This window comes from Salmonella sp. SAL00672 (assembly GCF_046552175.1).
GTDB classification, from domain to species: Bacteria; Pseudomonadota; Gammaproteobacteria; order Enterobacterales; family Enterobacteriaceae; genus Salmonella; species Salmonella enterica.
The window spans coordinates 1-55734 of record NZ_JBGDUQ010000015.1 but is presented as its reverse complement, the minus strand read 5'-3'; the positions used below and the strand labels follow the sequence as shown (position 1 = coordinate 55734).

Here is a 55734-nt window from a genome sequence, read left to right as displayed (position 1 = left end):
CTATAAAGAAATATATAACTTTATTATTCATTCATGTCAGCCTCATTTACTTAATGCCAGAGATTTTAAACTGACACCGCCGGTACTGACGTCTATGGAAAAAATCATATTAACTCTTGTGTCAGATGGATTCACATCATCAGAAATAGCAAATAAAATATTTATCACAGAGAGTGCCGTGAATTTCCATGTATATAATATAATAAAAAAGCTGGGCTGCCGGAACAGAACGCAGATTGTTGCAAAGGGTATAATTCTGAGTTTAATTTAATGATGTTATATTTTAATTTCTATGGTGGGGTTTAAAATATCTGTCTTTACAGTGGATATATTCGTCAGGATGTTCAGACAGATCCGCCATGACTCTGAAATTATCATTGATGGTAAAATAATTATGAGTTTCAAAAAGAACTGTCATAACAGAAATAACCAGTAAGAGTAAACCTGGCGTTCTGAGTACTCTCATGATAACGCTCGCTGCATGTATTAAGTTAACGAAGTGGTGATGGTAATTCATCTTCTGCTATAAAAAAACTGTAAATAATACCAGATTATGATACTGAAAAATTACGTAACCCTGCGGTTGTATTTTATTTAGGGTCTGTTGTCAGGATGTAAGTCAGGAGAATTATTAATTATTTTATATAAGAGCGGCGGGGAGGTGGTCATGAAATCATTCTGTGAGTTTATCTTTGTTATTGTGCCATGGTTAATACTGAGCTTGCTTATTATTATATATGGTGATTTTATTGTGTGGCATTTTTTAAATTTATGGTTTACATTTCTGATGTTTTTTAAATTCAGATGACGGAAGCTCATGGTGATTCTGTTGTCATTTACAGGAGTGCAGTCATTCATGGTTTCTGTACTGCGGAAATCGTTATTTTTTCCCGGTTTCCTCCGTTGTGGAAACTGGCGTTTAAGGGTGTCTCCGGAACATACCGGCATTAATATACTGTTTTTATGTCGGGTCCCGGCAGGCCGGCCCCTTTTTATAATATGAGGATAACCAGCTTGAAAAATTACATTATTTATCATGTCATCCCGGGGATTGCTCTCATGGTGGCAGTAAATCAGTGGTCCATGGCCGCAGACTCAGCAGAAATACTTTACCGCCAGTGTCAGGCCATGGGATCGACTGTAGCACAAAGAAAATGTTATCCGGCAGCGGAAAGACAGTCGGAGGCAGAGCTCGTCGTTGCAGAGAAAAAAGCACGGCTCTCCCTGACTCAGCTGGAGAGTATCAGCGAGGGAAGCCGATCCCTGCACCCTGTGCGGGCTTTTGATCGTGCAGAGCTGCTGTACCGAAAATTCCGCACGGCAGAAAGAGAACGGGTAATGGCTTCTTATGGTTCTGGCAACGGCGGAGATCTTGCGGCATATCAGGTCGTAATTGAAATGAATCTGGCGCGAATTAATCTGCTGAAATAATCCGGGAGCAGGAGCTGCGCTGAACACCATGTTCTCTGGTCGCTTTCAGTCGTTTTCTTTTCGTCTTCTTCGCTGCGTGCCGGGTTTTCACTATCCCGTGGATTTCCTGCAGTTGTACGACCTGTAATACATAATACAATGAATACTGTTAGTACAGTACATACACTTTCTCTCTTTTTGCGGGCAGATCCGGAAAAAGCAAAAACCGGATCCACACTTTTCGACCTGAAGTTTCGTCGATGACCACTTTTTACCGGATTGTGACCAGCTGAGAAGCCGCTGTCTTAGTTTCTGAATCTCCGAAGATGGCTAAAATAGATGTTGCCCCGCGCCCGTGAGCAGGCCACGTATAACCTGTTACGGGACGATGGCGGAAGTGCTGCCAGCTTCTGTTGAATGAGGCGTACCCAGTGGTTGGCTCCCATCACGATGCAGACGTCCTGAAAGTGGTCGAGTCCTTTACTGCCCCCCCAGTTCATTGAGTGGCAGCCGTAACGGTGATGTTCGCGATAGAAGAGCTTGATCACCGTGTCGTCCGCGTGCAGGGCCGCTGAACGTGCTTCATCCGTGACGGTTTCAATCCGAGTAGTATGTATTCCATGAGCCGAAATGCGAATGTTCAGTTGCCCGGTAATGAACTCACACACTGTAGCTGAACAGCGCCATGTCCGGCTGAGCGTCTCACAATCCACCATGATACCCACAGCCCTGAAGCGAGCCTCGTACCGGGTTATGTCGTCATGCAGCGTAGCATTGACGTTACCGTCGCGGCTTGTGTCAAAGGTATGCTGATAAAAATCCCCGCAGCACAGCACAGAGATTTCCGCGCGGCATAGCTCCAGCAGAAAATTAAAGTCATGCCCGGCAAAGTCCTGGACTTCATCGACGAACAACTCATCGTAGTAACGGGCAAGCCGGGTACGGATATCCGGCAGCAACCCCCGGACTGTCAGCAGGTGTGCGAGCCGCCGGTGATACAGCTGTCCGGCGGGATCCTGATAATGCCGGGCATTCGTGCGCGGTATTCTGGAAGGGGGCTGGATGAAGCTCAGACCACGCGATGCCAGCTGCTCCTGCAGGAAAGGGCGAAAACAGAAACCGTGCAGAAACTCAAACCAGGTCATCACACGGATCTCGTCCGGTATGTAGCCAAAGCGTCTGATAATCTGCGCCCGCAGATGCGCTTCATTATTCACGGTGAAGGTCAGGATCAGCGTCCGCCGGTCCTCTCTTAACCGACGTATCAGCAGCGTGGTTTTACCCGAGCCGGCAACCGCAAATATCACTCTCTTATCCATGCCAGTGCCTCCTGAATATAATCAGGAACGGTCAGCTCTTCGGCGTGCAGCTGTAACAGCTGGAATGCTGCTTCTGCCTTATTGGCCAGCATGTAATCCTGAACCGTGAGTGTCCGGCGGGTTCCGCGGAAAAGCGCATCACACAGGTCGGCATTATCCTGATACAGGCAGATTTCAAATGTGGAGCGGCTGTTGTCGTGGTCAGCAAATACCCGGGAGCGGGAACAAAGCACGTCAGCATAGCGTTCATCGCAATTTTGCTGATAGTTGCCGTCATTGTCGCGAAGGGCCGCGACACGATTTTCCAGAAGACGGGCCAGTTCAAGATAACGACGGAAACTTGTTCCGCCGATAGCGATGATGTGAACCCCGTCATCCTCCGGTGCCCTGCCATACAGGCGGTGATAAAAGGCCTCGATCAGAATAAACTCAGCATCCCCCTCCACGAGCAGCACACGTCTGGCCAGCGCAAATTCCAGCACGTTATTATCCGGTGCTTTCATGAAGAAGGCGGCAGTCTCAGCGGAAAGTTCATTCATCAGTACCGGCCGGGTAGCACCGAGGAGAATAGCCTTACGTAGATCGAGGCGGGAGGAGATATGGCTGCTGTGTGTGGCAATAAACACCTGCGTCTGCCGTTCCGTGGCAAGCTGATTAACCAGCCTCTTCATACTGACATGGCTGAGATGATTCTCCGGTTCCTCAAGCAACAGCGCGTGGAGCTCTCCCTGCTGCTGATGCCGTTGCAGCGCAAACTCCGTTTTGATGAAGCACTGCCTTCCTTTTCCGCGGTGACGAATGGAAATACCGTCCTCGGTAATGTCCAGGTTCGCCTCAAGACCTGATTTAGCGCCGGAACGCACGCCAAACTGATACGTTTCCAGCGTGTCGTTTATGGCGGACAGATGCCGGGCGCAGAATTGCATTTTCTGTTGCCGGTAACTGTTTTCAAGCCGGTACCGATCGGCCACCGGCACATTGACGCTGTAAACCGTGCGCGTATATTCCTGTGCGGCGTGCTCGTTATCGATGCGTGCATTGTCTAAAAACAGATGGCGCAGATAGCGTCTGAAGCCTGCGAAATGACCACCGGAGAATGTGCTGAACCGCACGGAATAGTATTCATAGGGAAAATTATCAGGATCCTGCTGCAGAACATGGTGTATATCCTGACCGTATTCCTCCGTCATGGGAGCAATGCGCATTCTGAGACCATCCGCATCGATGCCCGCCAAATTTTGCCTGCCGTTCAGGTCAGGATCTCCCCCATTACTCAGGAAAACGTCAGCGGTCAGCACGGGTAACTGATCGGCACGGCGCTCACCTTCCTGAAAATGCCTGACCGCTGACTGTGACAGGAGCGATTCCACCCCCATCGCCTCAACCCGATGCCTGCTGTCACTCAGCACAAGGTCAAGAGCCAGCAGAATAGTGCTTTTCCCGGACTCATTGTCCCCAACCAGAATGTTACGATCGTTGCTGAAGCGCAGGTCCAGTTCCGGAAACTTTTTGAAGTTTTGCAGCATAAGCCGCGTGATCAGGGGCATTTTTTTATTCCTTTATATACCGCTGCCTGAAAGAGCGGCCGGCCGCGCCTGACCGCCTGTTTTGTTTTACAGCGTTATCTTACCCAGTCTTCCAGCACAAGACCCGGTACCCGCTCAAACTCCCTCACATTATTCGTCACCAGAATGGCGCCGGCAGCGATGGCGTGTCCGGCTATCGCCGTGTCGTTCGGACCGATCGGCGTCCCGGCGAGGCGCAGTGCCACCTTAATCTCCGTGGTCGCATCCACCGCGGCGCGGTCCCAGGGCAGGACGGCATCGAGGCGGGCGCAGAACGCGTCAACCAGCTGCACGTGGCGTGGCGAGGCCTTCGGGCCGGTGGCACCGAAGCGCATCTCGGAGTAAGTGATGGCCGAGACCACGATACGGTGGCCGCGCAGCACCGCCTGCTCCAGGCGCTTCAGCACCGCTTCGGGCTGCTCGCGCATGATGAACGAGCAGATGTTCGTGTCGAGCATATACATTTTCTTCACAGGTTAAATCGTCCTTCATCGGTGACAACATCCTCGCGCTCCGCCATAAAGTCCGGGTCTGCCTTTTCGAGCTTCAGGAACGAGCCCCAGGTCGGCCGGACGGGGCGCAGAATGATGCTGTCCCCTTCCCGGACGATCTCCAGCTCGCTCACCCCCTCAAAATCCAGATCGCGTGGAAGGCGGATGGCGCGGTTGTTGCCGTTTTTAAAAATGGATACGGTTCTCATGATTCTCTCCCGGGTAAGTGTGGATATGTGATGCATATCCGGAATGATGTTCATTGCACCGGGTGTGTGCATATGTTCAGTATAGGCAGATGTACAGCATATGTATAGATTCAGTATATGCAGATGGTGAGGATATGCGTATGCCACGAATATGCAGATGTCAGGCATATGGATATGTTCAGCCTATGTAATTTTCTCTCTTTCCCCGCGAAGATCCGATTTCTGGTGGAGTAGGATCTGCCGGAATCGACCCGGTGCTGCACACCCCATCAACACAAGATGTAGCGGCTCTGTCATCTGCTGTTGCTACCAGATGTTGTGTTATGACCCTTCCCTGTGACCCGGCGCGCAGGGGCAGAAAAGACCGCTTCGCTTATTCCCTGACCGTGGTACACTTCCGGAAAGTTGTGAATAGACAAAAAATCGGATCACCTGAAAACAGTTGTCAGGTAATTCGGTTCCGTTTTTATAAGCTGGGTTGTAATTACTTCTTGTTAAAGTCGCATTATGAAAAAGATGAGTGAGTTACTAATGGCGTGATAACAGTATGCGTTTTGAGGATTGAAAACATGCATCAGTAAAATGCACGAGAAAATACATATAAGAGATATGTGGATAACAGCGGCGAACAGTTAACTCAGTCACTATAAGCTGGTTAACAGTATTCACAATGCGTGGCAGATTTTTGCTTCAACGGAATGTATACTTAGTTGCATACCTGAAGTATGTAAAAAAGAGGTGAATCATGAAGCAGCGAATTACAGTGACAGTGGACAGCGACAGCTATCAGCTGCTCAAGGCATACGACGTGAATATCTCCGGTCTGGTCAGTACGACCATGCAGAACGAAGCCCGCCGTCTGCGAGCCGAACGCTGGCAGGAAGAAAATCGGGAAGGTATGGCTGAGGTGGCCAGCTTTATAGAGGCTAACGGATCGTTTGCTGACGAAAACAGGAACTGGTGATATGCAGTTTAAGGTTTACACCTATAAAAGGGAGAGTCGCTACACCCTGTTCGTGGATGTCCAGAGTGACATTATCGACACCCCCGGACGGCGGATGGTGATCCCGCTGACCAGCGCCCGTCTGCTGTCGGATAAGGTCTCCCGCGAACTTTATCCTGTGGTACATATCGGGGATGAGAGCTGGCGTCTGATGACCACAGATATGGCCAGTGTGCCGGCCTCAGTCATCGGGGAAGAGGTGGCCGATCTCAGTCACCGGGAGAACGATATCAAAAACGCCATTAACCTGATGTTCTGGGGGATTTGATATGCGTGTCAGCGAACAGGTGCTGCTCAGCGTACTGAGGCAGGGTGGCCGATCGGTCCGGGAGAACAGTTGCTGACCCGGACGGCGCTGCTGAAAGCGGGTTACTCACGTGCCACGATTGCGGCCATGACGCCGGTGGCCGAACGGCAGAACCGTCACAGCGGGGACTGGTATCCTTTATCCAGTGCGTCGTAAGACCCCGTCCTTCAGGGCGTGGAGGATGTCAAACAGGGTTAAAACTGAAACCAGAAATGACTCCGGGGGAAAAACCATGATGTCCCGGAAGATTCCACTTTACGGAGGGGGACATGAGTCAGTCATCATTACCTGCTGTATATACGCAGGCACCACCCGCCCTGCTGCCGGTGGCCATTGATTATCCGGCTGCCCTCGCACTGCGCCAGATGGCAATGCAGCATGACGACTACCCGAAATATCTGCTGGCACCGGAGGTGAGTGCCCTGCTCCACTACGTCCCGGATCTGCACCGCAGGATGCTGCTGGCCACTCTCTGGAATACCGGCGCACGGATTAACGAAGCGCTGGCCCTGACACGGGGAGACTTTTCGCTGGCGCCACCTTATCCGTTTGTGCAGCTGGCCACCCTGAAACAGCGGGCGGAAAAGGCGGCCAGAACGGCAGGACGAATGCCGTCCGGCAGCCAGCCCCACCGCCTGGTGCCGCTGTCAGATAACCAGTATGTCAGTGAGCTGCAGATGATGGTGGCCACGCTGAAAATCCCGCTGGAGCGTCGTAACAGACGTACCGGCAGAACGGAAAAGGCACGCCTCTGGGAGATCACCGACCGGACGGTCCGGACCTGGATTAGGGAGGCGGTTGAGGCCGCAGCAGCGGACGGCGTGATGTTCTCAGTGCCGGTGACACCCCATACGTTCCGCCACAGCTACGCGATGCACATGCTGTACGCCGGCATACCGCTGAAGGTGCTGCAGGCGATGATGGGGCACAAGTCGATCAGCTCGACAGAGGTCTATACGAAGGTGTTTGCGCTCGATGTCGCTGCACGGCACCGGGTGCAGTTTCAGATGCCGGGGGCTGATGCTGTGGCTATGCTGAAAGGCACAGCCTGAGAATGTTGATAACTGTCTGACGTGCCCCGGGCTTGTCCAGCGCGTCGTCTGTCCCGAAGCCAGTTCTGAACAGACGACGTGTTCTGAAGGCAAAGCGATAACGTTACCAGCTTGCTGCCGGGCAGGAAGAGGGATTGCAGGTGAGCAAACTCAGTGGCGGATTTGCGCCAGGTCGTCTTCGGTCAGACCGGTCATTTTCATGACAGTGTTGCGGTCAATGCCATTCTGCAGCATGGTACGGGCTACTTCGAGTTTGCCTTTTTCAATACCACGTTGTTCACCTAACTGGATACCCTGCTGGATGCCCTTTTCGATGCCCTTTTCGATGCCCTTCTGTTCAAGCTGCTGTGCGATGGTCATAAGTGCGTCTCCGTGTTGCGGCACACGCTGTGCCAGTTCGCGTACAAAGGCTTCGGCGTCCGATGTTTCGCCTGCCTGCACTATATAGTGTACCAGCGATATCACCTGCGATGAAGACAGATATCCGGCCAGCAAAATGGGCGCCAGCCGGTCAACCAGTTCTGCCAGGTCCCGCTGATGAATATGTTTCTGCAATAAAGTCAGAGCGGCCATGCTACGGTGGCCGGCGATTTCATCATCCGGAATGACCGTAACGTCTACCAGCGGGAAAGCGCTGCTGTAGAGTTTGCCTGCCAGCGCCGTATCGTCAAATTCGTCCAGCCAGCGGGTGGAGTATGGATACGGGCTGCGTTTCCCCGTATAGAACAACACTGGTATCACCAGTGGCAGTTTTTTATGCCCTGCCTCCAGGTGGCGCTGCATGGCGGCCACCGCATAGCGTATCAGGCGGAAAGCCATATGTTTGTCAGGTGTTGACTGGTGTTCAACCAGGACATGAATATATCCGTCGCCGGCTGTGGTTTTCAGGCTGTAGAGGACGTCGCTGAAATACTGGCGGAGATCATCCTCAACGAAGGAGCCAGACTCCAGTTTCAGTGTACTGAGATCGCAGATGGCCCGCAGCTCTGCCGGCAGATGCAGCTCCATAAAATCCCGGGCAATGTCAGGTTGTGTCAGAAACTGCCGGAATGTCGCGTCGTGGGGAGTCGGCGTAGTGTTTTTCTTTTTCATCAGTCCATGCTCTGAAAAATGACCCGGTCATAGTATCACAGGCAAAAAAAGCTGACATTGCGAGGAACGGAATTGCAATTCCTTCAGGGGCAGCGCCGGGGGCAGTCCCCTCTTTCTTTTTTAATCATCAGCTTGCTTGCCCGGAGATATCCATGTCCTGGCAGAAACTGGTACTGATGAACTATACCCTAATGTGCCTGGCTGACGCGCCCGCCGGGCTTATTCAACCCCTCGTCTGTCCAGAAGCAAGTTCTGAACAGACGAGGGGTTTGCGATGTAGGTCAACTAAATTAAATACGATCAGCAGAAATATTTTCTGGACACTTTTTCCGATAGTGCCGAAATGTCCAGGTTGCAAAGCATTTTTTGTACATTACAAGTGCTTCTTTGGAGGTGATAGAAAGAGGCAGCTATTTAACTGGACAGAATAACCTGTATGTCCAGGTGTGCGAGGAATTAAAGAAAGGAGTCCGGGAACCGGAACAAACTAGGACGCAGCCCTAGAGCGTCAGAGAACTGGCGCGGAGTGATCGTACTGCAAGCAGTGTCACCCCTCCCATAATGCAGATAATCTTCTATAATTTCTTTCAATTCTGTTGCAATGTCACTAAGGAAAAGAGGTATTTTTTATGGAAATGAAACACATCAGCGCCAGTGAAGCTAAAAAGATTAGTTCTTCCGTGATACCTGACGCAGACAAAACACTTGATCTGATATTTGGAGAAATAAAGCTCCGGGCAGGATTGGGCCAGACATCCTTTAATTGGCCTGTCCATGAAAACATTCTTGAGCAAGTGGTCAAGGTTCTAAGGGAGTCTGGTTATAGGATTAACTCATCGAAGGCTAATGAGAATAACAAAATTATTATTGAGATTAGCTGGTAGTGAAATAGAATCTACTTTTGTCTTTATTTTACCCTTGACGCCACACATTAGTGTGGCTTTTTATGGATAAAATTACCTGAACGTCCAGGCTGGCGCGGGAGTTAACGGAAAGGCGGATTACAGGCGAAAAAAAACCGACTGGTGAGGTCGGTTTTTTTACTGTGGTCTGAGTTGGTGACTCAGGCCGTTACGAGAAACTTTCAATCTAACACACTGAAGAAACCGGTGTGACAGGCAAGTGTAAGAGTAAGCGCCGGTTGTCTCGACTCCCTGAAGGGAGAGAACGGATGATTAACCTGTTAATCATTGTTCTGCGTGCTGTAGTCGCGCTGTCAAACGCGCTGATTGCTGTACTGGAGCTACCACAGCATAATAAACAAGCCTAAGACGATGTAGTGCTCTGTCTTCATCTGAAGTTCTTTGTTGTAGTTACTACCATGAAAGCATACCCCAATGTGACAGGCTGACGCGCCCTTTGGGCTTGTTCAACCCTTCGCCTGCTCAGATGCAAGCTCTGAACAGACTCACGGTTTGCGCTGTGGGTCAACAAAATGATTGTGGATGTAGTGCCCTCTTCTCCATTTAATCTTCGGTGCCTCCTGTGAGAGCAAAATCAAAATATTATGATTTATTTCTTGCAACATGATTCTTTTTGTTCAAAATGACAAAAAACATCATGAGGTGACAAATGGAAAATATTGAGCAGTTACGGAAAGTCGCCACACGTGCAGGTAAACTTCTGACATCCTTGAGCGAAAGTATCCGCCAGCAAAAAGAGGAATTGAAGCTTACCGAGTTCTATCAGGAATACAGCAAAGCCGCCCTATATAAGCTGCCTAAGCTCAGCAAAGGGAGTGTTGAGTATGCTGTGGCCGAAATGGAAGCCAGTGGCTACATTTTTAAAAAGAAACCTTCCGGCAATACCATGAAGTACGCGATGACGATTCAGAACGTCATCGATCTGTATTTCCATCGTAAAGTGCCCAAGTACAGAGATCGCTTCGATAAAGCTTTCACTATATTTGTATGTAACCTTAAAGGTGGCGGTTCCAAGACAGTTTCTACCGCTTCATTATCCCATGCATTTCGGGCTCATCCTCAGCTTCTGTTCGAAGACCTGCGTATCCTGGCCATCGATTTCGATCCGCAGGCATCTCTGACAATGTTCCTGAGCCATGAGAATTCAGTGGGCTTGGTTGAAAATACGGCTGCTCAGGCCATGCTCCAGAACGTGTCTCGTGAAGAATTACTTTCCGATTTCATCGTGCCGTCAATTATCCCGGGCGTTGATGTTATTCCCGCTTCCATTGACGATGCATTCCTTGCTGAAGGCTGGAAGGGATTGTGTGAGGAACATCTGCCAGGGCAAAATATTCATGCAGTGCTTAAAGAGAACATTATCGACAAGCTCCGGTATGACTACGACTTTATCTTCCTTGATAGTGGTCCTCACCTCGATGCGTTTCTGAAAAACTGCATCGGAGCGGCAGACCTGATGTTGACCCCTCTTCCTCCGGCAACGGTTGATTTTCATTCTTCCCTGAAGTTTGTAGCCAGCCTTCCTGCGCTTATTGATTCGATCGAACAGGATGGACACACCTGCAATCTCATCGGAAATGTAGGTTTTATGTCCAAAATCCTGAACAAGTCTGATCACAAAATTTGCCATAGTCAGGCCAAAGAAGTATTCGGTGCCGATATGCTCGACATGGTTCTGCCGAGGCTGGATGGCTTCGAGCGATGCGGGGAGACTTTTGACACAGTTATTTCCGCAAATCCAGCAACCTATGATGGAAGCACCGAGGCGCTTAAAAGCGCAAAATCAGCAGCGGAAGACTTTGCGAAGGCCGTATTTGATCGCATTGAGTTCATTCGTACTAACGGAGGTATGTGATGTCGAATGAGAGAAGAAAAACTATTGGCAGACAGTTAAATACCCAGGCGTCAATGGTTGAGATGACTGACACCCAAAGAAGTCAGGTATTTACCCTAAAAACCGGCAGGAAGATAACGTTCAGGTTTGTTCGGGTACCTGCATCGGACGTTGAAAGTAAGACATTCGTAAACCAGGAAACCAACGGAAGAGATCAACTTGCTCTGACCAGGGAGTCCCTGAAATCTATTATCCAGACGATTAAGTTTCAGCAGTTCTTCCCCTGTATTGGCATTCAGCAAGGTGAAAGGATTGAGATACTGGATGGTTCAAGACGGCGAGCCTCAGCGATTTATATCCGTACAGGCCTTGATGTAATGGTTACCAATGAACTTTTATCAGCTGATGAAGCTCGCCATCTGGCTAAAGATATCCAGACAGCTAAAGAGCATAACCTTCGGGAGATCGGCTTAAGATTGATGGCTCTGAAAGAGTCTGGATTCAATCAAAAGGAAATTGCTGAACTGGAGGGGTTATCCCAGGCTAAGGTCACCAGGGCACTGCAGGCGGCTGCAGTACCGCAAGAATTGATTTCTCTGTTCCCGATTCAGTCTGAGCTGTCGTTTAGTGACTATAAAATTCTGTTAGAGGTTAATGAAAAACTCAGTGAAAAGGGTTTAACGTCTGAAGGGCTCATTCAGTCTGTCTCAGATCAGCATGATGCAATTTTGAGTGACTACGAGCGACCAGACGACGAACAGAAAGCCAGTATACTGAAATTGATTTCTCAGGCCTCTCAGGCATTGATAGCTCCTCCTCCTAAGGAAAAGTCAGTAATTTCCGCACTCTGGACCTTTGAAGAAAAGGACAAGTTCGCGCGCAAGCGTGTAAAAGGGCGTACGCTGACTTATGAGTTTAGCCGTATGTCAAAAGTGGTTCAGGATGAACTGGACAAAGCTATCAACGAGGTCCTTGATAGAAATTTGAGTCAATAATTTCGCCACGGCGATTTCACATCTAACTTATTGTAATTAAGTTATTTATGTTGAGAATTTCAAGGTGAAATCGCCACAATTTCAAATCAATTTCGCTGCAGGAATATCTGCCCAGCGTGTCGTATAAGCTGACGAAAGTAGTTCCCTTTTCATCTGCCATTCGGGGGCAATCCCCCGACCGGCGAACCATATTTTCCCCTTGCCCGAATGGTTAATCCCATCCAGGACTTGCATCAGCTGCTCGCTCCGTTCCCGCGGCTGTACTTCATCAAACAAATTAAGCTGCGATACCCCGGTTGGCGTGAAATCGTTCAGCATACAGCCTGCCTTTGCGTAACGGTGACCATCCACCCAGATCCTGTCCAGAGCTCTGACGGCAGCGGCAATGATGTCCCGTGTATCCTGCGTGGGGATGAGCAGTTTTTCACTGGCCAGATTACCGTAGTAGGACTCAGTTACGGCGAACGGCGATGTTTTCACAAACACGGCAATATGCCTGCAGAACTGCCGTTCCCCACGCAGCTTTTCGGCGGCACGTTCAGCGTGCTGACAGACTGCCTGCCGCATCGTTTCATAAGTCGTGACTCGTTCTCCAAAGCTTCTGCTGCAGACTATCTGCTGTTTGGGGGACGGTGCTTCCTCCAGGGAAATACAGCTTTTTCCATTGAGTTCCCGGACCGTTCTCTCCAGAACCACATTAAAGTTTTTCCTGATGAACGTTGGATTCGCGCGGGCCAGCTGCAGTGCTGTGGTGATCCCCATTGTGTTCAGCTTCTTTGAGATCCTGCGGCCCACACCCCAGATTTCCTCCACCGGCTGCAGTGACAGCAGTTTCTCCGTTCGTTTCTGATTGTGTAACGTCAGGGCAAGCACGCCTCCGAACTGTGACCATTCTTTCGATGCCCATTGCGCGCTTTTAGCCAGCGTTTTGGTTGGTCCCATTCCGACGCCGATGGTCAGCCCTGTGACGGAACGAACGTGCTCACGCAGCTGCCCGCCGAAATCCTCGAAATCGATGCAACTGTCTATACCGCGAATATCCAGAAACATCTCGTCAATGGAGTACTGCTCAACGCGTGGCGCCAGCTCTTCCAGGTGAACCATGACCCTGTTCGACATTGATGCGTAGAGGGCGTAATTACTGGAGAACGCGATAACCGGCTCCGGAAATTTCACCGACTTCAGCTGAAACCACGGCACCCCCATTTTTATACCCAGCCGTTTCGCTTCAGCGCTGCGCGCGATTACACAACCATCGTTATTACTCAGGACCACCACAGGTCTGTCACGCAAATCGGGACGAAATACTTTCTCGCAGCTCGTGTAAAAGCTGTTAACGTCAGCCAAAGCGAACATTAGTCTGTGCTCCGGGTTTTGTGTATAAAAGCCGTCACCACCCCGAAAATCTGCAGTTCTTCCGGATAAAGCGTGGGGTAGGCCGGGTTCATCGGCAGCAGGGCGATACGGGGCTTCAGCTGCAGGCGCTTAACGGTGAACTCGCCATCTGTTTCCGCGATGACAATATCTCCCTGCATGGGTTTCTCAGCTTTATCGACAACCATTAAATCGCCGGAATGTAGACCCATCTCTTTCATCGAATCACCGATAGCTCTGACGAAGAACGTTGCAGCCGGACGCCGGATACAATAGGCATTCAGATCCAGTTCCTCCTCCGTGTAATCGGCGGCCGGCGACGGAAACCCCGCCGGGCAACGTTCGGTGAACAGCGGGGCAGTGGACTGCACCGGCTCCTGTTCGGGGGCTACAAGCAGTAACATGGCATACCTCTTAAGAAACCTGTTTTTATATACAGTATTATTTAAGGTATTTTCTGTCCTGCAAGTGAAATTTTACTGTTTCCCGTCAGATAACTGTTCTGCCTGGAAAAACAGATGTCAGGTTATCCACAGAATCAGTTAATAACTCTGTGGAGGAGCGACGCAGAACTGTTGGTATGTCATCTGTCCTCCTCTGGTGTTTCCCTTCCCTCAGCTCCTGTTGTCACCCCGTTCATTCCTGCACACCTGATGCTGACTGCCCCCGCTGCCAGTGTGCCGTGTCCGGCCTGTCACGGGACGGGCGTCTTTATCGCTCAGGCCTGGCGTCGTTGTGATTGTACGCCATACCCTCGCCAGTTTAAGGGCGCCCTTCAAGCCGCTTTCGCGGCATAAGCTCGCCGACGACAGGGACTGTCGGCTCGTTATTCCACGGTCAGCTTGACCCGTTACCGGTCGCGGCGTACAGGCTCCGGGCAGCAGGGAACGGACGTCGTACCGACGTCCTCCTGGGTGCCCCCTGTAACCATGAGGTGTCCCTATGTCCCGTTTTATCCTGGGTAACTGCGTCGATATTATGCCCACCTTTCCGGAGCGCGCTGTTGACTTCATCCTGACTGATCCCCCGTATCTGGTCGGGTTTCGTGACCGTTCCGGCCGCAGTATTGCCGGTGACAAAACCGACGAATGGCTGCAACCCGCCTGCAATGAAATGTACCGCGTCCTCAAAAAAGACGCACTGATGGTCAGCTTTTATGGCTGGAACCGTGTCGATCGTTTCATGACCGCGTGGAAAAGTGCAGGGTTCAGCGTGGTCGGGCATCTGGTATTCACCAAAACCTACTCGTCCAAATCGGCCTATGTCGGCTACCAGCATGAATGTGCCTATATCCTGGCGAAAGGCCGTCCGGCGCTGCCGCAGGACCCGTTACCGGACGTGCTGGGCTGGAAATACAGCGGCAACCGCCACCACCCGACCGAAAAACCTGTTACCAGCCTGCAACCGTTGATCGAGAGCTTCACACACCCGAACGCCATTGTTCTCGATCCGTTTGCCGGTTCCGGCTCCACCTGCGTCGCCGCCGTCCAGGCAGGGCGCCGTTATATCGGCATTGAACTGATGGAGCAGTACCACAAAGCCGGGATTACCCGACTGTCAGCCGTGCAGCGCCCGGTCGCCAACGACGTCTTTTATCCGGAGGCCGCGTAATGAACTATGCCGGACACGAAAAACTCCGTGCAGACGTGACGGAGCTGGCCAACAGCATGAGTGACCTGCGGGACGCGCTGAACGACATGGAGCACCGCTATCGCTTTGATTCCGACGTGCTGACCGAACGCCTGGCCCGTCAGACGCTTTTCCGCATCAATGCCCTGTTTATGGCGGCGTACAACGAAATGCTTGAGCTGGATACCTGCTTTAAGGACTAAGGAGAAAAACATGTACGGAACCTGTGAAACCCTCTGCCGGTTGTTGAGTGAGCAGTATCCCGCAGAAACCCCGCTGAACCTGATTGTCTGGTCCCCGGCGGATATCGAAGCGCTGGCCGACAGAATGGAATATGCCGTTTCTGAACAGGACATAAAGGACGTTCTGGCGCGTCTGGACGCCATACCGGAAGAAGAACGGCTTGAGTCGGGCGTGTCTGCCAGTGCAGTCATGGATCTGATTGTTCAGGTGAAACAGGCCGTTCCGGCGGTGAGTATACCGGCTGACCTGTTTGAAACCCTGCTGACGACCGCAGAACAGGCGTTATGGCACAGGAAATGGACCGCCCGCGACGGCAATCATCCGGTGCCGGAAAGCGTTACCCGCCGCCTGGCTGATACGGCGAAAGTCCGCGCATTACTGAAAAACTGAATCTCCACGCCGCCCCGGCGGCGTGAACTGAATGCTCAGAGGAACATAAGATCATGATGTATGGAACCCGTAAAGAACTGAATAAAAAATGAAACGTATGTTTGATAACGATGAACACTTTGCCCTGCTGGTCTGGATGAAGCAGGACGTGGTGGCCCAGGTGGAAAACATGACGGAAAGCGAGGCCAGTGCCATTTTGCAGGAAATAGGCAGCGTAACCGGGCATACCGAAGAGGGCATTTCATTTCGCACGGTCCGGGAGATGTATGCTGGATGACGGGCCGAAATCCCGACTGTCATCGTTCCCGCCGATCTGCTGGCCCGTCTGACTGACGTCGCTGGACTGGCTGCGCGACAGTGATGAGCCGCTGTACAACGTGATGTATAAAATCCGGTTCATCGTCCGGGAAAACCCGGTATATGTGCGCGAGGCCGAACGTTGGCAGGTACCCAACAAGCCTCCGAACCGGAGGCCCGGGCGACTTCCCTGATAAAGCCCGTCTGGAAACGCAGACCGCCCGGCTGATGGACCAGCTGGAGGTACAAATCCGGCTCATCCCGGTGGCAACGCCGCCATTGCAGCAAAAAGTGGATGAAATAGCACAGATGCTTCACCTGATGGCGCAGTTTGCCGGAACTGAACTCAGGAAGTGACCCGGATGGCGGGGAATATCCCCGCCCCGTTATCGAAAGGAGATATCATGCGTAACTTTGAATCTACTGAAAGATGGTGGAAAAAATGAAAAGTCAGCTGGTAGCCGCTGCTGATCGTGCGGCCATGAGTGTCGCGTATGGTCAGGAAGCCGCAGATCATTACGGTATTCAGTATGGTTTTATCCGGTCTGTACGTGACTGGATCACCGGCTTCACCGAGGGGATTAAAGGGGAGCGTTGTTGAATAACACCCGCTTTTGTTACTTGAGTGTTAACGGAAATGGCGGTGTCTCCGGTCACTGCTTTTTCTTCAGAATTTTTTCATTAATTATATAAGGAATACGTTATGAGACTCGCTTCCCGTTTTGGTAGACAGAATTCCATTCGTCGTGAGAGTCCTTTGGCTGACGCTGAATTAATGCAGACTGTGCCTTCAGTTTTTTCCGGATACAAACATGAATCCCGGAGCGAACGTTATACTTATATTCCAACCATTAATATCATCAACAGGTTACGTGAGGAAGGTTTTCAGTCGTTCTTTGCCTGCCAGAGTCGTGTACGTGATTTAAGTCGCCGGGAATACAGTAAACATATGCTGCGTTTTCGTCGTGAAGGACAGATTAATGGGAAAGAGGTTCCGGAAATTATTTTGCTCAATTCTCATGACGGTTCGTCAAGTTATCAGATGGTTCCCGGGCTGTTCAGATTTGTCTGTACAAATGGACTGGTATGCGGATCATTTTGGTGAAATACGTGTGCCACACAAGGGAGATATTGTTGGGCAGGTGATTGAGGGGGATTATGAGGTTATGGGGATCTTCGATAAAGCCACCGAAAATATGGAGTCAATGAAGTCAGTGATACTTAATCAGGATGAGCAATATCTGTTTGGTAAAGCGGCACTGACTGTCAGATATGAGGACGAAAATAAAATCCCTGTTTCTCCTGAATAAATAATTACTCCACGTCGTCGGGAGGATAAACAAAATGACCTGTGGACAACATATCAGTGTGTACAGGAGAATATGATGAAGAGTGGTTTACCCGGCAGGAATGCCCCGGAAAAAATACCCGGAGCAGGGCAGTTACCGGTATTAATGGTGATATCCGGTTAAACAAGGCGCTGTGGATGATTGCTGAACAGTTTCGTGAATGTAAGTCATAATAACATAAGTAAAGCCCCGAAAATTTTTCGGGGCTTTACTTATGTTATTCTTTCCGGACATTGTCAGATTGTCTGTAACATCCCATTTTAATCAACAGACTTCATCGTTTTCTGTCATTTATGTGCCAGCGATAAAAACGGATCTGACAGGGTGGAAGAGGATATGATAACGGGTTCCCGTTTCGTGGGATTCCGGGCAGTCAGTATTACATTTCTGTGTTTATTCCATTCTTCTATGCGGCATAAAAAATATATGGGTTTCGGTTGATAATATTATCCCTTCTTCTGCTTGCCGGATACAAAAAGGGGATCATCGGGCGGGAGTCTGCCTGGTTTTACTTTGTTTTATCGCGATCCAGATTCGGTGTACATCAGTCGCATAGTCCAGACGACGCGCATCCTGAAGGGGAGTCTTTTTAAATCCGGCGTTGTACGCTCCGACTGCTGTCCAGGATACCCCCCACTTTCTGAATGCGATTGCCAGATAATAAGCTCCGGTGTAAATATTCAGGCAGGGATCGGAGACAAGTTGTTCCGGTTTTATTCCATAACGAGCCAGTTCGTTAAAGTGCTGAGAGTCAACCTGCATTAATCCCGAGCCATATCCCGTAACCGGGTTAATACCGACGGCATTAACCCGGTTACGGGATTCCTTCCATGAAATCGCCCGCAGTAAATCCGGATCTATTTTATAGTCTCTCCCGGCCAGATCAAAACAGTCAGCGGCATGGACTACCGTGCTCATTAATACCAGGAGGACAGACCGGAGCCATTTATACATTAATTTGCCTCTTGCGTAGTCATCCGGTAATAACTTAACCCACTCCAGCTCCATACTCAACAAATTTGCCGTCCTCACCACCAAAAGCACCACACCCCACGCAAAATTAAAATTTTGCTGATTTGTTTTTAGTAACAGTGAGTTATGTTCATAATAATGTAATTTAATTTATTTTAATGTATTAAATAGCGGTGCAGGCACGTCGCCGGCACCGCTATGACGACGCTATACAGGGGTAGTACTGACTATTTTTATAAAAAACATTGCATTATATCAGGGGCGCTGCTAGCGTCGCTGTGCCTGTTTTTAAGTAACACCCCTGGGGGCGCTGCCAGGGGTGTTACCCCTTACAGAGTGCTCCTGAATCCGGAGTTTATAATGTTCTTATTCGTTGCGGAAAAAAAGGTGATAGTGAATGGCTAAAGTCAATGTATATATAAGTAATGAGGTACACAATAAAATAACTGCTATTGTGGAAAAACGACGCCAGGAAGGGGCGAGAGATAAAGATATCAGTTTTTCTGGTACATCTTCGATGTTGCTGGAATTAGGGCTTCGTGTCTATGAGGCACAAATGGAGCGTAAGGAGTCGCCATTTAATCAGACAGAATTCAATAAAGTATTACTTGAAAATGTACTTAAAACACAGTCATCCGTAGCCAAAATTTTAGGTATAGGATCTCTCAGCCCTCATGTCGCCGGAAATCCAAAATTTGAATATGCAAATATGGTTGAAGATATCAAAGAAAAAGTATCTTCAGAGATGGAAAGATTTTTCCATGAAAATGAAGAATAATAGCGGGATTAAATTCTGATTTAGTTTAAATAAAAGTATGTTGATCTATAAAAATATAGTGACAAATAAAGTCTAAAAACAATATAGTATCTGCGTAGTTAACGCTACGTTAAAAAATTAAGTTAAATCGCCGATGCAGGGAGTTCTCACCTCCCTGCATCGACTGTCCATAGAATCCTTTGAGGAGGTTCCTATGTGTCCGACGGATCGTAGAGAAAGAACACTCGCCAGTCAATCTGTAAATAAATACATTCTGAGTATTCAGGATATCTATAAAAACTCACCAGTCCCTGTTTGCGTCCGTAATCAAAGCCGGAAAATCATTTACGCAAATGGGGCCTTTATTGAACTCTTCTCTAAAGAGGATCAGCCTCTTTCGGGAGATAGTTATAATCGTTATCAGGTTGAAGTTTTTCTGTCATCCCTGGAACTTGAATGTCAGTCGCTTGGACATGGAGCTGCTTTTTGCCGGCGTTTTAATTTTCATGGGGAAATTTATCAGATAAGAATGGAGAATATTTCATTCGATGATGATGAGATAATTGTGTTGTGGCAGATAAATTTATTTCCAGATCATCCGTTTTTTTCTCCTGACACAAAAAGTAAAAAATTGTCTATCTCAGGAAATGAATCATTCTGGAACGAACTGTCTCCCGGTACTTTGCTTGTTTTTTCTTTTTATACATTAGGAGTTAGTCACGCAAATATAGCTAAAGAATTAGGTATTACTATCAGAGCATCAGAAGACAGAATCAAACCTGTTAAACGTAAAATTAAAAGGAATTATGAATCTTTCGACTCATTCAGAATATCATGTATTTCTAAAGGTAAAATAATGTCATTGATAGATATAATTCGTGAATTTTATTGTGTTAAATAAATGTAAATTAAGGCGCGCCATTTTTGGCGTGTTTTTTTTTGCCGTTTTCCGTGTAATCATAAGTTTATTAGTCGTGTAAGCAGAGGTGAATTTGTGAGGAGGAGAAACGCAAGAGAGGGGATAAGTCGAACTGTCTCAGTGTATCTCGATGAAGATACGAATAACCGTCTTATCAGGGCTAAAGATCGGAGTGGAAGAAGTAAAACAATAGAAGTTCAGATTCGTCTGAGGGACCATCTGAAGCGATATCCGGATTTCTATAATGAAGAAATTTTCAGGGAGGTAATTGAAGAAACAGAGTCCACATTTAAAGAGATTTAACTTTCGTATTTATAGTTGATATTACTTAAAAGAGGAACCATATGAGCGCTATTTTAAGTGTTCAGGGTGCTTCTGCGCCCGTTAAAAAGAAATCGTTTCTGTCTACGTTCACACGTCTGAACCTGCTGAAACTTGCCCGCGCAGTGATCCCGGCGGCAGTGCTGATGTTCTTTTTCCCGCAACTGGCAATGGCTGCCGGCGGTTCGCAGGACCTGATGGCCAGCGGTAACGGTACGGTCAAGGCGACATTTGGTAAGGATTCCAGCGCCGTCAAATGGGTTATTCTCGCGGAAGTGCTGGTCGGTGCCGTGATGTACATGATGACCAAGAACGTCAAATTCCTGGCGGGTTTTGCCATCATCTCGGTCTTTATTGCCGTTGGTATGGCTGTCGTTGGCCTCTGACAGGAAATAAGACCATGTCGGGAGACGAGAATAAACTCAGGAAATATCGTTTCCCGGAAACACTGACCAACCAGAGCCGCTGGTTCGGCCTGCCGGTGGATGAATTAATTCCTGCTGCTGTCTGTATCGGCTGGGGATTAATGACATCCAGACAACTTTTCGGCATCAGCGCTGCGGTTCTGGTTTATTTCGGGATAAGAAAACTCAAAAAAGGACGGGGAAGCTCCTGGCTGCGTGACCTGATTTACTGGTATATGCCGACAGCCCTCCTTCGCGGTATTTTTCATAACGTTCCCGATTCGTGTTTCCGGCAGTGGATTAAGTAATCATTATTCCGGGATGAGTATATGGAACACGGCGCCCGTTTAAGTACCAGCCGCGTACTGGCGATAAGTTTTATTTTTATGGCCCTGCTGATTGTGCTCAGTCTGGCCGTGAATGTCATTCAGGGTATTAATAACTACCGGCTGCAGAATGAGCAACGCACGGCGGTCACTCCTATGGGATTTAACGCGCCCTTTGCGGTGTCACAGAACAGTGCCGATGCCTCTTATTTACAGCAGATGGCACTGTCGTTTATTGCCCTGCGTCTGAATGTGTCGTCAGAAACCGTCGACGCGTCACACCGGGCACTTCTGCAATATATTCGTCCGGGCGCACAGAACCAAATGAAAGTCATTCTGGCAGAAGAAGCGAGACGAATTAAGGCCGACAACGTTAACTCCGCTTTTTTCCAGACCAGTGTCAGGGTCTGGCCACAGTATGGCCGCGTGGAAATTCGCGGTGTGCTGAAAACCTGGATTGGAGATTCAAAACCGTTTACCGACATCAAACATTACATTCTTATTCTGAAACGGGAAAACGGCGTGACCTGGCTGGATAATTTCGGGGAAACAGACGATGCGAAAAAATAAGCCGTATAAGCCATTTTTACTGGCGGCCGGATGGTTATTTTCCGGTCTGGTGATGGCGTCGGGTTCCGGTACGCTGGCCCCGGTGGTGGTGTCCCTGGCTAACGGCGGTCAGGCGAACATTGCTGTCAGCAACACCGACCCGAACCTGTTTACGGTGCCGGGTGACCGTATCACTGCGGTCAGCGGTCTGGACGGCATGCTGACAAACAGTGAGCAGACAGGCACGGGCGGCGTGGTGGTGGCCACGGTCAATAAAAAGCCGTTCACCTTCATTCTGGAGACGGAGCGCGGGCTGAACTTTTCCGTCCGGGCCGTCCCCCGGGCCGGTGCCGGACGCACCGTACAACTGGTCAGCGACCTGCGCGGAACCGGGGAGGAGGCTGGCGCATGGGAAACGGCCACCCCTTATGAATCCCTGCTGGTTGCCGTCAGCCAGGCAGTTCGTGGAGGTACTCTGCCTGCCGGCTGGTATCAGATCCCCGTCACGAAAGAAGCGCTGCAGGCCCCGGCCGGTCTGTCTGCACGGGCTGACGCTGTGTGGACCGGCAATCACCTGAAACTGGTACGGTTTGCTGTGGAAAATAAAATGCCGTCTGCCCTGAACATCAGGGAAAGTGATTTCTGGCAGCCCGGAACCCGCGCCGTGATGTTCAGCCAGCCCGTCAGCCAGATACTGGCCGGTGCACGAATGGACGTGTACGTCATCCGTGACGGGGAGGGCAGCTGATGGCGAGCATCAATACGGTTGTAAAGCGTAAACAGTACATCTGGCTGGGGATTGTTGCGGTGGGGGCTGCCGCTGCCATTGGCGGAGGCCTTTACCTGTCTGACGTCGACATGAGTGGCAACGGGACGGCCGCAGAGCAGGAGCCGGTACCGGATATGACCGGGGTGGTGGACACGACCTTTGATGACAAAGTTCGTCAGCATGCCACCACGGAAATGCAGGTGACTGCGGCGCAGATGCAGAAACAGTACGACGAAATCCGCCATGAGCTGGATGTTCTGAATAAGCAGCGCGGTGACGACCAGCGTCGTATTGAGAAGCTGGGGCAGGACAACGCCGCCCTGGCCGAACAGGTGAAGGCCCTGGGAGCGAACCCGGTGACGACCACAGGAGAGCCCGTGCCGCATACACCTGCCTCACCGCCCGGTCCGGAAGGAGAACCTCAGCCGGGTAATACGCCGGTGACCTTCCCGCCACAGGGAGCCGTTCCTCCGCCAACCGCTTTTTATCCGGGGAATGGCGTCACGCCACCGCCACAGGTGACATACCAGTCCGTGCCGGTGCCGAACCGTATACAGCGTAAAACGTTCAGCTATGACGCTGCCGCGAAGAAAGGTCCCTCCCTGCCGTATATCCCGTCCGGGAGTTTTGCAAAAACCATGCTGATCGAAGGAGCGGATGCCAATGCCTCCGTCACCGGTAATGAATCGACGGTCCCCATGCAGCTGCGCATTACCGGCCCGGTGGAGATTCCGAACAGTAAAACATATGACCTGACAGGGTGCTTTGTGGGTCTGGAGGCCTGGGGGGATGTGTCCAGTGAACGCGCGATAGTACGTACCCGTAATATCAGCTGCCTGAAGGACGGCAAAACCATCGACATGCCGGTTAAGGGACATGTCAGCTTCCGTGGAAAGAACGGCATCAAAGGTGAAGTGGTGATGCGTAATGGCAAAATCCTCGGCTGGGCGTGGGGCGCCGGTTTTGTGGACGGTATCGGCCAGGGGATGGAGCGGGCATCCCAGCCGGCGGTGGGGTTGGGGGCCACTGCGACTTACGGCGCGGGCGATGTGTTCAGAATGGGGATTGGTGGTGGTGCATCGAAAGCGGCACAGACACTCAGTGATTATTACATCAAACGTGCCGAGCAGTATCACCCGGTGATCCCGATTGGTGCCGGTAATGAAGTGACTGTGGTGTTTCAGGACGGTTTTCAGCTGAAAACCGTGGAAGAAATGGCACAGGAGCAGGCCCGTCACCGGAAGGAGGATGAAAATGCGGAAAGCCCGGTGCCTGTACCTCCGTCAGTCGACAGCCATATGAACGGCTTTAACACCGACCAGATGCTGAAGCAACTGGGTGACCTGAATCCACAGCAGTTTATGTCCGGCAGCCAGGGAGGACATGTAAATGGGAAATAACCGGCTGAACAACCTGAAGGGACGTGCCGTTTTATATCGTATTGCCGGTCTTCTGCGCTGGCTGATATGGGGCGTGAAATATGCCGTTATCTGGCCGCTGGCCACAACAGCCATTGTTGTCATTCTGCTCTTCCGGACGGGGGATACCACGCCGGGACAACAGATGGCGCAGGAAATCGGACGGGTGAGGGCAATGGCCCCGTCCGGGATGTTTCCGGTCCGGGACTGCCCTGATCCGGTTTTCACGGTGTCGTCACCTGTACTGCTGAATCTGACGGAAAACTGTCCGCTAAAAATAACCGGCGCGGAAGAATACGCGGCAGATATCGACCAGTCCCTGTCGCAAACGGGATGGCTGTTATGGGGGATGCTGGCGCTGTTGTATACCGCGGTGGCAGTAATGATCGGAGACCGGCCGTACCGTCACAATCCACTGACATATGCGTATGACACAGCGACAAACAACCTGAAGTATATTGATAAAGAAAACGAAATCCGGACTTTAATAGAAAATACAAACGGGCAGGTTTCTTATTCCGGTAATAAAGAGGCTGAAAAAGAGGGTGATAAAAATGAACATACGTAATGTTATTTCAGTTCCTGATGAACCCGTGCAGGATGATTTTGTGAAATCTGTTATCAGTAACTGTACTACAAAAATAATACTCTCCGGACGCCGGGAATATAATTTTTCAGTTCCCGGAATGCCAGGCGCAGGGAAAACATGTGTTCTGTCTGAATTAATCAAAAAGCTGCTGCGTGAGAATAAGAAAGGGGCAAAATCATGAACCGGATTTCATGCCTGATCCCTTTCTGCGGCGTGCTTCTGCTGTCCGGATGTGCCGGAACGAACTCCGACTTTGAATGTACCGCCACCACGTCAGACACCTGTATGACGATGGAGCAGGCCAATGAAAAAGCGAAAAGGCAGGAGCAATCTGAGACGGTAAAGCCGGGTGCGGTATCACTGCCGCACCTGGCTGAGGGTAACTTTCGCACGACGCCGGTACAGGCCGTCAGTACCGTCACACCGCCCGTCGGAAAGACAGTGATCGCCCCGCGTTCCGGGCAGAAACCGCCGACACCACACCCGCTGTTTACGGCTGCCCGGGAGGTGAAAACGGTGGCACCTGTCAGTACGGCCTCTCCTGTGGTACCGCCCCGTCCACTGAGAACCGGGGAACAGACGGCGGCGTTATGGATAGCGCCCTATATTGACAGCCAGGATATTTATCATCAGCCGTCCGGCGTATTTTTTGTCATTAAACCGTCCGTGTGGGGAAAGCCACGGATTAATTAACTGACGCGTCAGTCAGATATCAGCCGGCAATGCCGGCCGGCTTTCTGTATTCAGGATCTGCCTGTAAGACGAGTGCCCTGTGCGTGAAAAGGGACGGGCGGTAGCGTGTCAGAACGTGTCGGGAGACATATTCCATGAGCGATGAAGCCGATGAGGCATATTCAGTGACAGAACAACTGACCGTGACGGGAATAAACCGGATACGGCAGAAAGTAAACCGTAAAGGTATTCCGGTTTAACGGTGTGAAGCATGCGGTAATCCCATTCCGGAAGCGCGGCGAAAAATATTTCCTTGCGTGACGTTGTGTGTCGAATGCCAGTCTTTTCTGGAAAAACAGGGCAGGCATTATGCATAAATCAGACGCTGAAAAAATGGAATCCATTATTGATAAACATGACCGGATATATCGGCGACAGGTTCGGGTATTTAAAAACCTGGGCTTCCTCTCAATAATTACCGCCGTACTGAGTGTGATTACTGCGTTATTCAGTACCTCCCTGCTCCTGAAATACACGCTGTGTGTCGTGATATGCGTTTGTCTGATTTATCTGGTTTTTATGTTCTTCTGCCTGGACAGGTATATCGCGCTCAGTCGTCAGACACTGCTGTGGCTGTTGCGCCGGGTGGAAGATACCGCAGAGTTCGCCGGGAGCTGCTCCGCCGCCTGCTGTCCGGGAAAACGCTGACCGGACGGGATGAAGACGACATCCTGCGTCTCTGGTGGGAGAGCAGTAATGAAGTGGAGGAGCTTGCAACCCGTCAGCGTGAACAGGATGCCATCCGGAAGTTTGTCGGCGGGGATAAATCAGAATGAAGGTTTATCTGCAGCGTTACGGCGTGGCCGGTTTTCTCCTGGTGTACTGGAGTCTTTCCTTTGTGAATGAATATTTCCTGCATGAGCATCCGCTTTCTGCTGAATCCTGGAAGTGGATGAGATTACAGGCGCTGCTGGTAACAGGCTCTGTTGTGGTGACCGTGCTGCGGCTTTTTCTCCTGAACTCCGCGGTGCGCCGGGAGGCAACGGCCATCATGACCGGGGTTGCTGCAGGTCTTCATGTTTTTGCTCTGCTGGTTCCTTCCGTCTGGTTGTTTTATCAGTGGCAGTGGAACGGACTGTTTCTTCTGCAGTGGCAGGGAGCAGTCTTCCTGTTCTGTCTGTTCGCGCTTCCCGTTTCAACATTCTGTTTTTCTTAAGGTTAAGGTGTTCGTGTGAAGAACCTGCTTGATACTGTCACTCAGGCGGCCAACTCGCTGCTGACCGCGCTGAAGCTGCCGGATGAATCGGCACAGGCCAATCAGATCCTCGGCGAGATGAGCTTCCCGCAGTTCAGCCGTCTGCTGCCGTACCGGGACTATAACCAGGAGTCCGGCCTGTTCATGAATGACGCCACGATGGGCTTTATGCTGGAAGCCACGCCTGTCAACGGCGCTAACGAGACCATTGCGCTCTCCCTTGACCATCTACTGCGTACCAAACTGCCGCGCGGGATACCCCTGTGTATCCACCTGATGTCCAGCCAGCTGGTCGGGGAGCGTATTGAGTACGGGCTGCGGGAGTTCTCCTGGTCCGGTGAGCAGGCGGAGCGGTTTAACGCCATCACCCGCGCCTACTACATGAAAGCTGCAGAGACTCACTTTCCGTTGCCGGAAGGAATGAACCTGCCCCTGACCCTGCGCCATTACCGGGTATTCATCTCATACTGCGCGCCGTCCAGAAAAAAAAGCCGGGCCGATATCCTGGAGATGGAAAACCTGGTGAAGATTATCCGGGCCTCCCTGCAGGGGGCATATATCAGCACACAGACCGTGGATGCGCAGGCCTTTATTAATATTGTCGGGGAGATGATTAATCACAATCCGGAATCCCTCCATTCGACCCGGCGCCGGCTGGACCCGTATTCCGACCTGAATTACCAGTGCGTGGACGACTCCTTTGACCTGAAGGTCAGGCAGGATTACCTGACGCTGGGACTGCGCGATCACGGGAAAAACAGCACCGCGCGCATCATGAGTTTTCATCTGGCCCGTAACCCGGAAATCGCCTTCCTGTGGAACTCGGCGGATAATTACAGCAATCTGCTGAACCCGGAGCTGTCCATCTCCTGTCCGTTCATTCTGACGCTGACCCTGGTGGTGGAAGACCAGGTGAAGACCCACAGCGAAGCGAACCTGAAGTACATGGATCTGGAGAAGAAGTCGAAGACCTCCTACGCCAAATGGTTCCCGTCCGTGGAGAAGGAAGCGAAGGAGTGGGGAGACCTGCGCCAGCGCCTGGCGTCGAACCAGTCCTCGGTGGTGTCCTACTTTTTCAATATCACGGCGTTCTGCCGCGACAACAAGGAAACGGCGCTGGAAACGGAGCAGGATATCCTGAACAGTTTCCGTAAAAACGGTTTTGAGCTGATTTCGCCGCGCTTTAACCACATGCGTAATTTCCTGGCCTGCCTGCCGTTTATGGCCGGGAAGGGGCTGTTTAAGCAACTGAAGGAAGCCGGTGTGGTGCAACGGGCGGAGAGCTTCAATGTGGCCAACCTGATGCCCCTGGTGGCGGATAACCCGCTGACGCCCGCCGGGCTGCTGGCTCCGACCTACCGTAACCAGCTGGCCTTTATTGATATTTTCTTCCGGGGAATGAACAACACCAACTACAACATGGCGGTCTGCGGAACCTCCGGGGCGGGCAAGACCGGGCTGATACAGCCGCTTATCCGCAGCGTGCTGGATTCCGGCGGCTTTGCGGTGGTGTTTGACATGGGGGACGGGTACAAGTCCCTGTGCGAAAATATGGGCGGGGTGTACCTGGACGGGGAGACCCTGCGTTTTAACCCCTTCGCCAATATCACCGATATTGATCAGTCGGCCGAACGTATCCGCGACCAGCTGTCGGTGATGGCCAGCCCCAACGGCAACCTTGACGAAGTCCATGAGGGCCTGTTGCTGCAGGCGGTCAGGGCAGCCTGGCTGACAAAAAAGAACCGGGCGCGTATTGATGACGTGGTGGATTTTCTGGAGAACGCCCGCACGAGCGAACAGTATGCGGAGTCACCTGGTATCCGCAGCCGCCTGGATGAAATGATTGTCCTGCTGAACCAGTACACGGCAGCAGGCACTTACGGCAGATACTTCAACTCCGATGAACCCTCCCTACGCGATGATGCCAGGATGGTGGTGCTGGAGCTGGGTGGCCTGGAAGACCGCCCGTCACTGCTGGTTGCGGTGATGTTTTCCCTGATTCTCTACATCGAAAACCGGATGTACCGCACGCCGCGTAACCTCAAAAAGCTGAACGTGATCGACGAAGGCTGGCGTCTGCTGGACTTCAAAAACCGCAAGGTCGGGGACTTCATCGAAAAAGGCTACCGTACTGCCCGCCGTCACACCGGCGCGTATATCACCATCACGCAGAATATCGTCGACTTTGACTCCGACAAGGCGTCCAGTGCCGCCCGCGCGGCATGGGGTAACTCTTCCTACAAAATTATCCTCAAACAGAGCGCCAAAGAATTCGCGAAATACAACCAGCTGTATCCGGATCAGTTCCCGCAGCTACACCGGGAGATGATTGAGAAATTCGGCGCCGCGAAAGACCAGTGGTTCAGCTCGTTCCTGCTGCAGGTGGAAAACCATTCCTCCTGGCACCGTCTGTTTGTCGACCCGCTCAGCCGCGCCATGTACAGCTCAGACGGTCCTGACTTTGAGTTTGTACAGCAGAAGCGGAAAGAGGGGCTGAGTATTCACGAGGCGGTCTGGCAGCTGGCGTGGAAAAAATCAGGACCGGAGATGGCCTCGCTGGAGGCCTGGCTGCAGGAGCATGAGATATTCAGGGGAGCTTATGAGTACAAAGCAGAAACAGACTGACGGCACGGGAGCGCGTAAGCGTGACGGGCTGTGGATGATACCGGGATGCCTGGGGATGGTGGTACTGAACGCCGCCATCAGTTACGGGATAGTCCGGCTGAACACGCCGGTGACGGTGGCATTCAACATGAAACAGACCGTGGATGCGTTTTTTGACAGCGCCGGCCAGAAAAAACTGACGGAAGCGCAGTCGAAAGCGTTGTCCGGGCGCTTTAATGCGGCCCTGGAGGCCAGCCTGCAGGCGTGGCAGCGGGAGCACCATGCCGTCATTCTGGTTTCACCGGCGGTGGTACAGGGTGCGCCGGATATCACCCGGGAGATCCAGCAGGATATTGCCCGGCGGATGAGGGCAGAGCCGTGAAATGGCGGGGGCTGACAGCCCTGCTGATATGGGGGCAGAGCGTGGCGGCCGCAGACCTGGGCACCTGGGGCGATCTGTGGCCGGTACAGGAGCCGGACATGCTGGCGGTGATTATGCACCGGCTGGAAGCCCTGCAGCAGTCCGGTGAGATGGGCCGCCGGATGGAGGCCTTTAAGGAACGGGTGATCCACAACAGCCTGCGACCACCGGCGGTGCCGGGTATCGGGCGCGCGGAGAAATACCGCAGCTGGCTGTTTGATCCGTCGGTCAGACTGGCGGCCGATATCCGGGATAACGAAGGTCGGGTGTTTGCCCGTCAGGGGGAGGTGATGAATCCGCTGCAGTATGTGCCTTTTAACCAGACGCTGTATTTCATCAACGGCGATGATCCGGAACAGGTGGCGTGGATGAAACGCCAGACGCCGCCGACGCTGGAGAGCAAAATTATCCTGGTACAGGGCAGCATCCCTGAGATGGAGAAGGCGCTGGACAGCCGGATTTACTTTGACCAGAACGGGGTGCTTTGTCAGCGTCTCGGGATCGACCAGGTGCCGGCCAGGGTAACGGCCGCAACAGACGGGCGTTTCCTTAAAGTGGAGTTTATTCCGGCGGAGGACGGCAGAAAATGAAACGGAGTCTGTGGCTGTGTGTACTGATTCTGCTGGCCGGTCATGTTTCCACGGTATCGGCTGATTCCTCCTGTGAAAGTCGTTTTGTAAACCCGATCACGGATATCTGCTGGAGCTGTCTTTTTCCGCTGTCGCTGGGCAGTACAAAAGTGAGTCAGGGAAAGCTGCCGGATACGGCTAATCCCTCAATGCCGCTCCAGTTCTGTCCGGCGCCGCCGCCCATTTTTAAGCGTCCCGGACTGGCGATTGGCTACTGGGAGCCAATGGCGCTGACGGACGTCACCCGCTCTCCGGGCTGCATGGTGAATCTGGGGTTCAGCCTGCCGGCCTTCGGGAAAACGGCACAGGGTACGGCGAAGAAGGAGGATAAACAGGTGAACGGGGCGTTCTACCATGTTCACTGGTACAAATACCCGCTCACGTACTGGCTGAATATCATCACCTCGCTGGGGTGTCTGGAGGGCGGTGACCTGGACATTGCGTACCTCTCCGAAATCGACCCCACGTGGACGGACAGCAGCCTGACCAGCATTCTCAATCCGGAGGCGGTAATTTTTGCCAATCCCATAGCTCAGGGGGCCTGCGCGGCAGATGCCATTGCCAGCGCCTTCAATAAACCGCTGGATGTCCTGTTCTGGTGTGCAGGCTCTCAGGGCTCCATGTATCCGTTTAACGGCTGGGTGAGTAACGAATCCAGTCCGCTGCAGTCCTCCCTGCTGGTCAGTGAGCGGATGGCCTTCAAGCTTCACCGTCAGGGCATGATTATGGAAACCATCGGGAAAAATAACGCTGTCTGTAATGAATATCCGTCGCCCATTCTCCCTAAAGAGCGCTGGCGTTATCAGATGGTGAATATGTACCCGGACAGCGGGCAGTGCCACCCGTTCGGACGCAGTGTGATGCGCTGGGAAAACGGAAAAAATCCGCCCAACACGAAGAAGAACTTTGGCTATCTGATGTGGCGTAAGCGCAACTGTGTATTTCTGTAAACCGATACCGGAGAGAGGGTGTTTATGCGAATTATTTATAAGAGGCAGCATTATCTGTCCGTTATCTGGTGGGGGGCGGTTGCTGTCGTGCAGATCCTGAATGAGAGTGTAAAACTGTTTCCGTTTGCGCTGGTGATGTTTGCGCTGATGGCTTTTTATTTTCTTCCGGAACGCATCATCTCTGATGTTGTTAATTCGTGGATGGAAACAGACACGTCCGGAAAAATATCTCTCATCAGACTTTATCTGGAAGCGACATTTATGCTGTCTCTCGCGTCTTCTTCTCTTTTGTTTATGTGCCGGGGAAAGCGATGCTCAGGAAAATAAAATGCCTGGCCGGACTGATTATGGTCATAAGCGGGACGGTATCAGCCGGCGGAGTCGCTAATACCCCTGAAAACCGCCAGTTCCTGAAGCATCAGGAAAATTTAAGCAGCCAACTGCGTGAAAAACCGGACCATCAGCTGAAAGCCTGGGCAGAGCAGCAGGTACAGGCGAATCCCCTGGTGCAGTCAGACCGGCATTTCCTGGATGACCTTGCCCGAAAGCAGCAGACTTCTCAGGCGGATAAACCGGAGCAGGGCGCGGTGTACTTTATCTCGTTTTCCATTCCGGAAGAGGGACTGAAGCGCATGCTGGGCGAAACCCGTCGCTACGGTATTCCGGCCACGCTGCGTGGAATGCGGGATAACGACCTGAAGGCCACGGCAGATGCCGTTCTGTCCCTGGTGAAGGATGGGGCAACAGACGGTGTTCAGATTGACCCGACGCTGTTCACGAAATATGACATCCGCAGCGTACCGACTCTGGTGGTGTTCTGCCCACAGGGATATGACGTTATCCGGGGCAATCTGCGGGTGAAGCAGGCGCTGGAGAAAGTGGTCACCGCCGGGGACTGCAGGCAGGTGGCTGCCGGATTACTTGATGTTGCCGGAGATAAACCGCAATGACATTCCCTGCGGAATAAACAGCAGGAAGGAGATGTTATGGCGCTGACCAGAAAACAGCGGGAAAGACTGCGTATGAAATTTGGTGGCCGCTGTGCTTACTGTGGCTGTGTGCTACCGGAGAAGGGCTGGCATGCCGACCACGTTCAGGCAGTGCTCCGCAGTGCATGAAGGCGGCAGAGAAAGGCATTTTCAGACTGAAAACTACCGGTGAAGTGTTCAGACCAGAAGCTGACTGTCCGGAAAACATCTTCCCGTCCTGTGCGCCGTGCAATTTGCTGAAAACGACATATTCGCTGGAGATGTTCAGAAAACAGGTCTCCCTGCAGGTTGAGCGGGGGCGCCGGAGCAGCGTTAACTTCCGGACAGCAGAGCGTTTTGGGCTGATTAGTGTGGTGAATAAACCGGTTGTTTTCTGGTTTGAGCAATACGAGGGGGAGAATAAATGAAACGTATGTTACCTCTGTTTCTGCTTCTGGCCGCCGGCCAGTCACAGGCAGACAGTAACAGTGATTATCGTGCGGGTTCAGATTTTGCCCATCAGATCAAAGGCCAGGGCACCGGCAGTATCCGGAATTTTAATCCGCAGGAGAGTATACCCGGCTATAACGCGAATCCGGATGAAACGAAGTATTACGGTGGCGTGACCGCCGGCGGTGACAGTGGGCTGAAGAATGACGGCACGACGCAGTGGGCTACAGGCGAAACCGGTAAAACCATTACAGAATCGTTCATGAACAAGCCCAAAGATATTCTGTCACCGGATGCGCCGTTTATTGAAAAAGGAAGGGATGTGGTGAACCGTGCCGACAGTATTGTGGGAAATACCGGGCAGCAGTGCAGCGCGCAGGAGATTAACCGCAGCGAATTCACGAATTATACCTGTGAACGCGACACCACTGTGGAGGAATACTGTACCCGGACGTCCACCATCACCGGCGACTGGAGAGAGACATCAGAGGTCAGAACCTACACCCTCACCGCCTTTAGTTTCAGCCGTTCCGGTAAGCAGATCGTTTTCAGCGTGACCGTGCCGGAAGCGGGTACGATAAGCAGCGCCAGCCTGAATGTGACCACACAGAATTATCTGTGGAATTCCCGTGCCGGCTTTATGAATACCACCTTCAACATGACGTGGAGCAGTACCATTACACTGGGTGGCGCGACGGGAATGATGCTGAGCAAAGGCCAGATTCTGAGCGGGACAAGCTGCAGCGGGAACGGTAGCTGTACCGGGTCGGTGGATGACCGCATTTTTAACGAGCTGACCAGCGGAAGGACGAGACTCACGCTGACACTGGTGATGCAGGTAAAGGACCGGGAGTGGATACCGCGGGTGGAGTGGGTGGAAAGCTGCCCGTTCAACAAGGTGGATGGTGTTCTGAAAGATACCGAATGTACCGAACCCGGGGGAACGAAAACCGGGGTGATGGAAGGAAAACCCTGGAGCCTGACGGAGGCCTGCTGGGCATACCGCGATAAATATGTCACCCAGTCTGCGGACAACGGCACCTGCCAGGCGTATGTCGATAATCCGGCCTGTACTCTTGCCGCCCGGCAGTGCGCGTTTTACTCCGGTGAGGGCACCTGCCTGCATGAATACGCCACGTACTCCTGTGAGTCGAAAACCGCCGGAAAGGTCATGATTTGCGGCGGGGATGTGTTCTGCCTTGATGGGGAATGCGATAAGGCGCAGAGCGGAAAGAGCAATGATTTTGGCGAGGCGGTATCACAACTGGCGGCGCTGGCGGCGGCAGGTAAAGATGTCGCAGCCCTGAACGGTATTGACGTCCGTGCATTCACCGGACAGGCGAAATTCTGTAAGAAGGCCGCAGCCGGGTACAGCAACTGCTGTAAGGACAGTGGCTGGGGGCAGGATATCGGTCTGGCTAAATGCAGTAGTGACGAAAAAGCACTGGCCAAAGCAAAAACGAACAAACTGACGGTCAGTGTCGGGGAATTCTGTTCGAAAAAGGTACTGGGTGTCTGTCTGGAGAAGAAACGCAGCTACTGCCAGTTTGATTCGAAGCTGGCGCAGATAGTCCAGCAGCAGGGGCGCAACGGCCAGCTGCATATCAGCTTCGGCAGTTCAAAACATCCTGACTGCCGGGGGATCATCACCGTGGACGAACTGCAGCAGATTAAATTCGACCAGCTGGACTTCACGAACTTCTACGAAGACCTGATGAATAACCAGAAAATCCCGGACAGTAGCGCGCTGACGGAGAAAGTGAAAGAACAAATCGCTGACCAGCTGAAACAGGCCGGAAAATAAGGAGAGCATAATGGCACAGGACAATGAACGGGACAGGCTGAAACAGTCAGCCAGAGAAAGTGCCCTGTTACTGCTGAAAGTCGTCGCCGGTGTGGTTGCCGTCAGTGTGATTGTGGGGGAGGGCGGGCTGGTTGATAATAAGCGGCAAAGACCTGCTCTTCAGACATTATCAGAACCACGCTCAGGTCATGCGTTACGGGGTCTGCGCGCTGGCATGGCTGTGTATTCTGGTCGGTAATTTTGTCTGGCTGACGTACCGGCGGTTCGAAAAAATACAGGGCAGGGAGCCTGCCGGGAAATACGGTTATTTAATGCTCATCAGCATGGCTGCCACATTTGGGGCCGAACTCCTGCTTATTGGGATTATTGTCCGTATGCTGTTTTACGGGGACGGTCCCGGGGGCGCGGATGTTTCCGTCATGTCCCTGACGATTGCAGCGCTGACGATTTCTGTGGGTATAAAAATGCCGGACGGTGGCAGGGAATAAGGGGAACTGATGAAAATGATGACTTTTCTGCTCCGGCTGGCGGTGACGGTTATCGTGGCATCCCCGGTGGTGTACTGGTCGTGGGATACTGTAAAGGCAACAACGGCGGAAGATAGCCTGCTCGCGGGGCTTATCATCGCCGCGAATGTCGTGATGTTAATGCCGCTGTACTGTTTCGTGCTCATCCTGACGAAACGCCGGCAACATGATAATAAATCCAGTTGAAGGGAGCGTCTGATGCGAAAAAAACAGATCGTGTGGCTGGCGGCGTTACTCTGTGGTCCCCTGGTGGCATACGGAAAAGATGCTGGCTGGCAGTGGTATAACGAAAAAGTCAGTCCGCAGGAGACGGAAAATAAACCTGCTGTGCCACATCAGGAACCGGATATTATGCAGAAACTGGCCACGCTGCAGGCCGCCACGAAACGGGCGCTTTATGAAGCCATTCTGTATCCTGGTGTGGATAATTTTGTGAAATATTTCCGGCTGCAGAATTACTGGACGCAGCAGGCGGGGCTTTTCAGCATGAGCGCCAAAAAAGCCATGCTGGCGCATCCTGAACTGGACTATAACCTGCAGTACAGCCACTACAACGGCACGGTACGTAACCAGCTGGCCGCAGACCAGGCTCAGCAACGGCAGGCCATATCAAAGCTGGCTGAACACTACGGTATCATGTTCTTTTACCGCGGGCAGGACCCCATTGACGGCCAGCTGGCGCAGGTGATTAATGGCTTTCGCGCCACTTACGGTCTGAGCGTTATCCCGGTGACCGTGGACGGGGTGATTAACCCGATGCTGCCGGATACGCGTCCTGACCAGGGGCAGGCGCAGCGTCTTGGTGTGAAATATTTCCCGGCCATGATGCTGGTAGACCCGAAACAGGGCAGTGTCCGTCCGTTGTCATACGGGTTTATTACGCAGGACGACCTGGCAAAACAGTTCCTGAATGTGTCAGAAGATTTTAAGCCGAATTTCTGAAGTAATATCAGGGGATGGTATTACTGTCACTCGTTCGCAGGTAAATAATGCAGATGAAGCGGCTGTCTTTATGCCCTTTATTTTTAATTCAGATAAATAACCCCCACTGTTAAATAGTTTATTCATGGCGGCGTTTTTTAGCTGATGAATATTCTGTTCTCTGATAATAAATCAGGCATCGCATATATTAAATAACAATGGAGTGACTCCACTGTGCGTAAATATAAATTATCGCTTCCTTTACCGGATATTACGGGAGTATGGGTTTTCTCCCTGGGCGTCTGGTTTCACATTGTCGGGCGGCTGGTTTACCGCAAACCCTGGATGGCTTTTTTTCTGGCGGAACTGATTGCCATCATTCTGATGTTGTCCGGCGCTTACTGGGTGCTGGATGCCTGGATAGCCCGCGTCAGCCGGGAAGAGCGTGCGTTACTGGAAGCCCGTCAGGCTGCCATTCTGGCTGCTGAAAAAGAAGAAAAGGGGGATAAATCACATGTCTCTCAATAAGGCTTTGCTGTTCCTGTTGCTTCTGGTGGGGACGGGGGTTAATGCCTCCACGCGGGAAGAGATTGAACGGCTGTATAACCCGCACGGGATGGCCGCACCGTCCGGGCAAAAGCAGCCAGCAGATACGCAGGGCGTGCAGAAGGTAACGCCGGCGCCCCGCTGGTTTCGTCTCAGCAATGGTAAAACGGTTAACCTCGCCGACTGGAAAGTGGTGTTGTTCATGCAAAGAAGCTGCCCCTGGTGCCACCAGTTTGACCCGGTACTGAAGCAGGTGGCACAGCAGTATGGATTTTCGGTATTCCCTTATACCCTGGACGGCCAGGGGGATGCCGCGTTTCCGGAGGCGCTGCCGGCACCGCCGGAAGTGATGCAGACCTTCTTCCCCAATATTCCCGTCGCCACCCCGACAACATTTCTGGTTAACGTGAACACACTTGAAGCATTGCCTCTTTTGCAGGGGGCCACCGACGCCGCCGGTTTTATGGCCCGGATGGATACCGTTCTGCAGATGTACGGAGAAAAACATGCAGGGTAAAACGAGAATTAAACCGCTTTTCATATTATGTACGGCGCTGATGACCGTCGCACCCGCCGTCTCTGCCGATGTGAACAGCGACATGAACCAGTTCTTCAATAAGCTGGGCTTTGCTTCCAATACCACACAGCCCTCCGTCTGGCAGGGACAGGCGGCAGGATATGCCTCCGGCGGCTCTTTATATGCCCGGACACAGGTAAAAAATGTCCAGCTGGTCTCCATGACCCTGCCGGATATCAATGCCGGTTGCGGGGGCATCGATGCCTATCTCGGCTCATTCAGTTTCATTAACGGCGAGCAGCTGCAGCGTTTTGTGAAGCAGATTATGAGTAACGCCGCAGGGTACTTTTTTGACCTTGCGCTGCAGACGACGGTGCCGGAAATCAAAACGGCAAAGGATTTTCTGCAGAAAATGGCCTCCGACATTAACAGTATGAACCTCAGCTCCTGCCAGGCGGCGCAGGGGATTGTCGGGGGGCTTTTCCCAAAAACACAGGTCTCCCAGCAGAAGGTCTGCCAGGACATTGCCGGTGAGAGCAATATTTTTGCCGACTGGGCGGCGTCCCGGCAGGGATGTACTGTGGGCGGGCAATCCGACAGCGTCAGGGATAAAGCCAGTGACAAGGATAAGGAGCGGGTGACCAAAAATATCAACATCATGTGGAATGCTTTGTCCAAAAACAGGATGTTTGACGGCAACAAGGAGCTGAAAGAGTTCGTGATGACGCTGACCGGTTCACTGGTTTTTGGACCCAACGGCGAAATCACGCCCCTGCCTGCCAGAACCACCGACCGGGCTATTATCCGGGCATTAATGGAAGGCGGAACGGCGAAGATATACCACTGCAATGATTCGGATAAATGCCTGAAGGTGGTGGCCGACACGCCGGTGACCATCAGTCGCGACAATGCGCTCAAATCACAGATTACGAAGCTGCTGACCAGTATTCAGAACAAGGCGGTCAGCGACACTCCCTTGGATAATAAGGAAAAAGGGTTTATCTCCAGCACCACCATCCCGGTTTTCAAATACCTGGTTGACCCGCAGATGCTCGGCGTGTCAACCAGCATGATTTATCAGCTGACGGATTATATCGGGTACGACATCCTGCTGCAGTATATCCAGGAGCTGATCCAGCAGGCCCGGGCGATGGTGGCCACAGGGAATTATGACGAGGCGGTTATCGAACATATCACCGACAACATGAATGACGCGACCCGGCAGATAGCGTCCTTCCAGGCGCAGGTCCAGGTGCAGCAGGATGCGCTGCTGGTTGTCGACCGTCAGATGAGCTACATGCGCCAGCAGCTGTCAGCCCGCATGCTCAGCCGTTACCAGAACAACTATCATTTTGGCGGAGGTGCGCAGTGAACGAAGTCTATGTCATTGCCGGCGGAGAATGGCTGAGTAATAACCTGAACGCCATTGCGGCCTTCATGAGCACCCGGACGTGGGACTCCATTGAGAAAATTGCGCTGACCCTGTCCGTTCTCGCGGTGTCCGTTATGTGGGTACAGCGACATAACGTGATGGATCTGCTGGGCTGGGTGGCGGTGTTTGTGCTGATATCACTTCTGGTGACCATACGGACATCAGTACAGATAATTGATAACAGCGACCTGGTGAGGGTTTACCGGGTGGATAATGTGCCGGTCGGACTGGCACTCCCCCTTTCGCTGACGACCCGGATCGGGCATGCGATGGTGGCCAGCTATGAGATGATTTTTGCCCAGCCGGACAGCGTCACCTACAGCAAGACAGGTATGCTGTTCGGGGCGAATCTGATTGTGAAAAGCACCGATTTCCTGTCCCGGAATCCGGAAATCATTAACCTGTTTCAGGACTACGTCCAGAACTGTGTGCTGGGGGATATTTACCTCAATCACAAATATTCCCTGGAAGAACTGATGGAATCCGATGACCCCTATACGCTGATTTTTTCCCGCCCCAGTCCGTTGCGGGGGGTTTATGACAAAAATAATCATTTTGTCACCTGCAAGGATGCGTCGGTCACGCTGAAAGACAAGCTGAATCTCGATACAAAGACAGGAGGCAAGACCTGGCATTATTATGTGCAGCAGATATTTGGGGGCAGGCCGGACCCTGACCTGTTATTCAGGGAACTGGTAAGTGACAGTTACAGTTATTTCTACGGCTCCAGCCAGTCAGCCAGCCAGATCATGCGTAAGAATGTAACAATGAACGCTCTGAAAGAAGGGATCACCAGTAATGCAGCCCGTAACGGTGATACCGCCAGTCTGGTGAATCTGGCCACCACATCCTCGATGGAAAAACAACGTTTGTCACATGTCTCCATTGGTTATGTGACAATGCGAAACCTGCCGATGGTACAGACTATTCTGCTGGGGATAGCCATCGGGATTTTCCCGTTACTGGTTCTGGCCGCTGTCTTTAATAAACTGACGCTGTCAGTGCTGAAAGGGTATGTATTTGCCCTGATGTGGCTGCAGACATGGCCGTTGCTGTATGCCATTCTGAACAGCGCCATGGTGTTCTATGCGAAACAGAATGGTGCCCCGGTGGTGCTGTCAGAACTCTCTCAGATACAGCTGAAATATTCCGATCTGGCATCAACCGCAGGTTATCTCTCTGCCATGATTCCCCCGCTGTCGTGGATGATGGTAAAAGGTCTGGGCGCTGGATTTTCCAGCGTTTACAGCCACTTTGCGTCTTCGTCTATCAGCCCGACGGCCAGTGCGGCTGCCGGCGTGGTGGACGGCAATTATTCCTACGGCAACATGCAGACGGAGAACGTCAACGGCTTTAACTGGAGTACCAACAGTACCACGTCATTTGGCCAGATGACTTACCAGACCGGTAGTGGGGCGACCGCCACGCAGACCCGGGACGGCAATATGGTCATGGATGCCAGCGGTGCGCAGTCCAGACTGCCGGTGAATATCAACGCGACCCGGCAGATAGCGGCGGCACAGCAGGAGATGGCGCGGGAAGCCAGCACGCAGGCAGAAAACGCCCTGCATGGTTTCAGCAGCAGTATCGCCAGCGCCTGGAATACGCTCAGCCAGTTCGGGACGAACCGGGGCAGCAGCGACTCAGTGACCAGTGGTGCTGACAGCACCATGAGCGCGCAGGATTCCATAATGGCCAGCCGGATGCGCAGCGCAGTGGAAAGCTATGCGAAGGCACATAATATCAGTAATGAGCAGGCCACTCAGGAACTTGCAGCGAGAAGTACGCGAACATCTGGGGGTATTTATGGTGATGCAAGTGCAGAGTGGGGCATAAGGCCCAAGATATTGGGGGTCGGTGGTGGAGCTGGTGTTAAAGCCGGTGGTCGTGCTGGTATTGATTGGAGCGATGATGATACGCATCAGGCCAGCAGTAGTTCACGATCCAGCCAGGATGTTCGTCATGGTGTTGATGCCAAAGCCACGCAGGATTTTAAGGAGGCCAGCGATTACTTCACGAGCCGTAAGGTCAGTGAGTCCGGAAGCCATACGGACAATAATGCTGATTCTCGTGTGGATCATTTGTCTGCCGCCCTGAACTCAGCGAAACAGAGTTATGACCAGTACACCACGAACCTGACCCGCAGCCATGAGTATGCTGAGATGGCGTCCCGTACAGAAAGCATGAGTGGGCAGATGAGCGAAGATTTGTCACAGCAGTTTGTGAATTTTGTGCAAAAGCATGCGCCACAGGATGCAGAAAATATTCTGACAAATACCAGCTCGCCGGAGGTGGCAGAACGACGTCGGGCAATGGCCTGGGCCTTTGTTCAGGAGCAGGTACAGCCTGGTGTGGATAATGCCTGGGGCGAAGCCCGCGGTGATATTGGCAGTGGTATGAGCACAGTATCCGGTGGTGGTGATAAACAGGATGTGGTAGCCGATCATCAGGCCCATCAGGCAACGGTGGAACAACGGACGCGGGACAGTAATATCAGTAATGATGTAAAAAACCAGGTTGATAATATGGTCACAGACTATCATTCCGATATAAACGATACTTATGGAAATATCCAGGGTGAGGAAAAGACTATTGACCAGCAGTATTCTGGCCTGCAAAAACAGTATAAAACAGAAGCACTATCTCAGAATAATAAATATAATGAAGAAAAGGCTGCACAGGAAAGGATGCCTGGCGCGGACAGTCCTGAAGAACTGATGAAGAGGGCAAAAGAGTATCAGGATAAGCACAAACAGTAAGGCGATATCCGGGAGGTGGGAATGAAAAATTTAGCTCAGATTGTTCTGGTGACAGTGGTACAGTTTATTGCCTGTTATCTAGCTGAGTGGGGAGTCGCTGAAACAGGGACTATCCTGTTATTTGTCCTGCTGTGGCAGGGGCTGTTTATCTGGTTATTTATTCAAATTCGTAAAAAAAATAACATATCTGATGAGTTCAAGTTTAGTAAAGGAATTTGGTATGTAATTATGCCCGTATGCTCATTACTCTCGCCATTATTAAGTTTAATGATTTTTATCGGTGGAACATTATATGAATTAAGACGAGTAAGTGGTTGTATAAGCATAAAAGAGTGGATGAAATGTCAGCTTGATGACCAATATGATGAAGATAGGGGTCTGGATTTTGAATCTGTTGAGTATCGTCAAACGACTTACTACAACCCCTCAACTGGATATCCTATGCATGGAGGAGTTGATTCGGCTGGTAATACTTTTGGGTCTCGCTGGCAGGATAATAATGACAGGTAATAAGAAAACTATGGTTGGTAAATAAAGGTAATTGGATGAAAATGAAAAAAATAATGATGGTTACACTGGTCAGTTCCACTCTGGCCCTGTCAGGGTGTGGTGCGATGAGCACAGCAATCAAAAAGCGTAATCTTGAAGTGAAAACCCAGATGAGCCAGACCATCTGGCTTGACCCGTCCAGTGAACGGACGGTGTATCTGCAGGTGAAAAATACCTCCGATAAGAATATGAGTGACCTTCAGAGCCTGATTGCAAAAGATATTCAGGCAAAAGGGTATACTGTGGTTACCTCACCAGACAAAGCATACTACTGGATTCAGGCCAACGTGCTGAAGGCCGACAAGATGGATTTGCGTGAGTCCCAGGGATGGCTGAACCGTGGTTATGAAGGTGCGCTCTCCGGGGCAGCGCTCGGGGCCGGTATCACAGCGTATAACTCTAACTCAGCAGGTGCCACGCTGGGAGTAGGGCTTGCTGCCGGGCTTGTGGGGATGGCCGCTGATGCGATGGTGGAAGATATTAACTACACCATGATCACCGACGTACAGATCTCAGAACGGACAAAAGCGACCGTGACAACGGACAATGTTGCCGCCCTCCGCCAGGGAACCTCGGGTGCCAAAATCCAGACCAGCACCGAAACCGGTAATCAGCATAAATACCAGACCCGTGTGGTATCGAATGCCAACAAGGTTAACCTGAAGTTTGAAGAGGCAAAACCCGTGCTGGAAGACCAACTGGCCAAATCAATCGCAAATATTCTTTAATCATCTTCAGGAGGCCGGTCTGACTGGCCTCCTGACTGACGCCTCGCTTTGCTCGTTGTCCAGGCCCGGAAAGAAATAAAATAAATTTCATTTCTCTCCGGCGTTTCCGAAATAAATATGAAAACACTGAGCGGTTGTGCAAATTCTTTGTGCGTCCGTGAAGTGTTGCCGCGAAGCGGGAATAATAAGGATACGGAATGCCATTATCAGAACTTCTTTGTCACATGACTAACGGCAATCCGTTTTCCTGGCTGTTTGCTGTACTGGTAGTCTGTGCTGCTGTTCTTTATTTTCTGAAAAAACGAAAGTAACGGTTGGTCATTTATTCAAATTAATTCCCCGTCCGGACTGATAATCTTTCTTTGGAATAACATCTATGAGCTTTAATGCGAAGGATATGACCCAGGGCGGTCAGATTGCGTCCATGCGTATTCGCATGTTCAGCCAGATCGCCAACATTATATTTTACTGCCTGTTTATTTTCTTCTGGATACTCGTCGGCCTGGTGTTATGGGTGAAACTCAGCTGGCAGACGTTTGTGAATGGGTGTATCTACTGGTGGTGTACCACGCTTGAAGGAATGCGGGATTTAATTAAATCCCAGCCTGTCTATGAGATCCGGTATTACGGCCAGACGTTCCGGATGAACGCCGCTCAGGTTCTGCAGGACAAATACACGGTCTGGTGTGGGGAGCAACTGTGGTCGGCCTTTGTTCTGGCCGCCTGTGTGGCGCTGGTTATCTGCCTGATTACATTTTTTATGACCACATGGATTCTGGGGCGTCAGGGTAAACAACAGAGCGAAAATGAAGTCACAGGTGGTCGTCAGCTGACAGACAATCCGAAAGACGTTGCCCGGATGCTGAAAAAAGACGGCAAGGACTCCGATATCCGGATTGGCGACCTGCCGATTATCCGGGATTCCGAAATCCAGAACTTCTGTCTGCACGGCACGGTCGGGGCCGGTAAGTCGGAAGTTATCCGTCGTCTGGCCAACTACGCCCGTCAGCGTGGTGATATGGTGGTGATTTATGACCGTTCAGGGGAATTTGTTAAAAGTTACTATGATCCCTCTATCGATAAAATCCTGAATCCGCTGGATGCACGCTGTGCCGCCTGGGATTTGTGGAAGGAGTGCCTGACACAGCCGGATTTTGATAATACGGCAAATACTCTGATCCCGATGGGCACAAAAGAGGACCCGTTCTGGCAGGGTTCAGGACGTACCATTTTTGCGGAAGCGGCGTACCTGATGCGTAATGACCCCAACCGCAGTTACAGCAAACTGGTGGATACACTGCTTTCCATCAAAATTGAAAAACTGCGTACCTTCCTGCGTAATTCACCGGCGGCCAACCTGGTGGAAGAGAAAATTGAGAAAACGGCGATTTCCATCCGTGCTGTGCTGACCAACTACGTGAAAGCCATCCGTTACCTGCAGGGGATTGAGCATAACGGTGAGCCTTTTACCATCCGTGACTGGATGCGTGGTGTCCGGGAAGATCAGAAAAACGGCTGGCTGTTTATCTCGTCGAATGCCGACACCCATGCCTCCCTGAAGCCGGTGATCTCCATGTGGCTGTCCATTGCCATTCGTGGTCTGCTGGCAATGGGAGAAAACCGTAACCGTCGTGTGTGGTTTTTCTGTGATGAGTTACCCACGTTACACAAACTGCCGGACCTGGTGGAGATCCTGCCGGAAGCCCGTAAGTTCGGAGGCTGCTATGTGTTTGGTATCCAGTCTTATGCCCAGCTGGAAGATATCTACGGTGAGAAAGCGGCAGCCACGCTGTTTGACGTCATGAACACCCGTGCCTTTTTCCGTTCTCCCAGCCATAAGATTGCAGAGTTCGCTGCCGGTGAAATTGGTGAGAAAGAGCACCTGAAAGCCAGCGAGCAGTATTCCTACGGTGCTGACCCGGTACGTGACGGGGTATCGACCGGTAAGGATATGGAGCGCCAGACACTGGTCAGTTATTCCGACATTCAGTCTCTGCCGGATCTGACCTGCTATGTCACCCTGCCCGGACCGTATCCGGCAGTAAAACTCTCACTGAAATATCAGGCACGACCGAAGGTTGCTCCGGAGTGTATTCCGCGTGAGATCAACCCGGAAATGGAGAACCGCCTGAGTGCCGTACTTGCCGCAAGGGAAGCAGAAGGTCGCCAGATGGCCAGCCTCTTCGAACCGGATGTGCCGGAGGTTGTTTCCGGAGAGGACGTGACTCAGGCTGAACAGCCGCAACAGCCGCAACAGCCGCAACAGCCGCAACAGCCACAGCCCACGGTTGTCAGCGATAAAAAATCAGCAGCGGCGGGTACCGCCGCGAATACGTCCGCAGGCGGTGTCGGACAGGAACTGAAAATGAAGCAGGAAGACGAAGAGCAGCCGCTGCCCCCCGGCATTAATGCGTCCGGTGAAGTGGTGGACATGGCGGCGTATGAGCGCTGGCGGCAGGAGCAGGAGGTGAATACTCAGCAGCAGATGCAACGGCGGGAGGAAGTGAATATCAACGTTCACCGTGGGCACGGAAAGGATGAACCGGAGCCGGGAGATCATTTCTGATGATGAGTATTGCGCAGGTTCGTTCGGCGGGAAGTGCCGCCGGTTACTACAGCGACAGGGATAACTACTACGTGCTGGGCAGTCTGGAGGAACGCTGGGCTGGAAAAGGCGCGGAGCAGCTGGGGCTGCAGGGCGCCGTCGATAAGGAGGTGTTCACCCGGGTACTGGAGGGCAGACTGCCCGACGGGGCTGATCTGAGCCGGCAGCAGGACGGCGGCAACAAACACCGCCCCGGCTATGATCTGACCTTCTCTGCCCCCAAAAGTGTTTCCCTGATGGCCATGCTGGGGGGCGATAAACGCCTGACTGAGGCACACAACCAGGCGGTGGATATCGCTGTCCGTCAGGTGGAGGCCCTGGCCTCCACCAGGGTGATGACGGACGGGCAGTCAGAAACGGTGCTCACCGGGAACCTGGTGATGGCGCTGTTCAATCATGACACCAGTCGTGACCAGGAGCCGCAGCTGCATACCCATGCCGTGGTGGCCAACGTCACGCTGCATGACGGGGAATGGAAGACCCTGAGCAGTGATAAGGTGGGAAAAACGGGATTTATCGAGAATGTCTATGCTAACCAGATAGCCTTCGGGAAGATTTACCGCGCGGTGCTGAAAGAGAAGGTTGAAGCGCTGGGCTATGAAACGGAAGTGGTCGGTAAGCACGGTATGTGGGAGATGCCCGGTGTCCCGGTGGAGGCCTTTTCCAGCCGTTCGCAGGCCATCCGGGAGGCGGTCGGGGAGGATGCCTCGCTGAAATCCCGGGATGTGGCGGCGCTGGATACGCGTAAATCCAAACAGCATGTCGATCCGGAAGTGAAAATGGCTGAGTGGATGCAGACCCTGAAAGATACAGGGTTTGATATCAGCGCATACCGTGAGGCTGCGGACAGGCGGGCGGAAATACAGGCAGCACAGCCTGTTCCGTCACAGGAGCAGCCGGATATTCAGCAGGCGGTGACGCAGGCCATTGCCGGATTAAGCGACCGGAAGGTTCAGTTTACGTATACCGACGTGCTGGCCAGAACGGTCGGCATGCTGCCGCCGGAAGCCGGCGTGATTGAGAAAGCCCGGGACGGGATTGATGAGGCCATCAGCCGCGAGCAGCTTATCCCCCTCGACCGGGAGAAAGGACTGTTCACCTCCGGTATTCATGTGCTCGATGAGCTGTCTGTCCGGGCACTCAGCAGCGATATCATGAAGCAGAACCGGGTGACCGTCCATCCGGAGAAGAGCGTGCCCCGCACGGGAAGTTACAGCGACGCGGTGAGTGTCCTGGCTCAGGATCGCCCGTCACTGGCCATTATCAGTGGTCAGGGCGGTGCTGCCGGTCAGCGGGAGCGGGTGGCGGAGCTGACGATGATGGCCCGGGAGCAGGGGCGTGAGGTGCAGATTATTGCCGCCGACCGCCGTTCGCAGACGAACCTGAAGCAGGATGAACGTCTGTCCGGTGAGCTGATAACCGGGCGTCGTCAGTTGCAGGAGGGCATGTCATTTTCCCCGGGCAGTACCGTTATTGTCGACCAGGGCGAAAAGCTGTCCCTGAAGGAGACTCTGACCCTGCTGGATGGCGCGGCGCGTCATAACATCCAGGTGCTCATTACCGACAGCGGTCAGCGCACCGGTACCGGCAGCGCGCTGATGGCCATGAAGGAGGCCGGCGTGAACAGTTACCGCTGGCAGGGCGGGCAGCAGACCCCGGCGACCGTTATCAGCGAGCCGGACCGGAATGTCCGCTATGCCCGGCTGGCCGGTGATTTTGTGGCTGCGGTGAAAGCCGGGGAAGAGAGCGTGGCGCAGGTCAGCGGCGTGCGTGAACAGGCCATACTGGCGGGGATGATACGCAGTGAGCTGAAGACGCAGGGGATACTCGGGCAGCAGGACACCATGATGACCGCGCTGTCACCGGTCTGGCTGGACAGCCGGAACCGTTACCTGCGCGATATGTACCGTGAAGGGATGGTGATGGAGCAGTGGAACCCGGAGAAACGGTCCCATGACCGGTATGTGATTGACCGGGTGACCGCACAAAGTCACAGTCTGACCCTGCGGGATGCGCAGGGAGAGACGCAGATGGTGCGGATTTCAGCCCTGGACAGCAGCTGGTCACTCTTCCGGCCGGAGAAGATACCGGTGGCAGACGGCGAGCGTCTTATGGTGACGGGAAAAATTCCCGGGCTTCGCGTCTCCGGCGGTGACCGCTTGCAGGTGTCGTCCGTCAGTGAAGACGCGATGACGGTTGTTGTGCCGGGACGGGCTGAGCCGGCTTCCCTGCCGGTGGGGGATTCCCCGTTCACGGCGCTGAAGCTGGAAAACGGCTGGGTGGAAACACCCGGGCATTCCGTCAGTGACAGTGCGAAAGTTTTTGCTTCCGTCACACAGATGGCGATGGACAACGCCACCCTGAACGGTCTGGCCCGCAGCGGCCGGGATGTCCGGCTGTATTCCTCACTGGATGAGACCCGCACTGCTGAAAAACTCTCCCGTCACCCGTCTTTTACGGTCGTTTCTGAGCAGATAAAGGCGCGTGCCGGTGAGGTATCGCTGGAAACCGCCATCAGCCGCCAGAAAGCCGGGCTTCACACGCCGGCACAGCAGGCCATTCACCTTGCCCTTCCGGTGGTGGAAAGTAAAAACCTGGCATTCAGTCAGGTGGACCTGCTGACGGAGGCGAAGTCGTTTGCTGCAGAGGGAACCGGTTTTGCTGACCTGGGACGGGAAATTGATGCGCAGATAAAACGGGGCGATTTACTGCATGTGGATGTGGCAAAAGGTTATGGCACAGACCTGCTGATTTCCCGTGCGTCGTATGACGCTGAAAAGAGTATTCTGCATCATATCCTTGAGGGCAAGGAGGCGGTCACGCCACTGATGGAGAGGGTACCCGGCGAACTCATGGAGACTCTGACATCCGGACAGCGTGCCGCCACCCGTATGATACTGGAAACGAAAGACCGTTTCACCGTGGTACAGGGTTATGCCGGGGTGGGCAAGACCACCCAGTTCCGGGCGGTGATGTCAGCGGTGAACCTGCTGCCGGAGAGTGAGCGTCCACGCGTCGTGGGGCTGGGACCGACCCACAGGGCGGTCGGGGAGATGCGCAGTGCCGGCGTGGAAGCACAGACGCTGGCGTCCTTTCTGCACGACACGCAACTGCAGCAGCGCAGCGGTGAAACGCCGGATTTCAGCAACACGCTGTTCCTCCTTGATGAGAGTTCGATGGTGGGCAACACCGATATGGCGCGGGCATACGCCCTGATTGCGGCCGGTGGTGGTCGTGCCGTGGCGAGCGGTGACACGGACCAGCTGCAGGCCATCGCACCCGGCCAGCCTTTCCGCCTGCAGCAGACGCGCAGCGCGGCTGATGTGGCCATCATGAAGGAGATTGTACGCCAGACACCGGAACTGCGGGACGCCGTGTACAGCCTGATTAACCGGGATGTGAATAAGGCACTGTCCGGGCTTGAAAACGTGAAGCCGGTTCAGGTTCCCCGCCTGAAGGGGGCATGGGCGCCGGAAAACTCGGTGACGGAGTTCAGCCGTCTGCAGGAGCGGGAACTGGCGAAAGCCGCACAGGAGGCGGAGAAAAAGGGCGAAGCCTTTCCGGATGTACCCATGACGCTGTATGAGGCCATTGTCCGCGACTATACCGGCAGAACGCCGGACGCCCGGGAGCAGACGCTGATTGTCACGCATCTGAATGAGGATCGTCGGGTGCTGAACAGCATGATTCAGGATGCACTGGCGAAACCGGGTGAGCAGCAGGTCACTGTCCCTGTACTGACCACCGCGAATATCCGTGACGGGGAGCTGCGCCGTCTGTCAACCTGGGAGAATCATCAGGGCGCGCTTGCCCTGGTGGATAATGTGTATCACCGGATTGCCGGTATCAGTAAGGAGGACGGGCTGATTACCCTGCAGGATGCCGACGGCAACACGCGCCTTATTTCCCCCCGGGAAGCAGCGGCAGAGGGCGTCACACTGTACAATCCGGAAACTATCCGGGTGGGGGCCGGTGACCGGATGCGTTTCACGAAGAGTGACAGGGAACGCGGGTATGTGGCCAACAGCGTCTGGACGGTGACGGCGGTTTCCGGTGACAGCGTCACGCTGTCAGACGGGAAACAGACCCGCATGGTGCGTCCCGGGCAGGACAGGGCAGAGCAGCATATTGACCTGGCGTATGCCATCACCGCCCACGGTGCGCAGGGGGCCAGTGAGACGTTTGCCATTGCGCTGGAGGGAACCGAAGGGGGCCGGAAACAGATGGCCGGTTTTGAGTCGGCGTATGTGGCGCTGTCGCGTATGAAGCAGCATGTGCAGGTGTACACCGACGACCGTCAGGGCTGGGTTAAGGCCATCAACAGTGCGGAGCAAAAGGGCACGGCCCATGACGTGCTGGAGCCGAAATCAGAGCGTGAGATGATGAACGCAGAGCGCCTGTTCAGCACCGCCCGGGAACTGCGGGACGTGGCCGCCGGTCGTGCCGTGCTGCGCAACGCCGGACTGGCGCAGGGAGACAGCCGGGCGCGTTTTATTGCGCCGGGGCGCAAATATCCGCAGCCGTATGTGGCGCTGCCGGCGTTTGACCGTAACGGTAAATCCGCCGGTATCTGGCTGAACCCGCTGACAACGGATGACGGTGCCGGGCTGCGGGGCTTCACCGCGGAAGGTCGGGTGAAAGGCAGCGAAGAGGCGCAGTTTGTGGCCCTGCAGGGCAGTCGTAACGGCGAAAGCCTGCTGGCTGATAACATGCAGGATGGCGTCCGGATTGCCCGCGATAACCCTGACAGCGGCGTGGTGGTGAGAATTGCCGGTGACGGGCGTCCGTGGAATCCCGGCGCCATTACCGGCGGCCGGGTGTGGGGCGATATTCCTGACAGCAGCGTGCAGCCCGGCGCGGGGAACGGGGAGCCGGTCACGGCAGAGATTCTGGCACAGCGGCAGGCAGAAGAGGCAGTCCGCCGTGAAACAGAGCAGCGTGCCGCAGAGATTGTCCGTAAAATGGCTGAGGATAAACCTGACCTGCCGGAGGAGAAAACCGCGCAGACGGTCAGGGAGATTGCCAGCCAGGAGCAGGACACCATCCTGGAAGTGGCGCGGGAAAGCCGGGTCCAGGAGCGGCTGCAGCAGATGGAACAGGAGATGGTGCGTGACCTGCAGAAAGAGAGAACCCCGGGCGGGGACTGATACGGGAAGATAGACCACGATGACGATGGATAACGCCACACGTAACGATTCACCGGTTGTCCGGCTGGATACCCGGCTGCAGCGACTGCTGGTCTGGTCGCCGGGACAGAGGGATATCATCAAAACGGTGGCGCTGCTGCTGATGGTGCTGGACCATGCAAACCGTATTCTGCACCTGAACCAGACGTGGCTGTTTCTGGCCGGGCGCGGGGCGTTTCCGCTGTTTGCCCTGGTGTGGGGACTGAACCTGTCCCGGCATACGCATCTCCGCCAGTCTGCGATTAACCGGCTGTGGGGATGGGCGGTTATCGCGCAGTCAGGGTATTTTCTGGCGGGATTTCCGTGGTATGAAGGGAATATTCTGTTTGCCTTTGCGGTGGCCGCGCAGGCGCTGAAGTGGTGTGAGCAGCGCTGCCTGTTTCACTCTGTGGCCGTGCTGTTACTGCTGACGGCGTGGATACCCCTGTCCGGAACCAGCTACGGCGTTGCCGGCGTGCTGGTGCTGGTCATCTGTTACCGGCTGTACCGGACCGCAGATACTGAAGAACATCTGGCGCTTGCGGCCTGCCTGGTGGTGGCCGTCCCCGCGCTGAATCTGGTCACCAGCGATGCCGCGGCCGCAGCAGGGCTTCTGGTGACCGCGCTGGCGGTATGGCTGGTATCCCTGACAGACAAATCACTGCCACGGTTCTGGCCGGCTGATTTTTTCCCGGTATTCTACACCTGTCATCTGGCTGTGCTGGGCGTTCTGGCGATGTGACGGGTGTGGTATCTTTGGCAGTATGAGCAGGATTTGGCAGGGGCAGCATACAGCATGACTGAGCAGAAACGACCGGTACTGACACTGAAACGGAAAACGGATGGGGAAGCGCTGGCCCGCAGCAGCAAAACCATTATTAACGTCACCACGCCCCCGAAGTGGAAGGTGAAGAAACAGCAGCTGGCTGACAGGGCTGTCCGGGAAGCGTCACTGGCAGAAAAAAAAGCCCGGGCAAGAAAAGATCTGTCCATCTACCTGCGACTTCAGTCAGTGGAGGAAGCGGTCAGCACGCTGAAACCCTGGTGGCCGGGGCTGTTTGACGGCGACACGCCCCGTCTTTTCGCCTGTGGCGTGCGTGAGGCGCTGTTTGAGGACGCCTCCAGGCGTGGTATCCCGCTGTCACACAAAAAGATAATCCGTGCGCTGAAAGCGATTGCCCATTCTGAAGCATATCTCAGCGCGATGAAAGCCGGGGCCTGCCGGTATGACACGGAAGGGTATGTGACGGAGCATATTACCGTGGAGGAAGAACAGTACGCGCTGGCGCGACTGGCAAAGGTCCGGGCGCAGAACGCCAGAAAAGCGGAACTCCGCGCGGTGCTGGCGCAGACGGTCTGAACCGGAGAAGCTCGGTATAATGAGTGAACGGATGAAACAGAAAGACCGTCTGTACGGCGTGGCACCGGCCTTACTCCGGTAGCGCCAGAGTCGGGGATGTGAGTCTCTCCGGCTGGAAATGGCGGAGGATTATGCTGCCGCCCGGGCTTGGCAGCAGGCCGCAACCTAGGTCTCTCATCCGCAGTGGAGGCTGTTTGCCCTAGAAAGTGCGCGCCAGTGCTAGGGAAAAGACTATTATCCACAGGCAGAGAAACTGAGGTGTCAGCCAGTATTTTTATGTTCAGAACCTGAACGACGAACGGTATCCGGCACACAGGATGCCCCGATGCTGCAGGCTGTGATGTAAGCCAGGCCGCAGGTCCGCTATGTGTTTAAGTACTGGCCCACATTTGTACAGCAGTGGGAAAACTTGCTGAAAGCCGCACAGAAGGGGCTGGAAATCAGCGAGGGCGGATGCCTGGCTTGCGTATCACAACGGTATTTTTGCCACCAGTCATTATGAAGGCGCGCTCACCAATGAAGATATCAGTAGTGTGGCTGCCGCCGCCCTGAAAGGGCATAAAATCAGGGGGGGGAAACGTGAACACGAAAAGCATACTGGATGCCAGTAACCGACTGGCACATACGCTTGCGCTGCAGGGCTCGCCGGCGATGATAATGATGCCGGTTAAGGAGGCCACGGAGAAGAACGTGACAGTGATACCGGGCGGCGCGGGACAGGAAACCCTGGAAAACGCGGCCGTGCTGATTCTGGCCTGGATGGAGCGTAATGATCGTGCCACCACTAGGGAAGGCAATAACAATTTATCCTGACGCCTCCGCCGCTGGCGTCGTTGTCCAGCCCCGGCAATCCGGGAAAAACGAGTTCCCCCCGATTCCGGCGTTTCTGAAGTAATAAAATCACTACTCTAATCAAGTTTATATGAGGTACATAATGAGACTCAGGAAAGGTCATGGATTGACGTTGGTCACACATGCGTGTTTATCCCTGCTGGGCTCCCTGCCAGCTATTGCGGCACCGTCCGTTCAGGCCGGTTTTGCACCGGAGGGCAGCGCAGAGCAGCTGGTTCTTAAGACTATTGAGGCTGCGCAACATAATATCCGGCTGATGGGGTATTCCTTCACCTCTCCGGAGGTGGCTGGCGCTCTTATTAGTGCAAAACGTCGGGGAGTGGATGTCAGGGGGGTACTGGACTGGAAAGCCAATACTGGGAAAAACAATAACGCCAGCAGGGCGACAATGAACCTGCTGACCGGTGCCGGCATTCCGGTTCGTACTGTCAGTGTGTACAAAATTCTTCATGACAAAGTTATCGTCAGCGGCGGTCGCCACACCGAAGTGGGATCGTTTAACTATTCCCGTGCAGCAGACCGTTCGAATTCGGAGAACGTGCTTGTCGTCTGGGATGACCCAGTCTTAGCCCGCAGCTACCTGAACCACTGGACATCCCGCTGGGCGCAGGGAACGGACTGGAAACAGACGTACTGACATCCCAGTAAACGATCCTGAAACGTAAACCGTGCGCCAACACAGGTTACGTTCATAAAGTAAGTCGCTGATTTTAGAAATCTGTAGTATTCTCTGCAAACGATCTAGGTTTGATCCTTGAGGAGGCAGAGATGTCGCAGATTGAAAATGCAGTAACTTCCTCATCGAAACGCATTTACAGAAAGGGTAATCCCTTATCTTCCGCTGAGAAGAAGAGATTATCTATTTCACGAAAAAAGACGACGCATAAAGAGCTCAATGTTTTCATACAAAACATGCATAAAGAAAGCTTGCAGCAGCTTTGTGAAGAGACTGGAACTACTCAGGCTCAAATGATTGAGTTACTAATTGAACGGGAAATGGCCAAAAGAGCCTGAGATAAGAAGGTGAATGAGTAACTTTCTTGATCGTCTCGTCAGTGAGTGTTAGATTGCTGATCGTCTAAAGAATTTTGATGGCTGGCCACGCCGTAAGGTGGCAGGGAACTGGTTCTGATGAGGTGTCTACCCGGGACCAGAAAAGCAAAAACCCCGATAATCTTTCTATTCTTGGCGGGACAGAAGATTAACGGGGCCTACTTAAACTGTATAGCCACCAATCAGGCTATGCAGGGAGTATAGTTTTATGCTCAGAAAATTTCAATACTTGTTTCTGTGGCATTTACTCCTTCCGTGCATTGTAAGTGCAGGCAGAAGTGACTGACACCCGAACACTGTTCACTCATTACCGACAGGTCAAAAATCCGAATCCGGAATTCACGCCGCGAGAAGGGAAAAAGACCCTGCCGTTCTGTCGTAAGCTGATGGCGAAAGCCGAAGGGTTCACGTCCCGTTTTGATTTTTCCGTCCATGTGGCGTTCGTTCGTTCGCTGGGAAAGCGTCACCGGATGCCGCCTTTGCTGCGCCGTCGTGCCATCGATACGCTGCTTCAGGGGTTGTGCTTCCATTATGATCCACTGGCCAACCGTGTACAGAGATCCATCACCAATCTGGCTATAGAGTGCGGTCTGGCCACCGAGTCAAAAAGTGGCAATCTGTCCATCACCCGCGCCACACGGGCGCTGAAGTTTATGGCAGAGCTGGGGCTGATTACCTACCAGACCGAGTATGATCCGCAGATTGGCTGCAACATCCCGACCGATATCACCTTCACGCCGGCACTGTTCTCCGCGCTCGATGTCTCTGACGTGGCTGTTATGGCCGCCCGCCGCAGTCGTGTCGAATGGGAAAATCAGCAGCGCAAAAAGCAGAATCTGGAGCCGCTGGAGATGGACGAACTGATAGCGAAAGCCTGGCGATTTGTGCGCGAACGGTTCCGCAGCTACCAGTCTGAACGTAAACTGCACGGACTGAAACGCGCCCGGGCGCGGCGTGACGCGGACAGAACCCGTAAGGACATCGAAACACTGGTGAAACAGCAGCTGACGCGGGAATACGCCAGCGGACGCTTTACCGGCGGGCTTGATGCCATGAAGCGGGAGTTGCAGCGGCGCGTGAAAGAGCGCATGATGATGTCGCGGGGCAAAAACTACACGCGACTGGCCATGGCCACCGTCCCCATATAACCCACCAGATTATGAAAATCCGGCTGACGCCGGAGGATTTTGTACGTCTGTCGCCTGGCGCCGCCTGTTTTCTGCGCGGAACGTTCGTTCTTCCTGCCAAAATATCGCTCATTCTGCTGCCAGAATGGTCAGAAATGTTCCCGCCTGAGCCATTTCCGGACGCAATATTCAGTTACTCACAAATAACTGCAAGGGACTTTTCCATAAAGTTACAACCGATATACTGACAAAGCGCCAGGCGACCTGATTTCAAAGTGCGTGGTTTCCTTTAAACCCCTGATCTATACTTCTTTTAAATACATAATCCTCTCTCTTATAAATAAATAACCTGTTCATCACCTGCCCTGTGGACAGGTTCCAGAGAATGCCCGCCCTTGCAGCGGACTCACGTCCGCGCCGGTTCGGAAACAACATTAGTACCTCCCGTCGCGATGCGCCGGGCCCCGGTCATGCAAATAGTTACAACATCCAAAATTCTGATCAACGAAACCGGAGCAAAAACCTGATATCCAGCCCATTCCCACCACTGAAAAGCGCCGCCGCCCCGGCCCAAAGGGCCGGAATGGAGTCGCTTTTAATGATGGATGATGTAACTAAACTACTGAGTGGCGTTATGTCCCGTCTGGCTTTGCAGGGCGATGGCCCACTGCGTGAACCATCACCCCGCCAGCAGGGTGTTTTCTGTGCAGTTGTCAACCACTGAATCGGAACCCCAAAGGGGCCCCCACGATTCAGCAGTTGACAATTTCAGCTACAGTAACATCATACGATCTTTTTAAGATCAATTTGGAAAGCGGATATTTTTGTACGTTAAATGCATTATTTAACCAAGCACTCGAACAGGCGTCAGGCTGGAACAATCACCCCTAGTTAATCGGTTCCTGATCCATCCGGGCTTCGTCATTATAACGCTTATACTTGGATCATATCATTACCAATGCTAAAAGATGACATTTCTATCACGTTTGACTCTCGCTCTTCAGTAAGATGAATGACAGTTTTATTTATCTTTGCTATGGCTTCAGGTAATGTGATCCCATACCAAAAATATTCGAAAGAAGTTTTTTTTTGATCTTATATCTGTAGTGGAATAAACACGAACATTCTTCTTCCAGTTGTAAAACGTGGCCTCAGAAATTCCCATCTTTCTGCAGACTTCCCCGACGCGGGTGCCGGTTTCAGCCTGTTTCAGGGCAAATGCAATCTGTTCTTCGGTATAACGGGTCTTTTTCATGACAATGCGCCTCTCTGTGAGATGGAAGAAAGACCGGAAACTTCAGTTTAGACTGGCACTGTTTACAGGGGGAAGGTCA

60 protein-coding genes and 10 pseudogenes (1 of these 70 only partly in view) are annotated in these 55734 nt (G+C 52.8%); 60 read left to right on the top strand and 10 right to left on the bottom strand.

What is annotated here, in order from left to right:
* Together ACLJTG_RS22535 and ACLJTG_RS22530 are read left to right on the top strand one after the other, a co-directional pair.
* Positions 1–271 carry the 3' portion of a LuxR C-terminal-related transcriptional regulator gene (locus ACLJTG_RS22535; RefSeq protein WP_410959098.1) on the top strand. It extends 452 nt beyond the left edge of the window, so the window shows 271 of its 723 coding nt (coding positions 453–723); its start codon lies beyond the left edge, outside the window; the stop codon is at positions 269–271.
* Positions 272–1014: 743 nt separating this feature from the next.
* Entirely contained in the window at positions 1015–1431 is a 417-nt protein-coding gene (locus ACLJTG_RS22530; protein ID WP_079972822.1) for a lysozyme inhibitor LprI family protein, read from the top strand.
* A gap of 284 nt (positions 1432–1715) precedes the next feature.
* Here the strand turns inward: ACLJTG_RS22530 and ACLJTG_RS22525 are convergent, their stop codons facing one another.
* The 4 genes from ACLJTG_RS22525 to vapB all read right to left on the bottom strand — a co-directional run bounded on the left by ACLJTG_RS22525 (position 1716) and on the right by vapB (position 4994).
* Positions 1716–2729 carry a DNA helicase UvrD gene (locus ACLJTG_RS22525; RefSeq protein ID WP_410959097.1) on the bottom strand — a complete coding sequence of 338 codons (1014 nt, stop codon included), beginning with the start codon at positions 2727–2729 and terminating at the stop codon, positions 1716–1718.
* Positions 2714–4276 (bottom strand): ATP-dependent nuclease, encoded by a 1563-nt coding sequence (locus ACLJTG_RS22520; RefSeq protein ID WP_410959096.1) that lies wholly within the window; start codon positions 4274–4276, stop codon positions 2714–2716. Before ACLJTG_RS22520 ends, ACLJTG_RS22525 begins: the two co-directional genes overlap by 16 nt.
* A gap of 74 nt (positions 4277–4350) precedes the next feature.
* Positions 4351–4767 (bottom strand): type II toxin-antitoxin system VapC family toxin, encoded by a 417-nt coding sequence (locus tag ACLJTG_RS22515; protein ID WP_080178264.1) that lies wholly within the window; start codon positions 4765–4767, stop codon positions 4351–4353.
* Positions 4764–4994, bottom strand: coding sequence for a type II toxin-antitoxin system VapB family antitoxin (gene vapB, locus ACLJTG_RS22510; RefSeq protein WP_410959095.1), 231 nt, complete (start codon positions 4992–4994; stop codon positions 4764–4766). The genes ACLJTG_RS22515 and vapB overlap by 4 nt, the downstream gene beginning before the upstream one ends.
* A gap of 745 nt (positions 4995–5739) precedes the next feature.
* Here vapB and ccdA point away from each other — a divergent pair.
* From ccdA to ACLJTG_RS22490, 4 genes and pseudogenes are all read left to right on the top strand, one after another.
* Positions 5740–5958: a type II toxin-antitoxin system antitoxin CcdA gene (ccdA, locus tag ACLJTG_RS22505; protein WP_000813642.1), complete on the top strand. Its 219-nt coding sequence runs from the start codon at positions 5740–5742 to the stop codon at positions 5956–5958.
* A gap of 1 nt (position 5959) precedes the next feature.
* A complete protein-coding gene (gene ccdB, locus ACLJTG_RS22500) occupies positions 5960–6265 on the top strand; it encodes a type II toxin-antitoxin system toxin CcdB (RefSeq protein WP_065680757.1) in 306 nt (101 codons plus the stop codon).
* Between the two features lie 24 nt (positions 6266–6289).
* A pseudogene (locus tag ACLJTG_RS22495) lies at positions 6290–6536 on the top strand (hypothetical protein); the annotation flags it as partial.
* A gap of 37 nt (positions 6537–6573) precedes the next feature.
* Complete coding sequence (locus tag ACLJTG_RS22490) at positions 6574–7356, top strand: site-specific integrase (protein ID WP_020833584.1); 783 nt, start codon at positions 6574–6576, stop codon at positions 7354–7356.
* A 150-nt stretch (positions 7357–7506) separates the two neighbouring features.
* Here ACLJTG_RS22490 and ACLJTG_RS22485 read toward each other — a convergent pair whose 3' ends face one another.
* The gene (locus ACLJTG_RS22485) at positions 7507–8448 is read right to left on the bottom strand and encodes an Rpn family recombination-promoting nuclease/putative transposase (protein ID WP_410959094.1); all 942 of its coding nucleotides are present in this window, start codon (positions 8446–8448) and stop codon (positions 7507–7509) included.
* 629 nt (positions 8449–9077) lie between these two features.
* Between ACLJTG_RS22485 and ACLJTG_RS22480 the strand changes: the two genes are divergently transcribed.
* The 4 genes from ACLJTG_RS22480 (at position 9078) to ACLJTG_RS22465 (ending at position 12200) form a co-directional block, all read left to right on the top strand.
* Positions 9078–9332 (top strand): hypothetical protein, encoded by a 255-nt coding sequence (locus tag ACLJTG_RS22480; RefSeq protein ID WP_001749329.1) that lies wholly within the window; start codon positions 9078–9080, stop codon positions 9330–9332.
* Positions 9333–9619: 287 nt separating this feature from the next.
* Positions 9620–9718, top strand: coding sequence for a DinQ-like type I toxin DqlB (dqlB, locus tag ACLJTG_RS22475; RefSeq protein WP_020833583.1), 99 nt, complete (start codon positions 9620–9622; stop codon positions 9716–9718).
* A gap of 302 nt (positions 9719–10020) precedes the next feature.
* Complete coding sequence (locus ACLJTG_RS22470) at positions 10021–11226, top strand: AAA family ATPase (RefSeq protein WP_000427674.1); 1206 nt, start codon at positions 10021–10023, stop codon at positions 11224–11226.
* The gene (locus tag ACLJTG_RS22465; protein WP_000064273.1) at positions 11226–12200 is read left to right on the top strand and encodes a ParB family protein; all 975 of its coding nucleotides are present in this window, start codon (positions 11226–11228) and stop codon (positions 12198–12200) included. The genes ACLJTG_RS22470 and ACLJTG_RS22465 overlap by 1 nt, the downstream gene beginning before the upstream one ends.
* A gap of 81 nt (positions 12201–12281) precedes the next feature.
* Here ACLJTG_RS22465 and ACLJTG_RS22460 read toward each other — a convergent pair whose 3' ends face one another.
* Both ACLJTG_RS22460 and umuD read right to left on the bottom strand, forming a co-directional pair.
* Complete coding sequence (locus ACLJTG_RS22460; RefSeq protein WP_410959093.1) at positions 12282–13556, bottom strand: Y-family DNA polymerase; 1275 nt, start codon at positions 13554–13556, stop codon at positions 12282–12284.
* Positions 13556–13978, bottom strand: coding sequence for a translesion error-prone DNA polymerase V autoproteolytic subunit (gene umuD / locus ACLJTG_RS22455; protein WP_044127552.1), 423 nt, complete (start codon positions 13976–13978; stop codon positions 13556–13558). Before umuD ends, ACLJTG_RS22460 begins: the two co-directional genes overlap by 1 nt.
* 538 nt (positions 13979–14516) lie before the next feature.
* On the opposite strand from umuD, the gene ACLJTG_RS22450 reads away from it, so the two are divergent.
* The 8 genes and pseudogenes from ACLJTG_RS22450 to ACLJTG_RS22415 all read left to right on the top strand — a co-directional run bounded on the left by ACLJTG_RS22450 (position 14517) and on the right by ACLJTG_RS22415 (position 17655).
* Positions 14517–15185, top strand: coding sequence for a DNA methylase (locus ACLJTG_RS22450; RefSeq protein ID WP_410959092.1), 669 nt, complete (start codon positions 14517–14519; stop codon positions 15183–15185).
* Positions 15185–15406 carry a hypothetical protein gene (locus ACLJTG_RS22445; protein WP_410959091.1) on the top strand — a complete coding sequence of 74 codons (222 nt, stop codon included), beginning with the start codon at positions 15185–15187 and terminating at the stop codon, positions 15404–15406. The genes ACLJTG_RS22450 and ACLJTG_RS22445 overlap by 1 nt, the downstream gene beginning before the upstream one ends.
* A 10-nt stretch (positions 15407–15416) precedes the next feature.
* Positions 15417–15836, top strand: a complete 420-nt coding sequence (locus ACLJTG_RS22440) for a DUF1380 family protein (protein ID WP_410959090.1) — start codon at positions 15417–15419, stop codon at positions 15834–15836.
* A gap of 53 nt (positions 15837–15889) precedes the next feature.
* Positions 15890–16185 (top strand): annotated as a pseudogene (locus ACLJTG_RS22435) (DUF1380 family protein); the annotation flags it as partial.
* Positions 16166–16327, top strand: a pseudogene (locus tag ACLJTG_RS22430) (plasmid SOS inhibition protein A); the annotation flags it as partial. The pseudogenes ACLJTG_RS22435 and ACLJTG_RS22430, both read left to right, overlap by 20 nt.
* The gene (locus ACLJTG_RS22425) at positions 16257–16490 is read left to right on the top strand and encodes a hypothetical protein (RefSeq protein ID WP_410959089.1); all 234 of its coding nucleotides are present in this window, start codon (positions 16257–16259) and stop codon (positions 16488–16490) included. The pseudogene ACLJTG_RS22430 and the gene ACLJTG_RS22425, both read left to right, overlap by 71 nt.
* Positions 16491–16575: 85 nt before the next feature.
* Positions 16576–16734 (top strand): hypothetical protein, encoded by a 159-nt coding sequence (locus ACLJTG_RS22420; protein ID WP_001704449.1) that lies wholly within the window; start codon positions 16576–16578, stop codon positions 16732–16734.
* Between the two features lie 102 nt (positions 16735–16836).
* Positions 16837–17655, top strand: a pseudogene (locus ACLJTG_RS22415) (DUF932 domain-containing protein).
* A gap of 310 nt (positions 17656–17965) precedes the next feature.
* Here ACLJTG_RS22415 and ACLJTG_RS22410 read toward each other — a convergent pair.
* On the bottom strand, positions 17966–18436 hold the full coding sequence (locus ACLJTG_RS22410; RefSeq protein WP_410959088.1) for a transglycosylase SLT domain-containing protein: 471 nt from the start codon (positions 18434–18436) through the stop codon (positions 17966–17968).
* 415 nt (positions 18437–18851) lie between these two features.
* Between ACLJTG_RS22410 and traM the strand changes: the two genes are divergently transcribed.
* The 40 genes and pseudogenes from traM to ACLJTG_RS22210 all read left to right on the top strand — a co-directional run bounded on the left by traM (position 18852) and on the right by ACLJTG_RS22210 (position 53234).
* Entirely contained in the window at positions 18852–19232 is a 381-nt protein-coding gene (traM, locus tag ACLJTG_RS22405) for a conjugal transfer relaxosome DNA-binding protein TraM (protein WP_001151546.1), read from the top strand.
* 193 nt (positions 19233–19425) lie between these two features.
* Positions 19426–20112: a PAS domain-containing protein gene (locus ACLJTG_RS22400; RefSeq protein WP_410959087.1), complete on the top strand. Its 687-nt coding sequence runs from the start codon at positions 19426–19428 to the stop codon at positions 20110–20112.
* Positions 20113–20205: 93 nt separating this feature from the next.
* On the top strand, positions 20206–20433 hold the full coding sequence (gene traY, locus ACLJTG_RS22395; RefSeq protein ID WP_001676655.1) for a conjugal transfer relaxosome protein TraY: 228 nt from the start codon (positions 20206–20208) through the stop codon (positions 20431–20433).
* A 41-nt stretch (positions 20434–20474) separates the two neighbouring features.
* Complete coding sequence (gene traA, locus ACLJTG_RS22390) at positions 20475–20837, top strand: type IV conjugative transfer system pilin TraA (protein WP_001274202.1); 363 nt, start codon at positions 20475–20477, stop codon at positions 20835–20837.
* 14 nt (positions 20838–20851) lie between these two features.
* Positions 20852–21163 carry a type IV conjugative transfer system protein TraL gene (traL, locus tag ACLJTG_RS22385; protein ID WP_410959086.1) on the top strand — a complete coding sequence of 104 codons (312 nt, stop codon included), beginning with the start codon at positions 20852–20854 and terminating at the stop codon, positions 21161–21163.
* Between the two features lie 21 nt (positions 21164–21184).
* Positions 21185–21751 carry a type IV conjugative transfer system protein TraE gene (traE, locus tag ACLJTG_RS22380; RefSeq protein ID WP_410959085.1) on the top strand — a complete coding sequence of 189 codons (567 nt, stop codon included), beginning with the start codon at positions 21185–21187 and terminating at the stop codon, positions 21749–21751.
* On the top strand, positions 21738–22478 hold the full coding sequence (gene traK / locus ACLJTG_RS22375; protein ID WP_410959084.1) for a type-F conjugative transfer system secretin TraK: 741 nt from the start codon (positions 21738–21740) through the stop codon (positions 22476–22478). The genes traE and traK overlap by 14 nt, the downstream gene beginning before the upstream one ends.
* Positions 22478–23899: an F-type conjugal transfer pilus assembly protein TraB gene (traB, locus tag ACLJTG_RS22370; RefSeq protein ID WP_410959083.1), complete on the top strand. Its 1422-nt coding sequence runs from the start codon at positions 22478–22480 to the stop codon at positions 23897–23899. The genes traK and traB overlap by 1 nt, the downstream gene beginning before the upstream one ends.
* On the top strand, positions 23889–24485 hold the full coding sequence (gene traP / locus ACLJTG_RS22365; protein WP_410959082.1) for a conjugal transfer pilus-stabilizing protein TraP: 597 nt from the start codon (positions 23889–23891) through the stop codon (positions 24483–24485). The genes traB and traP overlap by 11 nt, the downstream gene beginning before the upstream one ends.
* On the top strand, positions 24463–24687 hold the full coding sequence (locus tag ACLJTG_RS22360; protein ID WP_077917407.1) for a DUF2689 domain-containing protein: 225 nt from the start codon (positions 24463–24465) through the stop codon (positions 24685–24687). The genes traP and ACLJTG_RS22360 overlap by 23 nt, the downstream gene beginning before the upstream one ends.
* Positions 24684–25199 (top strand): type IV conjugative transfer system lipoprotein TraV, encoded by a 516-nt coding sequence (traV, locus tag ACLJTG_RS22355; RefSeq protein WP_001079997.1) that lies wholly within the window; start codon positions 24684–24686, stop codon positions 25197–25199. The genes ACLJTG_RS22360 and traV overlap by 4 nt, the downstream gene beginning before the upstream one ends.
* 134 nt (positions 25200–25333) lie before the next feature.
* Positions 25334–25555 (top strand): annotated as a pseudogene (gene traR / locus ACLJTG_RS22350) (conjugal transfer protein TraR).
* Positions 25548–26014 (top strand): annotated as a pseudogene (locus ACLJTG_RS22345) (hypothetical protein). Before traR ends, ACLJTG_RS22345 begins: the two co-directional pseudogenes overlap by 8 nt.
* A complete protein-coding gene (locus ACLJTG_RS22340) occupies positions 26011–26394 on the top strand; it encodes a hypothetical protein (RefSeq protein ID WP_042827805.1) in 384 nt (127 codons plus the stop codon). Before ACLJTG_RS22345 ends, ACLJTG_RS22340 begins: the two are co-directional and overlap by 4 nt.
* A 15-nt stretch (positions 26395–26409) precedes the next feature.
* Positions 26410–29058 carry a type IV secretion system protein TraC gene (gene traC / locus ACLJTG_RS22335; RefSeq protein ID WP_410959081.1) on the top strand — a complete coding sequence of 883 codons (2649 nt, stop codon included), beginning with the start codon at positions 26410–26412 and terminating at the stop codon, positions 29056–29058.
* Positions 29033–29419 (top strand): type-F conjugative transfer system protein TrbI, encoded by a 387-nt coding sequence (gene trbI, locus ACLJTG_RS22330; RefSeq protein WP_000105164.1) that lies wholly within the window; start codon positions 29033–29035, stop codon positions 29417–29419. The genes traC and trbI overlap by 26 nt, the downstream gene beginning before the upstream one ends.
* Positions 29416–30048, top strand: coding sequence for a type-F conjugative transfer system protein TraW (gene traW, locus ACLJTG_RS22325; protein ID WP_261908337.1), 633 nt, complete (start codon positions 29416–29418; stop codon positions 30046–30048). The genes trbI and traW overlap by 4 nt, the downstream gene beginning before the upstream one ends.
* Positions 30045–31037, top strand: a complete 993-nt coding sequence (traU, locus tag ACLJTG_RS22320; protein ID WP_261908338.1) for a conjugal transfer pilus assembly protein TraU — start codon at positions 30045–30047, stop codon at positions 31035–31037. The genes traW and traU overlap by 4 nt, the downstream gene beginning before the upstream one ends.
* An 18-nt stretch (positions 31038–31055) precedes the next feature.
* Entirely contained in the window at positions 31056–31364 is a 309-nt protein-coding gene (locus ACLJTG_RS22315) for a hypothetical protein (RefSeq protein WP_410959080.1), read from the top strand.
* On the top strand, positions 31349–31987 hold the full coding sequence (trbC, locus tag ACLJTG_RS22310) for a type-F conjugative transfer system pilin assembly protein TrbC (protein WP_410959079.1): 639 nt from the start codon (positions 31349–31351) through the stop codon (positions 31985–31987). Before ACLJTG_RS22315 ends, trbC begins: the two co-directional genes overlap by 16 nt.
* A 36-nt stretch (positions 31988–32023) precedes the next feature.
* A pseudogene (locus ACLJTG_RS22305) lies at positions 32024–32433 on the top strand (HNH endonuclease).
* A complete protein-coding gene (gene traN, locus ACLJTG_RS22300) occupies positions 32430–34259 on the top strand; it encodes a type-F conjugative transfer system mating-pair stabilization protein TraN (protein WP_410959078.1) in 1830 nt (609 codons plus the stop codon). Before ACLJTG_RS22305 ends, traN begins: the two are co-directional and overlap by 4 nt.
* Before the next feature lie 10 nt (positions 34260–34269).
* Entirely contained in the window at positions 34270–34497 is a 228-nt protein-coding gene (locus ACLJTG_RS22295) for a hypothetical protein (protein ID WP_410959077.1), read from the top strand.
* Positions 34448–34747 (top strand): hypothetical protein, encoded by a 300-nt coding sequence (locus ACLJTG_RS22290; RefSeq protein WP_410959076.1) that lies wholly within the window; start codon positions 34448–34450, stop codon positions 34745–34747. The genes ACLJTG_RS22295 and ACLJTG_RS22290 overlap by 50 nt, the downstream gene beginning before the upstream one ends.
* A gap of 9 nt (positions 34748–34756) precedes the next feature.
* Complete coding sequence (locus tag ACLJTG_RS22285) at positions 34757–34972, top strand: conjugal transfer protein TrbE (protein ID WP_410959075.1); 216 nt, start codon at positions 34757–34759, stop codon at positions 34970–34972.
* Between the two features lie 12 nt (positions 34973–34984).
* Positions 34985–35728 carry a type-F conjugative transfer system pilin assembly protein TraF gene (traF, locus tag ACLJTG_RS22280; RefSeq protein ID WP_410959074.1) on the top strand — a complete coding sequence of 248 codons (744 nt, stop codon included), beginning with the start codon at positions 34985–34987 and terminating at the stop codon, positions 35726–35728.
* 213 nt (positions 35729–35941) lie between these two features.
* Positions 35942–36235: a type-F conjugative transfer system pilin chaperone TraQ gene (gene traQ, locus ACLJTG_RS22275; RefSeq protein WP_410959073.1), complete on the top strand. Its 294-nt coding sequence runs from the start codon at positions 35942–35944 to the stop codon at positions 36233–36235.
* Positions 36222–36770 carry a type-F conjugative transfer system pilin assembly thiol-disulfide isomerase TrbB gene (gene trbB, locus ACLJTG_RS22270; protein ID WP_000055842.1) on the top strand — a complete coding sequence of 183 codons (549 nt, stop codon included), beginning with the start codon at positions 36222–36224 and terminating at the stop codon, positions 36768–36770. Before traQ ends, trbB begins: the two co-directional genes overlap by 14 nt.
* The gene (traH, locus tag ACLJTG_RS22265; RefSeq protein ID WP_001161720.1) at positions 36760–38142 is read left to right on the top strand and encodes a conjugal transfer pilus assembly protein TraH; all 1383 of its coding nucleotides are present in this window, start codon (positions 36760–36762) and stop codon (positions 38140–38142) included. The genes trbB and traH overlap by 11 nt, the downstream gene beginning before the upstream one ends.
* The gene (gene traG / locus ACLJTG_RS22260) at positions 38139–40961 is read left to right on the top strand and encodes a conjugal transfer mating-pair stabilization protein TraG (protein ID WP_410959072.1); all 2823 of its coding nucleotides are present in this window, start codon (positions 38139–38141) and stop codon (positions 40959–40961) included. The genes traH and traG overlap by 4 nt, the downstream gene beginning before the upstream one ends.
* A 15-nt stretch (positions 40962–40976) precedes the next feature.
* Positions 40977–41471 carry an entry exclusion protein gene (locus ACLJTG_RS22255; RefSeq protein WP_410959071.1) on the top strand — a complete coding sequence of 165 codons (495 nt, stop codon included), beginning with the start codon at positions 40977–40979 and terminating at the stop codon, positions 41469–41471.
* A 35-nt stretch (positions 41472–41506) separates the two neighbouring features.
* Positions 41507–42238 carry a conjugal transfer complement resistance protein TraT gene (gene traT / locus ACLJTG_RS22250; protein ID WP_410959070.1) on the top strand — a complete coding sequence of 244 codons (732 nt, stop codon included), beginning with the start codon at positions 41507–41509 and terminating at the stop codon, positions 42236–42238.
* A 376-nt stretch (positions 42239–42614) separates the two neighbouring features.
* Positions 42615–44804, top strand: a complete 2190-nt coding sequence (gene traD, locus ACLJTG_RS22245; RefSeq protein WP_410959069.1) for a type IV conjugative transfer system coupling protein TraD — start codon at positions 42615–42617, stop codon at positions 44802–44804.
* Complete coding sequence (traI, locus tag ACLJTG_RS22240; RefSeq protein WP_410959068.1) at positions 44804–49990, top strand: conjugative transfer relaxase/helicase TraI; 5187 nt, start codon at positions 44804–44806, stop codon at positions 49988–49990. Before traD ends, traI begins: the two co-directional genes overlap by 1 nt.
* 19 nt (positions 49991–50009) lie before the next feature.
* On the top strand, positions 50010–50750 hold the full coding sequence (gene traX, locus ACLJTG_RS22235) for a conjugal transfer pilus acetylase TraX (protein ID WP_410959067.1): 741 nt from the start codon (positions 50010–50012) through the stop codon (positions 50748–50750).
* 54 nt (positions 50751–50804) lie between these two features.
* Positions 50805–51368 carry a fertility inhibition protein FinO gene (locus ACLJTG_RS22230; RefSeq protein ID WP_410959066.1) on the top strand — a complete coding sequence of 188 codons (564 nt, stop codon included), beginning with the start codon at positions 50805–50807 and terminating at the stop codon, positions 51366–51368.
* A 367-nt stretch (positions 51369–51735) separates the two neighbouring features.
* Positions 51736–52010 (top strand): annotated as a pseudogene (locus ACLJTG_RS22225) (disulfide bond formation protein DsbA); the annotation flags it as partial.
* On the top strand, positions 51984–52181 hold the full coding sequence (locus tag ACLJTG_RS22220; protein ID WP_410959107.1) for a hypothetical protein: 198 nt from the start codon (positions 51984–51986) through the stop codon (positions 52179–52181). The pseudogene ACLJTG_RS22225 and the gene ACLJTG_RS22220, both read left to right, overlap by 27 nt.
* A gap of 121 nt (positions 52182–52302) precedes the next feature.
* On the top strand, positions 52303–52857 hold the full coding sequence (locus ACLJTG_RS22215) for a phospholipase D family protein (protein WP_410959065.1): 555 nt from the start codon (positions 52303–52305) through the stop codon (positions 52855–52857).
* Positions 52858–52988: 131 nt separating this feature from the next.
* The gene (locus ACLJTG_RS22210; protein WP_000078116.1) at positions 52989–53234 is read left to right on the top strand and encodes a replication regulatory protein RepA; all 246 of its coding nucleotides are present in this window, start codon (positions 52989–52991) and stop codon (positions 53232–53234) included.
* Positions 53235–53272: 38 nt separating this feature from the next.
* On the opposite strand, the pseudogene ACLJTG_RS22205 reads toward ACLJTG_RS22210, so the two are convergent.
* Positions 53273–53422: pseudogene (locus tag ACLJTG_RS22205) on the bottom strand (replication protein RepA).
* A gap of 59 nt (positions 53423–53481) precedes the next feature.
* Between ACLJTG_RS22205 and tap the strand changes: the two are divergent.
* A complete protein-coding gene (tap, locus tag ACLJTG_RS22200; RefSeq protein ID WP_001541552.1) occupies positions 53482–53559 on the top strand; it encodes a RepA leader peptide Tap in 78 nt (25 codons plus the stop codon).
* Positions 53540–54421 carry an incFII family plasmid replication initiator RepA gene (repA, locus tag ACLJTG_RS22195; protein ID WP_410959064.1) on the top strand — a complete coding sequence of 294 codons (882 nt, stop codon included), beginning with the start codon at positions 53540–53542 and terminating at the stop codon, positions 54419–54421. Before tap ends, repA begins: the two co-directional genes overlap by 20 nt.
* Positions 54422–55493: 1072 nt before the next feature.
* Here the strand turns inward: repA and ACLJTG_RS22190 are convergent.
* A pseudogene (locus ACLJTG_RS22190) lies at positions 55494–55655 on the bottom strand (transposase); the annotation flags it as partial.
* Between the last annotated feature and the right edge of the window lie 79 nt (positions 55656–55734).

Coding starts and splice junctions, on each gene's coding strand:
- ACLJTG_RS22295 (WP_410959077.1), top strand. CDS start 34,270: ATGGCACAGGACAATGAACGGGACAGGCTGAAACAGTCAGCCAGAGAA.
- trbI (WP_000105164.1), top strand. CDS start 29,033: ATGAGTACAAAGCAGAAACAGACTGACGGCACGGGAGCGCGTAAGCGT.
- traI (WP_410959068.1), top strand. CDS start 44,804: ATGATGAGTATTGCGCAGGTTCGTTCGGCGGGAAGTGCCGCCGGTTAC.
- traD (WP_410959069.1), top strand. CDS start 42,615: ATGAGCTTTAATGCGAAGGATATGACCCAGGGCGGTCAGATTGCGTCC.
- ACLJTG_RS22465 (WP_000064273.1), top strand. CDS start 11,226: ATGTCGAATGAGAGAAGAAAAACTATTGGCAGACAGTTAAATACCCAG.
- dqlB (WP_020833583.1), top strand. CDS start 9,620: ATGATTAACCTGTTAATCATTGTTCTGCGTGCTGTAGTCGCGCTGTCA.
- traN (WP_410959078.1), top strand. CDS start 32,430: ATGAAACGTATGTTACCTCTGTTTCTGCTTCTGGCCGCCGGCCAGTCA.
- tap (WP_001541552.1), top strand. CDS start 53,482: ATGCTCAGAAAATTTCAATACTTGTTTCTGTGGCATTTACTCCTTCCG.
- ACLJTG_RS22520 (WP_410959096.1), bottom strand. CDS start 4,276: ATGCCCCTGATCACGCGGCTTATGCTGCAAAACTTCAAAAAGTTTCCG.
- traF (WP_410959074.1), top strand. CDS start 34,985: ATGCGAAAAAAACAGATCGTGTGGCTGGCGGCGTTACTCTGTGGTCCC.
- traK (WP_410959084.1), top strand. CDS start 21,738: ATGCGAAAAAATAAGCCGTATAAGCCATTTTTACTGGCGGCCGGATGG.
- ACLJTG_RS22480 (WP_001749329.1), top strand. CDS start 9,078: ATGGAAATGAAACACATCAGCGCCAGTGAAGCTAAAAAGATTAGTTCT.
- umuD (WP_044127552.1), bottom strand. CDS start 13,978: ATGTTACTGCTTGTAGCCCCCGAACAGGAGCCGGTGCAGTCCACTGCC.
- traP (WP_410959082.1), top strand. CDS start 23,889: ATGGGAAATAACCGGCTGAACAACCTGAAGGGACGTGCCGTTTTATAT.
- ACLJTG_RS22340 (WP_042827805.1), top strand. CDS start 26,011: ATGAAGGTTTATCTGCAGCGTTACGGCGTGGCCGGTTTTCTCCTGGTG.
- ccdA (WP_000813642.1), top strand. CDS start 5,740: ATGAAGCAGCGAATTACAGTGACAGTGGACAGCGACAGCTATCAGCTG.
- traX (WP_410959067.1), top strand. CDS start 50,010: ATGACGATGGATAACGCCACACGTAACGATTCACCGGTTGTCCGGCTG.
- ACLJTG_RS22230 (WP_410959066.1), top strand. CDS start 50,805: ATGACTGAGCAGAAACGACCGGTACTGACACTGAAACGGAAAACGGAT.
- ACLJTG_RS22490 (WP_020833584.1), top strand. CDS start 6,574: ATGAGTCAGTCATCATTACCTGCTGTATATACGCAGGCACCACCCGCC.
- ACLJTG_RS22470 (WP_000427674.1), top strand. CDS start 10,021: ATGGAAAATATTGAGCAGTTACGGAAAGTCGCCACACGTGCAGGTAAA.
- ccdB (WP_065680757.1), top strand. CDS start 5,960: ATGCAGTTTAAGGTTTACACCTATAAAAGGGAGAGTCGCTACACCCTG.
- ACLJTG_RS22525 (WP_410959097.1), bottom strand. CDS start 2,729: ATGGATAAGAGAGTGATATTTGCGGTTGCCGGCTCGGGTAAAACCACG.
- ACLJTG_RS22410 (WP_410959088.1), bottom strand. CDS start 18,436: ATGTATAAATGGCTCCGGTCTGTCCTCCTGGTATTAATGAGCACGGTA.
- ACLJTG_RS22400 (WP_410959087.1), top strand. CDS start 19,426: ATGTGTCCGACGGATCGTAGAGAAAGAACACTCGCCAGTCAATCTGTA.
- trbB (WP_000055842.1), top strand. CDS start 36,222: ATGTCTCTCAATAAGGCTTTGCTGTTCCTGTTGCTTCTGGTGGGGACG.
- ACLJTG_RS22285 (WP_410959075.1), top strand. CDS start 34,757: ATGAAAATGATGACTTTTCTGCTCCGGCTGGCGGTGACGGTTATCGTG.
- ACLJTG_RS22210 (WP_000078116.1), top strand. CDS start 52,989: ATGTCGCAGATTGAAAATGCAGTAACTTCCTCATCGAAACGCATTTAC.
- traM (WP_001151546.1), top strand. CDS start 18,852: ATGGCTAAAGTCAATGTATATATAAGTAATGAGGTACACAATAAAATA.
- traV (WP_001079997.1), top strand. CDS start 24,684: ATGAACCGGATTTCATGCCTGATCCCTTTCTGCGGCGTGCTTCTGCTG.
- traE (WP_410959085.1), top strand. CDS start 21,185: ATGGAACACGGCGCCCGTTTAAGTACCAGCCGCGTACTGGCGATAAGT.
- ACLJTG_RS22450 (WP_410959092.1), top strand. CDS start 14,517: ATGTCCCGTTTTATCCTGGGTAACTGCGTCGATATTATGCCCACCTTT.
- ACLJTG_RS22420 (WP_001704449.1), top strand. CDS start 16,576: ATGAAAAGTCAGCTGGTAGCCGCTGCTGATCGTGCGGCCATGAGTGTC.
- ACLJTG_RS22290 (WP_410959076.1), top strand. CDS start 34,448: ATGCGTTACGGGGTCTGCGCGCTGGCATGGCTGTGTATTCTGGTCGGT.
- traB (WP_410959083.1), top strand. CDS start 22,478: ATGGCGAGCATCAATACGGTTGTAAAGCGTAAACAGTACATCTGGCTG.
- ACLJTG_RS22215 (WP_410959065.1), top strand. CDS start 52,303: ATGAGACTCAGGAAAGGTCATGGATTGACGTTGGTCACACATGCGTGT.
- traA (WP_001274202.1), top strand. CDS start 20,475: ATGAGCGCTATTTTAAGTGTTCAGGGTGCTTCTGCGCCCGTTAAAAAG.
- ACLJTG_RS22485 (WP_410959094.1), bottom strand. CDS start 8,448: ATGAAAAAGAAAAACACTACGCCGACTCCCCACGACGCGACATTCCGG.
- traL (WP_410959086.1), top strand. CDS start 20,852: ATGTCGGGAGACGAGAATAAACTCAGGAAATATCGTTTCCCGGAAACA.
- ACLJTG_RS22440 (WP_410959090.1), top strand. CDS start 15,417: ATGTACGGAACCTGTGAAACCCTCTGCCGGTTGTTGAGTGAGCAGTAT.
- traU (WP_261908338.1), top strand. CDS start 30,045: ATGAAACGGAGTCTGTGGCTGTGTGTACTGATTCTGCTGGCCGGTCAT.
- traH (WP_001161720.1), top strand. CDS start 36,760: ATGCAGGGTAAAACGAGAATTAAACCGCTTTTCATATTATGTACGGCG.
- trbC (WP_410959079.1), top strand. CDS start 31,349: ATGCTCAGGAAAATAAAATGCCTGGCCGGACTGATTATGGTCATAAGC.
- traT (WP_410959070.1), top strand. CDS start 41,507: ATGAAAATGAAAAAAATAATGATGGTTACACTGGTCAGTTCCACTCTG.
- ACLJTG_RS22445 (WP_410959091.1), top strand. CDS start 15,185: ATGAACTATGCCGGACACGAAAAACTCCGTGCAGACGTGACGGAGCTG.
- ACLJTG_RS22425 (WP_410959089.1), top strand. CDS start 16,257: ATGTGCGCGAGGCCGAACGTTGGCAGGTACCCAACAAGCCTCCGAACC.
- vapB (WP_410959095.1), bottom strand. CDS start 4,994: ATGAGAACCGTATCCATTTTTAAAAACGGCAACAACCGCGCCATCCGC.
- ACLJTG_RS22460 (WP_410959093.1), bottom strand. CDS start 13,556: ATGTTCGCTTTGGCTGACGTTAACAGCTTTTACACGAGCTGCGAGAAA.